Source organism: Pseudomonas vancouverensis, from assembly GCF_004348895.1.
Lineage (GTDB): Bacteria > Pseudomonadota > Gammaproteobacteria > Pseudomonadales > Pseudomonadaceae > Aquipseudomonas > Aquipseudomonas vancouverensis.
In genome coordinates this window covers 1-57,671 of sequence record NZ_RRZK01000014.1, presented here as the reverse complement: position 1 = coordinate 57,671, position 57,671 = coordinate 1, and the positions used below count along the sequence as shown (strand labels likewise).

Annotated in this window: 38 protein-coding genes (1 of these 38 running past the window's edge); 17 read left to right on the top strand and 21 right to left on the bottom strand. The window is 61.9% G+C overall.

The window, feature by feature from the left end; all coding sequences use genetic code 11:
• A protein-coding gene (locus tag EIY72_RS12805; RefSeq protein ID WP_093216845.1) for a hypothetical protein crosses the window boundary here: on the top strand, window positions 1-188 show its final stretch. 196 nt of this gene lie to the left of the window's left edge; 188 of the gene's 384 nt are visible here — the last part of the coding sequence; the start codon falls outside the window, past its left edge; it ends in the stop codon at window positions 186-188.
• 202 nt (window positions 189-390) lie between these two features.
• Here the strand turns inward: EIY72_RS12805 and pvdP are convergent, their stop codons facing one another.
• A complete protein-coding gene (pvdP, locus tag EIY72_RS12800) occupies window positions 391-2,010 on the bottom strand; it encodes a pyoverdine maturation tyrosinase PvdP (RefSeq protein WP_093216840.1) in 1,620 nt (539 codons plus the stop codon).
• A 153-nt stretch (window positions 2,011-2,163) separates the two neighbouring features.
• Here pvdP and pvdM point away from each other — a divergent pair, with 153 nt between their 5' ends.
• The 5 genes from pvdM (at window position 2,164) to EIY72_RS12775 (ending at window position 10,134) form a co-directional block, all read left to right on the top strand.
• Window positions 2,164-3,513 (top strand): pyoverdine-tailoring dipeptidase-like protein PvdM, encoded by a 1,350-nt coding sequence (gene pvdM / locus EIY72_RS12795; RefSeq protein ID WP_093216836.1) that lies wholly within the window; start codon window positions 2,164-2,166, stop codon window positions 3,511-3,513.
• Window positions 3,514-3,542: 29 nt separating this feature from the next.
• Window positions 3,543-4,823, top strand: coding sequence for a pyoverdine-tailoring periplasmic protein PvdN (gene pvdN, locus EIY72_RS12790; RefSeq protein WP_093216832.1), 1,281 nt, complete (start codon window positions 3,543-3,545; stop codon window positions 4,821-4,823).
• A 23-nt stretch (window positions 4,824-4,846) separates the two neighbouring features.
• A complete protein-coding gene (pvdO, locus tag EIY72_RS12785) occupies window positions 4,847-5,728 on the top strand; it encodes a dihydropyoverdine dehydrogenase (RefSeq protein ID WP_093216827.1) in 882 nt (293 codons plus the stop codon).
• Between the two features lie 209 nt (window positions 5,729-5,937).
• On the top strand, window positions 5,938-7,587 hold the full coding sequence (locus EIY72_RS12780) for a cyclic peptide export ABC transporter (RefSeq protein WP_093216822.1): 1,650 nt from the start codon (window positions 5,938-5,940) through the stop codon (window positions 7,585-7,587).
• Between the two features lie 129 nt (window positions 7,588-7,716).
• Window positions 7,717-10,134: a TonB-dependent siderophore receptor gene (locus tag EIY72_RS12775; RefSeq protein WP_093216817.1), complete on the top strand. Its 2,418-nt coding sequence runs from the start codon at window positions 7,717-7,719 to the stop codon at window positions 10,132-10,134.
• 80 nt (window positions 10,135-10,214) lie between these two features.
• On the opposite strand, the gene EIY72_RS12770 is transcribed toward EIY72_RS12775, so the two are convergent.
• The 6 genes from EIY72_RS12770 to EIY72_RS12745 form a co-directional block, all read right to left on the bottom strand.
• The gene (locus EIY72_RS12770; protein ID WP_093216812.1) at window positions 10,215-10,697 is read right to left on the bottom strand and encodes a PaaI family thioesterase; all 483 of its coding nucleotides are present in this window, start codon (window positions 10,695-10,697) and stop codon (window positions 10,215-10,217) included.
• Window positions 10,698-10,730: 33 nt separating this feature from the next.
• The gene (locus tag EIY72_RS12765; RefSeq protein ID WP_093216807.1) at window positions 10,731-11,192 is read right to left on the bottom strand and encodes a GyrI-like domain-containing protein; all 462 of its coding nucleotides are present in this window, start codon (window positions 11,190-11,192) and stop codon (window positions 10,731-10,733) included.
• A 103-nt stretch (window positions 11,193-11,295) separates the two neighbouring features.
• The gene (locus tag EIY72_RS12760; RefSeq protein WP_093216802.1) at window positions 11,296-12,015 is read right to left on the bottom strand and encodes an SDR family oxidoreductase; all 720 of its coding nucleotides are present in this window, start codon (window positions 12,013-12,015) and stop codon (window positions 11,296-11,298) included.
• Window positions 12,016-12,171: 156 nt separating this feature from the next.
• Window positions 12,172-12,441 (bottom strand): type II toxin-antitoxin system RelE/ParE family toxin, encoded by a 270-nt coding sequence (locus EIY72_RS12755; RefSeq protein WP_093216797.1) that lies wholly within the window; start codon window positions 12,439-12,441, stop codon window positions 12,172-12,174.
• Complete coding sequence (gene relB / locus EIY72_RS12750) at window positions 12,431-12,622, bottom strand: type II toxin-antitoxin system RelB family antitoxin (protein WP_093216793.1); 192 nt, start codon at window positions 12,620-12,622, stop codon at window positions 12,431-12,433. Before relB ends, EIY72_RS12755 begins: the two co-directional genes overlap by 11 nt.
• A gap of 247 nt (window positions 12,623-12,869) precedes the next feature.
• Window positions 12,870-13,430 carry a lipid-binding SYLF domain-containing protein gene (locus EIY72_RS12745; protein WP_093216789.1) on the bottom strand — a complete coding sequence of 187 codons (561 nt, stop codon included), beginning with the start codon at window positions 13,428-13,430 and terminating at the stop codon, window positions 12,870-12,872.
• Here EIY72_RS12745 and EIY72_RS12740 point away from each other — a divergent pair.
• On the top strand, window positions 13,418-13,858 hold the full coding sequence (locus EIY72_RS12740; RefSeq protein ID WP_132680137.1) for a hypothetical protein: 441 nt from the start codon (window positions 13,418-13,420) through the stop codon (window positions 13,856-13,858). The two genes, EIY72_RS12745 and EIY72_RS12740, sit on opposite strands and share 13 nt — an antisense overlap.
• Here EIY72_RS12740 and EIY72_RS12735 read toward each other — a convergent pair.
• The 7 genes from EIY72_RS12735 to EIY72_RS12705 form a co-directional block, all read right to left on the bottom strand.
• Window positions 13,822-14,787 carry an alpha/beta hydrolase gene (locus tag EIY72_RS12735; RefSeq protein ID WP_093216785.1) on the bottom strand — a complete coding sequence of 322 codons (966 nt, stop codon included), beginning with the start codon at window positions 14,785-14,787 and terminating at the stop codon, window positions 13,822-13,824. The two genes, EIY72_RS12740 and EIY72_RS12735, sit on opposite strands and share 37 nt — an antisense overlap.
• A 92-nt stretch (window positions 14,788-14,879) precedes the next feature.
• Entirely contained in the window at window positions 14,880-26,681 is an 11,802-nt protein-coding gene (locus EIY72_RS12730; RefSeq protein WP_093216780.1) for an amino acid adenylation domain-containing protein, read from the bottom strand.
• Entirely contained in the window at window positions 26,678-29,767 is a 3,090-nt protein-coding gene (locus tag EIY72_RS12725) for a non-ribosomal peptide synthetase (protein WP_093216775.1), read from the bottom strand. Before EIY72_RS12725 ends, EIY72_RS12730 begins: the two co-directional genes overlap by 4 nt.
• Before the next feature lie 11 nt (window positions 29,768-29,778).
• Window positions 29,779-30,837: a TauD/TfdA family dioxygenase gene (locus tag EIY72_RS12720; protein ID WP_093216769.1), complete on the bottom strand. Its 1,059-nt coding sequence runs from the start codon at window positions 30,835-30,837 to the stop codon at window positions 29,779-29,781.
• Window positions 30,838-30,890: 53 nt separating this feature from the next.
• Complete coding sequence (locus EIY72_RS12715; RefSeq protein ID WP_093216764.1) at window positions 30,891-40,133, bottom strand: non-ribosomal peptide synthetase; 9,243 nt, start codon at window positions 40,131-40,133, stop codon at window positions 30,891-30,893.
• Window positions 40,134-40,377: 244 nt separating this feature from the next.
• Complete coding sequence (locus EIY72_RS12710; RefSeq protein ID WP_093216760.1) at window positions 40,378-41,112, bottom strand: thioesterase II family protein; 735 nt, start codon at window positions 41,110-41,112, stop codon at window positions 40,378-40,380.
• A 100-nt stretch (window positions 41,113-41,212) separates the two neighbouring features.
• Window positions 41,213-42,385 carry an MFS transporter gene (locus EIY72_RS12705; RefSeq protein WP_093216755.1) on the bottom strand — a complete coding sequence of 391 codons (1,173 nt, stop codon included), beginning with the start codon at window positions 42,383-42,385 and terminating at the stop codon, window positions 41,213-41,215.
• Between the two features lie 220 nt (window positions 42,386-42,605).
• Between EIY72_RS12705 and EIY72_RS12700 the strand changes: the two genes are divergently transcribed.
• The 7 genes from EIY72_RS12700 (at window position 42,606) to EIY72_RS12670 (ending at window position 48,109) form a co-directional block, all read left to right on the top strand.
• Entirely contained in the window at window positions 42,606-44,429 is a 1,824-nt protein-coding gene (locus EIY72_RS12700; RefSeq protein ID WP_093216750.1) for a glycoside hydrolase family 15 protein, read from the top strand.
• Between the two features lie 209 nt (window positions 44,430-44,638).
• Window positions 44,639-45,262, top strand: coding sequence for a phosphotransferase (locus EIY72_RS12695; protein WP_132680136.1), 624 nt, complete (start codon window positions 44,639-44,641; stop codon window positions 45,260-45,262).
• A complete protein-coding gene (locus EIY72_RS12690) occupies window positions 45,235-45,597 on the top strand; it encodes an aminoglycoside phosphotransferase/kinase family protein (RefSeq protein WP_093216745.1) in 363 nt (120 codons plus the stop codon). Before EIY72_RS12695 ends, EIY72_RS12690 begins: the two co-directional genes overlap by 28 nt.
• A gap of 139 nt (window positions 45,598-45,736) precedes the next feature.
• The gene (locus tag EIY72_RS12685) at window positions 45,737-46,126 is read left to right on the top strand and encodes a hypothetical protein (protein ID WP_093216739.1); all 390 of its coding nucleotides are present in this window, start codon (window positions 45,737-45,739) and stop codon (window positions 46,124-46,126) included.
• Between the two features lie 12 nt (window positions 46,127-46,138).
• Entirely contained in the window at window positions 46,139-46,771 is a 633-nt protein-coding gene (locus EIY72_RS12680) for a BRCT domain-containing protein (RefSeq protein WP_093216735.1), read from the top strand.
• 5 nt (window positions 46,772-46,776) lie between these two features.
• Window positions 46,777-47,166 (top strand): VOC family protein, encoded by a 390-nt coding sequence (locus tag EIY72_RS12675; protein ID WP_231985527.1) that lies wholly within the window; start codon window positions 46,777-46,779, stop codon window positions 47,164-47,166.
• Between the two features lie 43 nt (window positions 47,167-47,209).
• On the top strand, window positions 47,210-48,109 hold the full coding sequence (locus EIY72_RS12670) for an alpha/beta fold hydrolase (RefSeq protein WP_093216730.1): 900 nt from the start codon (window positions 47,210-47,212) through the stop codon (window positions 48,107-48,109).
• Here EIY72_RS12670 and EIY72_RS12665 read toward each other — a convergent pair.
• Window positions 48,078-49,061, bottom strand: coding sequence for a GlxA family transcriptional regulator (locus tag EIY72_RS12665; RefSeq protein WP_093216726.1), 984 nt, complete (start codon window positions 49,059-49,061; stop codon window positions 48,078-48,080). The genes EIY72_RS12670 and EIY72_RS12665 overlap by 32 nt on opposite strands.
• A gap of 88 nt (window positions 49,062-49,149) precedes the next feature.
• On the opposite strand from EIY72_RS12665, the gene inhA reads away from it, so the two are divergent.
• Window positions 49,150-49,836 carry an isonitrile hydratase gene (gene inhA / locus EIY72_RS12660; RefSeq protein WP_093216721.1) on the top strand — a complete coding sequence of 229 codons (687 nt, stop codon included), beginning with the start codon at window positions 49,150-49,152 and terminating at the stop codon, window positions 49,834-49,836.
• Window positions 49,837-50,104: 268 nt separating this feature from the next.
• Here inhA and EIY72_RS12655 read toward each other — a convergent pair whose 3' ends face one another.
• Window positions 50,105-50,905 (bottom strand): aminoglycoside phosphotransferase family protein, encoded by an 801-nt coding sequence (locus EIY72_RS12655; protein WP_093230346.1) that lies wholly within the window; start codon window positions 50,903-50,905, stop codon window positions 50,105-50,107.
• A gap of 7 nt (window positions 50,906-50,912) precedes the next feature.
• Entirely contained in the window at window positions 50,913-51,401 is a 489-nt protein-coding gene (locus EIY72_RS12650) for an SRPBCC family protein (RefSeq protein ID WP_093216716.1), read from the bottom strand.
• 199 nt (window positions 51,402-51,600) lie between these two features.
• Between EIY72_RS12650 and EIY72_RS12645 the strand changes: the two genes are divergently transcribed.
• On the top strand, window positions 51,601-51,999 hold the full coding sequence (locus EIY72_RS12645) for a GFA family protein (protein ID WP_093216713.1): 399 nt from the start codon (window positions 51,601-51,603) through the stop codon (window positions 51,997-51,999).
• A gap of 28 nt (window positions 52,000-52,027) precedes the next feature.
• Window positions 52,028-52,429, top strand: a complete 402-nt coding sequence (locus tag EIY72_RS12640; protein ID WP_093216709.1) for a lysozyme inhibitor LprI family protein — start codon at window positions 52,028-52,030, stop codon at window positions 52,427-52,429.
• A 139-nt stretch (window positions 52,430-52,568) separates the two neighbouring features.
• On the opposite strand, the gene peaD is transcribed toward EIY72_RS12640, so the two are convergent.
• The 4 genes from peaD to peaA all read right to left on the bottom strand — a co-directional run bounded on the left by peaD (window position 52,569) and on the right by peaA (window position 57,144).
• Window positions 52,569-53,687, bottom strand: coding sequence for a quinohemoprotein amine dehydrogenase subunit beta (gene peaD, locus EIY72_RS12635; protein ID WP_093216705.1), 1,119 nt, complete (start codon window positions 53,685-53,687; stop codon window positions 52,569-52,571).
• A 38-nt stretch (window positions 53,688-53,725) separates the two neighbouring features.
• Window positions 53,726-54,049, bottom strand: coding sequence for a quinohemoprotein amine dehydrogenase subunit gamma (gene qhpC / locus EIY72_RS12630; RefSeq protein WP_007971075.1), 324 nt, complete (start codon window positions 54,047-54,049; stop codon window positions 53,726-53,728).
• A gap of 1 nt (window position 54,050) precedes the next feature.
• Window positions 54,051-55,481, bottom strand: coding sequence for a quinohemoprotein amine dehydrogenase maturation protein (peaB, locus tag EIY72_RS12625; protein ID WP_093216699.1), 1,431 nt, complete (start codon window positions 55,479-55,481; stop codon window positions 54,051-54,053).
• An 82-nt stretch (window positions 55,482-55,563) separates the two neighbouring features.
• Window positions 55,564-57,144, bottom strand: a complete 1,581-nt coding sequence (gene peaA, locus EIY72_RS12620) for a quinohemoprotein amine dehydrogenase subunit alpha (RefSeq protein WP_093216695.1) — start codon at window positions 57,142-57,144, stop codon at window positions 55,564-55,566.
• Window positions 57,145-57,671: the final 527 nt, after the last annotated feature.

Sequence of the window (57,671 nt, the reverse complement as noted above, 5' to 3'; positions counted from 1 at the left end):
GATGGATCTCTAGTGCTCTTACATTTCCACAGTTTTTTCTTAAGCGGGGTCTGGTAAGCGCTGAGGAAATAGACAGTTTTCCATTCAAACTCAAGCGGCAGCTTGTAATTCTGCAATGGACTTTTATCGGACTTTTTATTGCGATGGTATTACTGGTCATAGTAGGAAAGTCAGGAGTGCTCAGCTGAACTCAAAAAACTGATGAACAGGGGGACAGGGATTGACGTCTTAGGGACGCGGGCAATAGGGGGCAGATTTATTCCGGATGGAAGAAATCTGCCCCCTTTTTTCCAGCCACGACCTCTCTGCCTTCACCGCCCGCTCGGTCACCGTCCCAACCTCTCGATTCCGCCACCGCATCATCCACCACGACCTGACTCATCGCCGCCATCAGGCCTGATGTTGTTTAGCCTTCAGGTGCCGCGCATACCACGGGCGCTGTGGCACCTTGCGCATCAGGCCTGCCAGTTTGTCTTCGTCCTCGCCAAAGGTAATCCGCAGCGCCAGCTTCATCACCTCCGGGTCCATTTCCACTGACTTGCCCACCTGCAGCCCCGGCGTAGTGCTGCAACCGTGGGTCATCGGGCCCAGCCACGGGTCTGCGATCTCGACCCAGCGTCCCGGCGCAAACCATGGCACGCCGTTGACCTGTTGCCGGCTGACCTCCCCCGGATGAAAACGCTCATGGGCGCGGAACCAGTCTTCCAGACGGTCATCGATCCAGCCATGAAAGTGCCAGAACACCGGGTTCACATGGGACGAAAACGGATCGCCGAGAAAGTCGTTCTCCGCCGCGAACCAGCGTGCGGAAAAATCCGCCGGATCCCGGGCGAACGGTACCGGTTGACCATTGGACGGATCACGCGGCACCGAGGCCCAGCGCATGTGCAACCAGTCGTGCAGACCCAATTCCACTTCCGAACCAAACTGCCCCAGGGTCAGCTTCGACAGGTAGCGCGGGTCGCGGTACTGCGACTCCCACACCTGGAAATTGCTGTGGTAAGTCTCGGCCGTCTTGAGATCGCTGACCCACTGCGTGTATTCGTCATCGTCTTCGGCCAGCCAGGTCGGCGGCAGTGAGGTGCCGTCGTGGTTGTCGAAGTAACGGGCGAAGCCGAGGCGGTCGCGGGCCAGTTCCGGTTGCGGCAACGGGAAGTGCGTCCAGGAGGGCAAGTCTTGCAGGGAGCGCGCCGTGCCGAGCATTTGCCGGTGCATGAAAAAGAAGTCCACACCCGAGCCGTTGCGATCCTTGCGCGGGCCACGGGCATCGCGCTCGGTGTCCCGTGGCCCGGGTTGCCAACCGAGCCCCCGCAAGGCGTCGCGTTGAGCGTCGGACAGCTTGTGCCATTTGTCCCGGGAGGCATGCCAGAGCTGGTGGAACAACCGATGTTCCGGAGACACCAACCAGGTCAGCAAGGGCGAATTCAGCCCGGTGCGTTCCCGCGCCTCGGGGAACAACCGCTTGACCGCGATGAAGCGGTTGTCCTGAGCGGTCAACATCAAGGGCCGGTTCAGGTCCACCACACGACCACTGAGGCTGCCGCTGCCGGCATTGCCGAACCCGGCCCAGACCTCGTCCAGCGTCATGTTGAACTCGTAATCGCAGCAACCACTGGCACCCACCAGGCGCCAGCTCAGTTGCTTCGGCTCGGCCCCGGCCAGATCGCCCAGTACCCGATAACGCGGCGCGTCACTGGCGCGCAGGCGTTCGGCAGTATCGAGGAAGCCGACGACGCCACGGCCTTTGTGGCCGATGTCGATAAACACTTCCAGACCGTCCAGCGGCAATCCTTCGAGGCCGGCATCACGCCCTTCGAAACGAATCTGCCAGACACCGCGCAAACTGTCCGCCAGCCGTTGACCGGTGACATCCGCCACGTCGAACGAGGCCTCGCCGGGGGTGATCGTCGGGTCCGCCCGGGTCAGCTCGCGATGCCCGTAATACACCGCAGGCACGGCAGCACCGGTCAGCGCCAGACCCGCGAGGAACCATCGTCGAGAAATCGTCATTGCCCTACCTGTGTCAGCCATGGAGCAGGCTGTATCCCAGCTAGAACGTTTGTTGCCCGCACAAATTTAAAAGCATCGTCGGCACAAACACTAAATTCCTTCCTCGTCTGCTCGTTCCTCCCAGATAGCAAAGCCCCCCTGACAGAGACGGCAATGACAAGACCACGTTCGAAAAAGGCGCTGTACATCGGCCTGCCGCTGGCCCTGGCGATCAGTGCTGGTGCCGGTTTCGCAGCCTGGGATTACGGGTTTCGCGACAACCCCGGCTACCCGGTCAAGGTGATGAAGCAGGCGGATGAATTGCACGAACGCATCCTCTCGTTCGACAGCCACATCACCGTACCGATGGACTTCGGCACCGCCGGCAACGAAGCCGACAAGGATGGCGAAGGCCAGTTCGACCTGGTCAAGTCCGCACGTGGACGCTTGTCCGGCGCGGCGCTGACGATCTTCGGCTGGCCGGAAATCTGGAACGGCCCCAATGCGCCCCATCGCCCCACTGCCGGTTTCGTCGATGAGGCCCGCCTTGAACAGGAAACCCGCTACAAAATCATAAGTGCCATGGTCCGCGACTTCCCCAATCAGGTGGCCATCGCCTACACCCCGGATGATTTCCGGCGCCTGCACGGTGAAGGCAAGTTCGCGATTTTCATGAGCATGCTCAACGCCTACCCGCTGGGCAGCGACCTCAATGCCCTGGATAAATGGGCGGCCCGGGGCATGCGCATGTTCGGCTTCAGTTACGTGGGCAACAATGCCTGGGCTGACTCCTCGCGGCCGCTGCCGTTTTTCAATGATTCACGCGACGCCCTCGGCGGGCTCTCGGACATCGGCAAGCAAGCGGTGCATCGTCTCAATGACCTGGGCGTGATCATCGACGTGTCGCAGATGTCGACCAAGGCACTGGAACAGGTCGCGCAATTGAGCCGCACGCCGATGGTCGCCTCGCATTCGGCGCCCCGTGCCTTGGTGGATATCCCGCGCAATCTCAGCGACGAGGAAATGCAGCTGATCAAAAACAGCGGCGGCGTGGTGCAGATTGTCGGTTTCCCGACCTACATCCGCCCACTGAGCCAGGCCACCCGCGACAAGCTCAACACCCTGCGCGCACGCTTTGACCTGCAACCGCTGCAAGGCCTGGAAATGGCCTTGATGCCGGGGGATCCGATCATCACCGTGTGGCCGGAACAGCGCTTTGGCGAATACGCCAGCCAGCTCTATTCCATCCTCGACGAAGAACCCAAGGCCAGCCTCAAGGACTACGGCGACGCCATCGATTACGCGGTGAAAAAGATCGGCATCGACCATGTCGGCATCAGCTCCGACTTCAACGACGGTGGCGGCCTCGACGGCTGGAAGGACGTCAGCGAAGGCCGCAACGTCAGCGCCGAACTGCTCAGTCGTGGCTACAGCGAAGCCGACATCGCCAAGCTCTGGGGCGGCAACTTCCTGCGGGTCTGGGACCAGGTGCAGAAGTCCGCCCGTCCTGTGGTGCAGAACTGATTTTTCCTTTAGTCAAAGCGAACCAAGCCATGACCAACCGTCGTTCATTCCTCAAGCAGGCCGGCATTCTCGCGGCCGGCATTCCCCTGGCTTCGGCCACGAATCTGCCGGCCGTGGCTGCCACACCCGCACCTTTGTCGAAAGACAAGTGGGAGCAGTTCCGTCAGTTATTCAACCAGGACCCGGACTACCTGCACTTCGCCAATTTCCTGGTGACGTCGCACCCGCGCCCCGTACGTGAAGCCATCGAGATGCACCGCGCCAACCTCGACCGCAACCCCGGCCTGGCCATGGACTGGCACCGCGGCGAAACGGAAAAACGCGAACAGGACGTGCGCGTCTGGGCTGGCCGCTACCTGAAGGCCAAACCCTCGCAGATCGCCCTGACCGGCAGCACCACCGAAGGCCTGGCGATGATCTATGCCGGCATTCATGTGCGCCCGGATCAGGAAATCCTGACCAGCGAGCACGAGCATTACGCCGCCAACAGCGTGCTCGAATACCGCAGTCAGAAGGACGGCACCCGGGTTCGCAAGATCAAGTTGTTTGAAGACCCGCACAAGGTTTCGACCGCCGAGGTGCTGGCCGCGATCGAGAAGAACATCCGCCCCGAAACACGCGTACTCGGCATGACCTGGGTGCATTCGGGCAGCGGCGTGAAGCTGCCCGTCGGTGAAATCGGCAAGCTGGTCGCCGAGAAAAACCGTGGCCGCCAGGACAAGGACCGCATCCTCTACGTGATCGATGGCGTGCACGGCTTCGGCGTGGAGAACTTCGACTTCCCGGACATGCATTGCGACTTCTTCATTGCCGGCACCCACAAGTGGATATTCGGCCCCCGCGGCACCGGGATCATTTGCGCCCGCTCGGACCAGCTCACGGATGTCACCCCGACCATTCCGACCTTCTCCGAAGCCACCGAGTTTTCTACGGTGATGACGTATGGCGGTTATCACTCTTTCGAACATCGCTGGGCACTGACCGAAGCGTTCAAGTTGCACCTGGACCTGGGCAAGGACGTGGTCCAGACGCGCATCCACGAACTCAACAGCTATCTGAAAAAACGCTTGCAAGAGCATCCTTCGGTGGAGCTGGTGACGCCGCTGTCGCCCGAGTACTCCGCCGGGTTCACCTTCTTCCGCATCAAGGGTCGTGACTGCGAAGAAGTCGCCAACCACTTGATGGATCAACGGGTGGTCTGCGATGCGGTCGACCGCGACGTCGGTCCGATCATTCGCCTGGCGCCGGGCCTGCTCAATACCCAGGCCCATATCGATCGACTGATGACCTTGCTGGCCAGCCAGGTCTGATCCACCGACGCCAAGGAACCGCTATGAAAAGTATCCCGCACATCGTCAAGCGACTCGGCGCAATGACGCTCTTGGCCGCGCTCGGCAGCACCCTGCCCGGCCTCGCCCTGGCCTACACGGCACCGCTGCCGGGCAAGGTGTTCAAGGACTGCCGCGACTGCCCGGAAATGGTCGTGCTGCCGGCCGGCACCTTCACCATGGGCACGCCGGATGACGAAGTCGGCCGTGAGCCCGATGAGGGTCCGATGCATGAGGTGACCTTCGACAAACCCTTCGCCATGAGCCGCTACCAGATCACCGCTGGCGAGTGGAACCAGTACATGAAGGAAACCGGCATCACCCTGCCCGATGGCGATACCCGCCCCGGCCGCGCCTGTACCAACGGCAAACCGAGTTACCCCCAGGGCTCGCGCCAGCCGGCGGTGTGCATGAACTACGCGGAGGTCTCGGCCTATGTCACCTGGCTGTCGCTGAAAACCGGTCAGCACTACCACATCGTCAGCGAGGCACAGCGCGAATACGCTGCCCGGGCTGGTTCCACAGGACCATTTCCCTTCCCGTTCGATCCCGGCACCGAGTACAGCATCGCCACCCACGCCAACACCTACGGCCCCACCGATGGCTACAGCTTTTCCTCGCCGGTCGGCAGCTATCCGCCGAATGCCTTCGGCCTGTACGACATGCACGGCAACGTCTACGAATGGCTCGCCGACTGCTATCACCCCGACTACGTCGGCGCCCCCACCGATGGCAGCGCCTGGACCGAACCCGACTGCGACACCCTGCGTATCCGCGGCAACGACTGGGGCGAAGCACCGGTGTTTTCCCGCTCGGGTAACCGCAACGACATCGATCCGGCGACCCGGGGAGACTGGATCGGCTTTCGCGTAGTACGCACTCTCTAAGCTCACTTCTACAACTGTGGGGGCGGGCTTGCCCTCGAAGAGGCCCTGACATTCAACTTCAAGTTGCCTGTCAGACCGCTATCGCGAGCAAGCTCGTTCCCACAGGGGTTGGTGCCCTGTCGACGACCCGGGTCTCCCGCCGTTTAAATTAACCCCCTCACCAGACGTTCTACTGGGTATCTGCCATACGACCCAAGGAACTGCCTGCCATGACCCAGCCTGCCCCGGGCGCCATCGGCGAACTTCTGGCCCTGCTCAAACCCTTTCGACTGATCGTTGCCACCTCCATTGTGCTGGGCATGATCGGCGGCCTGAGCGTGACGGTGCTGCTGGCCACGATCAACAACGCTTTGCATTCACCCGATGGCCTGACCCAAAACGTGGTCGCGCTGTTCGGCGGCCTGTGCCTGCTGGCGCTGGGCAGTTCGATCTGCTCCGACATCGGCAGCAACTACGTCGGCCAACACATCATCGCCAAACTGCGAAAAACGCTGGGAGAAAAGGTGCTGTCAGCGCCCATCGAACAGATCGAACGCTACCGCAGCCATCGCCTGATCCCGGTGCTGACCCACGACGTCGACACCATCAGCGATTTCGCGTTCGCCTTTGCCCCGCTGGCGATTTCCCTGACCGTGACCCTCGGCTGCATGGGCTACCTGGCGCTGCTGTCGTGGCCGATGTTCCTGATGATGGTGGTGGCGATCGCTATCGGCACCGGCATTCAGTTCTACGCCCAAGGCAAGGGCATTCAGGGCTTCATGGCGGCTCGTGATGCCGAGGACGAGCTGCAGAAGCACTACAACGCCATCGCCGGTGGCGCCAAGGAACTGCGTATCCACCGGCCGCGGCGCCAGCGGATGTTCGACGCGGGCATCAAGGGCACGGCCGATTTCATCTGCAACACCCAGGTCCGCTCGATCAACACCTTCGTCATCGCCAAGACCCTCGGCTCGATGCTGTTCTTCGTGGTCATCGGCCTGGCGCTGGCCCTGCAATCGCTGTGGCCGAGTGCCGACAAGGCGGTGACGAGCGGCTTCGTGCTGGTGCTGCTGTACATGAAAGGCCCGATTGAGCATCTGGTCGGCACCTTGCCCATCGTCAGCCGGGCGCGCATTGCCTTTCGCCGAATCGCCGAGCTCTCGGGCAAATTCTCCTCGCCCGAGCCGCACCTGCTGCTCAACGAGCAAGGCACACCACCGTCGGTGGTCGAGCGCCTGCAACTGGACAACGTCAGCTACGCCTTCCCCGCTGTTCCGGGCAGCGAGGCGTTTCGCCTGGGCCCGGTCAACCTGAGCATCGAGCAAGGCGAGATCATTTTCATCGTCGGCGAAAACGGCTGCGGCAAGACCACCCTGATCAAACTGCTGCTTGGCCTCTACGCGCCGCAACAGGGATCGATCCTGCTCAATGGCCAGGCCATCGATGCACAGAACCGTGACGACTATCGGCAGTTGTTCACTACGATTTTTGCCGACTACTACCTGTTCGATGACGTGGTGCAGGGCGACCAGCAGATTCCGGAAGACGCCAACACTTATCTGCAACGACTGGAAATCGCGCACAAGGTCAGCGTCACCGACGGCCGCTTCACCACCACCGACCTGTCCACCGGCCAACGCAAGCGCCTGGCGCTGATCAACGCCTGGCTGGAAGAACGCCCGGTGCTGGTGTTCGACGAGTGGGCCGCCGACCAGGACCCGACCTTCCGCCGGATCTTCTACACCGAGCTGCTGCCGGACCTTAAACGCCTGGGCAAAACCATCATCGTCATCTCCCACGACGACCGTTATTTCGACCTCGCCGACCAATTGGTGCGCATGGAATCGGGCCGCGTCGTGACCGAGCGCACCACCGTCTGAGAGCCCTCGCCCACACGCAGGTCATTGTTTTTTTGAAGTTTGTTTTCCGGTTTAGGCGAAGTGGTCCGTCTAATAATAATTATCATTAACTAAAAAACTGCACACACCCCTTCTGGAGCGATTCGAGCAATGCAAAGCCCTACTCTGTCCCGCGCACCGTTGGCCCTGGCCATCGAACGGCAAAAGAAGTTCCGCACCGTCGTCCCGGGCGCCCTGTTGACCCTGTTGTTGCTGGGCACCTCCCAGGTCGAGGCCGCCCCGGTCAACGTCAACGTGCCGGCGCAGTCGCTGGCCAGTGCATTGCGCCAACTGGGCCAGCAGACCAACCTGCAGATCCTCTACAGCCAGGACATGGTCAACGGCATCAAGTCCACGGCGGTTACCGGCAACATGGAACCGGAACAGGCGTTGAAAACCTTGCTGCTGGGGAGCGGCATCAACTTTCAACTGAACGGCAACACCGTATCGCTGGTGCCGGCCGCCGGTGATTCGAGTGCCTTGCAACTGGGTGCGACCTCCATCACCGGCCTGGCACTGGGGCCGACCACCGAAGGCTCGCACTCCTACACCAGCGATCAGGTCAGCATCGGCAAGGGCAACATCAAGCTCAAGGACATCCCGCAGTCGGTGTCCGTGGTCACGCGCCAGCGCATGGACGACCAGAACATGAACAGCCTGCAGGACGCCATGCGTCAGGTCACCGGTGTCACCATCAAGACCTACAACTCCGGCTCCAGCCTCAACGACGTTTACATGCGCGGTTTCCTGGTCGATCAGGTGCAGGTCGACGGTGTCTCGCAACCTACCGGCCAGGGCGACATGGCCACCAGTTTCGACCTGGCGATGTACGACCGCGTCGAAGTGTTGCGCGGTCCTTCCGGCCTGTATCAAGGTGCCGGTGAACCTGGCGGTACGATCAACGTGGTGCGCAAACGCGCGTTGAACAAATTCGCCTTGGGCGGCGAGCTGGCGGCCGGTTCCTACGATCACTACCGCTCTTCGGTGGACGTCACCGGCCCGCTGAATGATCAGGGCACCGTGCGCGGTCGCTTCATCACCGCCTACGAAAACAACAAGTCCTTCGTCGATTACGCGAAGAACGAACGGCCGATGGTCTACGGTCGCCTGGAATTCGACCTCGACCCGGCCACCACCCTGTCGGTGGGCGGCGCCTATCAGCAGAACAACTCCACCCCGGCTTTCGGTCTGCCGGCCTATGCCGACGGCAAGCTGCTCGACGTCAAGCGCTCGACCTTCGTCGACGCCAAGTGGAACACCCTCGACGAAAAGGTCTGGGAGACCTTCGCCGAACTCGACCATGAACTGGACAACGGCGGTCAGTTCAAGACCACCGTGACCTACCGCGACGCGGAAACCCCAAAGCGTAACTTCACCTGGGCCGACGGCGCCGTGGACCCCGCCACCGGTGACAGCTGGGCCGTGGCCTACGACTACTACACGCACATCAAGACCATTGGCGTGGACAGCTTCGTGACCACGCCCTTCGAGTTCGCCGATCGCCGCCACGAGTTCACCGTGGGCGCCGAATACCAGCACCTGGACAAGGATTTCACCTACGGTGGTGGCGAGTACTTCCCGATCAACGTGTTCGATCCGGGCAGCATCGACATTCCGCACAACGACTACGTGCACGACAATGGCAACTGGTCCAAGTCCGATCAGTACGGCCTCTACACCCGGGCCAAGTTCAACGTCACCGACTGGCTTGACGTCATCGGCGGCAGCCGCGTGACCTGGTATGAAAGCGACGCGAAAAACGCCAACACCTTCTTCAACAACTTCGGCGAAGCTCACACCAGCATCAACCGCAAGGTCGTGCCCTATGGCGCGATCATCGGCAAGATCACCCCGGAATTGTCGGCCTACGCCAGCTACACCGGCGTGTTCAAGCCACAGAGTGACCTCGGCAGCGATGGCGAGCCCATCGGCCCGCGCATAGGCAAGCAGTATGAGATCGGTCTCAAGCGTGAGTTCTTCGACGGTCGCTTGAACGCCAGCGCCGCCATCTTCCGTATCTACGACGAAAACCGTGCCGAATTCGATGCCACCACCGGGGCTTACGAGGCCCAGGGCAAGGCTCGCAGTGAAGGCTGGGAAACCGAGTTGAGCGGTAACCTGACCGACAACTGGAGCATCGTCACCGGCTATGCCTACACCGAAACCAAGTACCTGGAAGCCGAGGATGGCACCAAGGGCAAGACCTTCAGCACCATCACGCCCAAGCACAACTTCAACCTGTGGACCAAGTACGAGTTCACCGACGGCCCGCTCAAGGACTTCAGCGTCGGCGGCGGTGTGCGGGCGGTCAGCGACACCTACTTTCAGCGTGACGTGAAGTTCGAACAGGGCGGCTACGCCGTCACCACGGCGCAAGTTGGCTACAAGTTCAACGAGAACCTGTCCTCGACCCTGACCGCCAACAACCTGTTCGACCGCAAGTACTACGACCGCGTCGATGCCTCCTGGGGCACCAACTTCTACGGCGATCCACGCACCCTGACCCTGAGCCTGCGCGCGCAGTATTGATGAGCGACTGCCGTACCTGAAAAAGCAAACCGGGCCGCTAGCGGCCCGGTTTTGTTTTTCCAGAGAAACTCACCTCACCTTCAGCGGTCGTGCGCCTCGGCCCTGAGCTGTTCAGTGTCGACGCGCACGAACACCGAATCGCCGACCGCCGTCAGCACATCACCGGCAAACACCTCGCAGATCACCCGGCTCTTGCGCCCGACTTCACCCTCGACTTTCGCCCGCAAGGTCAGCGGCACGCCCATCGGCGTCGGTTTGATGAACTTGATGCCCAGGTTGCCGGTCACGCAGGTGACGTGCGGCAAGCTGCCCACATCGCGTTGCTCGGCACGGTAGTGATAGGCCATGGCCGCCCAGTTGGAATGGCAGTCGACCAGCATCGCGATCAACCCGCCGTACACCAGGTCCGGCCAGCCGCAGTACTTGTCTTCCGGCAGGTGCGTGGCCATGACATGCACGCCGTCCTCATGCCAGTAGCTCTTGATGTGCAGGCCATGGGGGTTCTTGCTGCCGCAGCCGTAGCAGACGCCTTCGGGGGCGGCGATGTCTTGTAGAGCGGTCATACTGTATGGGTCCTCAAGTCTTTCGATTGGCGCTCAGGCCACGACGCCGATATGAATTCGCACCAGATCCGGGCCATCGTAGGATTCGAAGTCCGTGGCGTACCGGCGTTGCACCTCGGGATGCTGTGCAAAGTACTGCCAGATGGTACCCCAGCCCTGGATCACGGCATCCGGCATGGCGCCTCGGGCTTCGAAGACCAGGTACGAACCTTCCTCGATCTCGATGCCGTCAAAGTCTGAACTGGCCGCACTCACCGGCACGCCGGCGGTCACGTTGAAAAAACCGTTGGCATCCGATTCGTAAGCCGAGTACACGCCAACCACCGGCGCATCCGGCAAGCGGCCGGGGATGGTGTTGGCCAGATCGCCTGCGAAAAACCGGCCCCACAATTCGGGGATTTGCGCGCTGTCCTGGCGCATCTCATCGCGGTTCTGTGTGCGTACAGTCAAACCCGCTGCGAGAAAGCGCGAAACATGGACGAGTGTGGGTTCCATTCCAGAGTCTCCGAGTTGAAGTCGTCAGATTAAAGCACAGGCTGTTGCAGTCGCTATCTGCGGCCACGTTCAGCGGTATCGGTGTTCACCGCGCTACTGGCTGTCAGAAACGCTCATCGTCGATGGCCGGCAAGGTGAGTTCCTTGACGAAGCTGGCAGAGGACAGGCTCAAGGTCATGCGCACGATCTGCACCACATCGTGCACCGGGATCAGACTCCCTTCGCCGCGCTGCTCGGCTTGGGCGCGAGGAACACTCAGGGCGTCCTCGGTGTTGAGGTTGCCCAGGTTCAGGCAGGTCACCCCCAGCCGTTGCGCCCGGTAGCCTTCACGCAAGGCATCGGCGATGCCGCGCAGGGCGAACTTCGAGGCGCCGAAGGCGACTTCCGGACGGCCGCTCTGGGTCAGGCCCGAGGTCGAGCCAGTGAGGATGATTCGGGGGTTGGCGCTTTCGAGCAGCACCGGCAGCAGGCGCTTGATCAGCAGGATAGGCGAAGTGACGTTGCAGGTGATGATGTCTTGCAGCTGCTCGTCGCGGTCCGCGAGAAATGCATAGGCCGGATCAAAGGCCAGGTCTTCCCAGATGCCGAGGTTGTAGATCAGCGTATCCAGCCCGCCGTCGACTACAGCTTGCTCGATGACCCGCGCGGCCTTGTCCGGCTGCCCCAGATCGGCCTCGACCCAGCGCAGTTCAACACCGGCCATAGGGTTCAAATTATCGGGCCGTGTGCGGGAAACGCCGATCAGCGTGTCACCTGCATTACCCAACCCTTCCATCAACGCCCGGCCCAAGCCTTTGCTTGCGCCAATGACCATGGTTTTCATTGATCGATTCCTTGATCTGAGTGTTCGTTACTTCAGCGACTGAAGAACGAAGCGTCCTTGTCGTACTTGTGCAGCGGTGAATCTATCAGTTTTGCGTGGTGTGTCGAAGGACGACTTGAGTCCGTGCCTCCCAGCAGACAATGGAACCCTGAATGTTCAGGGATATTCCTGCCGAGCATGCAACACACTCATTATCTCGATTCGATCCGTCACGCGATAAATAACCAGGTAGTTGGGATGAACGACAATCTCTCGAGTGTTGAGAACTCGGCCAATTCGGTACAGATAGGGATGCTCAGGAAGGGCTGACGTAGCCGCCTCAATAGCTTGAAAAAGCTCGATGGCTGCTTTGAAGTTGAGATCGCTGATGTAACTGATAATTTGCCAGAGTTCGGCCCGTGCTTCGGGCCGCCATTCAACCAGCATCGTGCTTATTACGCTTCGACTCGAGGAGGGCTCGCATATCAGCCATCACTTGATCGTGCGGTACATTCGGGCGCGGATCGTCGAGCGAAGCTTGCACCTTGGCGCGGAACCAACGGTCATAGCTGTCAGCCTGCTCTTGGGTTTCAAACTCTGAAACGATGGGGGAACGTTCGGCACTCATATAGGCCTCCGGGGTCGCTGATTGGCAGTCTAATCGGTATGGGGCTCGCTGTCGTCGCTGACAAGATGAAGTGTTAAGCCCCGCTTGGGTACCGAAGGATCGTAAACAGCGAACTTCCGACCGCCAAGCCGAAAAACATGTCGGAAATTTCGCCGACATTCCTACAAGGCCGCATTTCTAACCCCCCACCTCCGGCCGACTCCTGCCCTTGACTTGCGGCAGAAATCGACCAGAAAAGGCGTCTCTATCAACGCTTGATCTTGGAGATCTTTGTGCCTTCGATGCTGACCCCGGCCATCAGGCCTTGCTGGTCAAAGATGAAGGCGTAGGCATCGTCCTTGAGGGTCGAGCTGGAGAGGTTTTTCGCCACGCCTTCGTCGACCACGACCACGGTCGGGCCTACGCCGATTTCCCAACCTTTGGTTTCCGCGACGTATTTCACCGCTTTGTCGGTCATCAGGAACACCGCATAGCCGTAGGACTGGGCACCGGCCTGCAGGCCCCAGGAGCCGCTGACGGAGTTGTAGTAGTCCTGCACTTGCTTGCCTTTCATCAACACGCCTTCGCCGTAGCTGCCGCCGAAGACCAGGCCGGCCTTGATGATGTTGGGGAAGACGAGGATGGCCTTGGCTTTCTGGGCGATGGTTTCGGAAAACGGATTGGCCTTGTAGAGCCCTTGCAGGGCTTGCCGGGAGTCGGCGTTGAGGTCTTCGGCGGTGGCGGCGCCGGCCGTGTTCAGGGCGCTGGTGGAGATCAGGGCAGCGGCCGCGAAAAACATCGAGAGAAAGAACCGCATTGATTGAGTCATGTGTGTACTCCTGTAAGGGAGCCGGCGATGAATTCAGCGGCTGGCACCTGCCTCAGACAGAAACCGAACCCGTTGAACGTTATCCGGTGCACCCTGAAGTTAATGAAGCGCAAGCGCCGCGCTTGAACACAACAGGTCCGAAGGCCCTGATCAGTTGCGATGCCATCAGTTTTTATGACCACCGGGCACTGGCGGGGTTCTATGAAGGTTGCAAGACGATGGGTGACTGGGGTCACAAAGCATTAAAGACTGTCCTGCGGCGTTTGCCTGGGCTGACGAAAGACGAACTGGGGTCAGCCAGCGATAGCGGTGTGTCAGGTAGCGCAGGGGTTGTGAGTGCCGACCTCATCGCAAGCAAGCTCGCTCCCATAGAGGAGATGGGGGTTATCCGTCAGGCCAGGCTTTCACTGATCTGCTGCGCCAGCTGATTCAGCATCCCCGGTACTTCCTGGACCATTTCGCCCATGCGTGCGAAGTCGTGGGTCATGCCGGCCTTTACCTCCAGCACCAAGGGTTGGCCCACAGCGCGCAGCTTCTCGGCCCAGGCCAGGCCTTCGTCCAGCAACGGGTCGTACTCGGCCAGCCACAGCACGGTGGGCGTCAGTCGTTGCAGGCGTTCAGCATGCAACGGCGAAAAGCGCCAGTCGCTGCGGTCTGCCGGGCTGCGTTGATACTGCTGGTAGAACCACTCCAGTGTGGTCGCTTCCAGCAGATAACCCTCGGCAAAACGCGCCAGCGACGGGCGCTTCTGCACCGCATCGATGACCGGATACAGCAGTACTTGCAGACGCGGCACCAGTGGCCAGGCCAAGGGGTCTTGAGAGATGGCGATGCACAGTGAAGCGACAAGGCTGCCACCTACGCTGTCTCCGGCCAGCGCCACCCGTCCGGCGTCCAGGCCCAACTCGGCGGCACCGGTAGCTGCCAACCAGCGCGTCACGTCCTCGGCATCCTGGTAAGCGGTGGGAAAACGATGCTCTGGCGCCAGACGATAGTCCGCCGTCAGCACGGAAAATTCCCCCGCCAAGGCCAGACGCCGGCACAAGGTGTCATGGGAATCGAGGCTGCCCACCACATAGCCGCCACCGTGGAAGTACAGCAACACCGGCAGCGCCTGCGTGCCGGCCTGGGGTTTGGCGTACAGCCGTGCCTTGAGCAGATGCCCGTCACGCGCGGCAATGCTCACCTCCGTCACCGTCAGTGCGCCGTCCGGCGCCTCATCGAGCAACTGCGAGGTCTGCTCGAACTGCTGCCGCGCCTGGGCAGGACTCAGTTGGTGCATGGGCTGGCTTTTGCCACTAAGACGGCCGAACTCGGCCAGCTCCAGAAAACCTTCGATATCCGGGTGCAGTGCCATGGGCGGTGGTCTCCAAAAATAAACAGGCTCGTCCCATAAACGAACCGTGAGGATCATTCATTAGGGCGAGCCTGTTTTTCTTGCGGCGAGCCTTACATCTGCGGCACCTCTTCCTCAGTCAGCGCCGCCACTACCGCGTCCAGACATTCAGCCTTGTGCAGGATGTCGAAGTGCCCGGCACTCACCCTTTGCACCTCGCGCAGCCGTGGTTGTTGGCGCTCCAGGGTCGCACGCTCGGCGGTCGGATTGCCCTCGGCCCACCAGCAGCTCAGTGCGCCCTGCGGAATCGGCAAGCTGTCGACCTGCCGCGACAGCGCCTTGAGCCGCGTGCTGACCATGAAGGTCTGCGCCAGCTCATCGGCGCCGAGCAAGGCATAGCCGCTGGCTTGATCGCTTTGCGTGGCGATGACCGCACGAACTACCCGCGTGACACCCTCATGGTCGCCCATCGCCTCGACGCTCAATGCCCGAGTAACCACGTCGTCATCCATGCCCAGTGTCGCCCCGAGGAATTCGGCCAGGTCAGCACGCCACTCATCCACCTCGGCGACGGCATTGGCTGGCGTCGGCACAAAGCTGTCCACCAGGCCGATGAAGGCCACGCCCTGCCCTTGTTGCTCAAGCAAGTCGCTGACCATCAAGGCCAACGCCCCGCCCAACGACCAGCCGAGCAAGTGATAGGGCCCCTGCGGCTGTCTGGCGCGAATGGCTTCGACGTAATCCCCGGCCATATGCGCCAGCGAGCTGTCCTGCCATTGGCGGTCGAGCAGCATCCGGCATTGCACGCCGTACACCGTGCGTTGTCCATCCAGTCGCCGGGCCAATGGTTCGTAGTCGAACACCGTACCGAATCCGGCATGCAGGCAGAACAGCGCCGGTTGACCGTCCACTCGCTGATTGAGCAACAACAAGGGTTGCGGGCTTTGCCGCTCGGCCTGCTCATCGACACCGGACAACCCGGCAATGGTCGGTTTGGCCATCATGTCGCGCAATTTGATCTGGAAATCCGGCAGGTTCAGTGCCCGCACCTTCGAGATCACCTTGAGGGTGCGCAGCGAATCGCCGCCCAATTCAAAGAAGTTGTCGGTGATGCCGACCTGATCCACGCCCAGCACCTGCTGCCAGATCTGCGCCAGCGCCCATTCCAGCGGCGTGCGCGGGGCCACGTAGTCGCGGCCGCTGAACCCGGGGTCCGGCAGGGCCTTGCGGTCGAGTTTGCCGTTCGGCGTCAGCGGGAAACGCGGCAGCACCACGACCCGGCTCGGCACCATGTAATCGGGCAGGCTCTCGCGCAGCGCCGCCTGGCAACGCAGGCCGAGGCCATCGTCCGCAGCGGCCACCACATAACCTACCAGTTGCGGCCCCTGACCATTGTCACGCAGCACCACCAGCGCATCGTTGACGCCAGCCTGCTCGCGCAACCGCGCCTCGATTTCCCCCAGCTCAATACGGAAGCCACGGACCTTGACCTGATGGTCGACACGCCCAAGGTAATCGAACACGCCGTCGGCGCGTCGACGCACCAGGTCGCCGCTGCGGTACAGGCGCCCGCCTTCGTCGCTGAACGGGTCGGCGACAAAACGCTCCGCCGATTGCCACGGGTGACGATGGTAACCACGGGCGACGCCGCGCCCGCCGATGTACAGCTCACCGACCATGCCCACCGGCAGCGGGTTGAGGTCCATGTCCAGTACATGCAGGCTGCGCGCGCCGACCCGTTGACCAATGGGCGCATACATCGCTTCGCAGTGACCGCTGGCGGCGATCTTCCAAAGCAACGGCGTGACCACGGTTTCCGTCGGGCCATAACCGTTGACCAGAAACTGCGGCTTGAGGCTGTGCTTGACCCGCTCGAAAGTCGCCTCGGGCACGGCATCACCGCCAAAGCAATAGATGCGCACAGGCGGCGGATCACCGCCCTGCAACTCGGCGTGCTCGGCCAGTTGCAGCAGGTACGCCGGCGGGAAGCAGGCGACGCTGATGCGCTGGCGATGCAGCACGGCCAGGGTCTGTTCGGCGGTCCACAGGCTGTTGTCGCGAATCACCAGGGTCGACCCACTGATCAGCGCGGTGATCCAGCGTTCATGGGCACCATCGAAGGCGAACGACATGAAATGCAGTTCGCGATTTTCCGGGTCCATGTCGTAAAGCTCGGCGATAGCCTGCACGTGCATGCTCAACGGCCCGTGGGCCACCGCCACGCTTTTTGGCTTGCCGGTCGAACCCGAGGTGTAGATCAGGTAGGCCAGTTGTTCGCCGTGCACATTTTGCGGCGACACTGAGACATCGACGTCGAGGTCCAGCCGATCCACCGCGACCACTGCTGTCCCCGGCTTGAGTTGCGCCGACTCGCGCAAACGCTGCTGGGTCAACAGCAGGCGCATGTCGCTGTCGGCCATCATGTAGCGCAGGCGCTCCTGCGGGTATTGCGGATCGAGTGGCACGTAGGTGGCGCCGCACTTCATCACCGCCAACAGCGACACCACCAGTTCCAGCGAGCGCTCCATGAACACGCCGATCACGTCTTCGGTCTGCAAGCCCTGCGCCAGCAGATGCGCGGCCAGGGCATCGGAACGCCGGTCCAGCTCGGCATAGCTCAGTTGTTCGGCGTCGCCCTCGGCATCACTCAGCACCAGTGCCGTGTGCAGCGGTTGCAGGCGCGCGCGCTGACGGATCAGCTCGTGCACCGGCATTTCATCGCCACCGGCTACCACCGGCAGTGCGCCGTCCAGTTGCCGCCCCTCGTCCAGCGTCAGCAAGCCCAACTCACCTACGGCGCGCCCGGCGTCATCGCACAGGCGCTGCATCAGGCTTTCCATGTGGCCGCGCAGGGCTTCAACGCTGGCCAGGTCGAACTGCTCGCGCTGGTGCATGTACTCGATGCGCAGGCCTTCGTCGAGGCTGACCATCAGGTCCATGGCGAAGCTGGTCAGGCCGAAGTCAGACACGTCTTCGAAGCGCAGCGAATCGCCATTCCACTCGCGCAGGGTGCGGTCCACTGGCTGGTTCTCGAACACGATGATGCTGTCGAACAACGCCTGCCCGCCCTGCCCGGCCCAGCGCTGAATGTCGCTCAGCGGGGTTTGCTGGAAGTCGCGGATGGCGAGGTTGTAGCCCTGGATCTCACGCAGCCAGTCGCCGACGCTGACGTCGGTCGGCACAGTGCTGACCACCGGCAGGGTGTTGATGAACAACCCGAGCATGTTTTCCGAGCCGTTGAGGCTTTCCGGGCGACCGGACACCGTGGCGCCGAAAGTCACGGTGCGCTGGCCGGTGTAGCGCTGCAACAGCAACAGCCACGCCGCTTGCACCAGGGTGTTGAGGGTGACTTGCTGTCGCTGGGCAAAGGCCTGCAAACGCTCGGTCTGCGCTGTATCGAGGTGGCTGTAGATCGCGTGGTAACCGCTTTGCGCTTCTTTCACCGGTAGCGCACGGGCCAGGTGCGTGGCCCCCTCCAGGTCGCGGAGTTTGTCTTTCCAGAAACGCTCGCTGGCCTCGACCATCTGCTGGCCAAGCCAGTCGATGTAGTCACGATAGGCAGCCACCGGTTCATGCTCGACGCCACTGTAATGACGCAGCACTTCGCCGATCAGCCGCGACACGCTCCAGCCGTCCATGAGGATGTGGTGATAGGTCCAGACCAGGCGATAGCGGTCGTCTTCCAGACGCACCAGCAACAGGCGCAACAGCGGCGCCCGGTTGAGCGAGAAGCCACGCTCACGCTCTTGCGCCGCCAACTGGCGTACACGCTCGGACTGATTGTCCAGCCCGCGCCAGTCCAGTTCGGTCAGCAATGAGGGAGCGTCGCGCAGCACCACTTGCAGCGGTTCCTTGTCGCCTTCCCAGAGGAATGCGGTGCGCAGGATCGCGTGACGCTGCGCGGCATCGGCCCAGGCCGCACGGAAACGCGAGCCATCGACACCGCGCACGCCGACTTCGATCTGGTTGACGTACAGCCCGCAATCGCCGTCCTGCACCGAATGAAACAGCATGCCCTGCTGCATCGGTGACAGTGGATAAACGTCTTCAACTTCATCAAGGGTCAAACCGAGTGCAGTGTATTGCGCAGGGCTCAGAACGATTTTCGGCGTAGCAGAAATTACCGGTGCAGCCGATTCGTCCGCCATGACGGCCTCGGCCACCAGCGCCAGCTCTGCAATGCTCGGATGACTGAACACCTGCTTCGGCGAAATGCTCAAGCCGGCCTTGCGCGCCCGGCTGACCGCCTGAATCGAGACGATGGAATCGCCGCCCAACTCGAAGAAGTTGTCCAGCACGCCCACCGGCGCCCCTTCGAACAACGCCTGCCACACCGCTTGCAGCGTCGCCTCCACGGCATTGCGCGGGGCAAGGTATTCGCGGGCCTGTTGATCCGGCAGCGGCAATGCGCGACGGTCGAGCTTGCCGTTCGGCGTCACCGGCATCTGCTGGAGCAACAGCACGTGACTGGGCTGCATGTGTTCAGGCAAAGCGTTGCGCAGGTGCTGCTTGAGTGAATCAATGGCCACGTCAGCAACGACGTAAGCCACCAACTGTTTGGACTTGCCGACGTCGAGGGCGATCACCACCGCCTCGCGTACCTCTGGCAGTTCCAGCAGGCAGGCTTCGATTTCCCCCAGCTCGATGCGCAGGCCACGGATTTTCACCTGATGGTCGATGCGCCCGACGTACTCGATCACGCCGTCCTCGCGGTAACGCGCCAGATCGCCGGTGCGGTACAGACGTTCGCCCTGGGTAGCGAACGGGCTGGCGACGAAGCGTTCGGCGGTCAGGTCCGGGCGGTTGTGGTAACCGCGAGCGAGGCCGATGCCACCCAGATAGAGTTCACCGACGCAGCCCCGGACCTGCGGTTGCAGGCTGTCGTCGAGGATATAGGTCATCAGGTTCGTTATCGGCGTACCGATCGGCACGCTGACGGCGCCATCATCGACGCAGGTCCAGTGGGTCACATCGATGGCCGCCTCGGTCGGACCGTACAGGTTGTACAGGCCGACGTTTGGCAGCACCTGCATCAGGCTGCGCTGCAAGTCCGCCGACAGGGCTTCGCCGCTGCACAGGATCTGCCGCAGGCTGGCGCAGCGTTCGAAACCTTCACCCTGGACAAAAGCCTGCAACATCGACGGCACGAAATGCAGGGTGCTGACCTGGTACTGCTCGATCAGCCGGACCAGTAGCGCCGGATCGCGATGGGCACCCGGCTCGGCCACGGCCAGGCGCGCGCCCACCATCAGCGGCCAGAAGAATTCCCAGACCGACACGTCGAAACTGAACGGGGTTTTCTGCAACACCGTATCGCGGCCGTCCAGCGGGTAAGCGTCCTGCATCCAGGCCAAACGGTTGTACAAGGCGTCGTGACGGTTGGCGGCGCCCTTGGGTTTACCGGTGGAGCCGGAGGTGTAGATCATGTAGGCCAGCGATTGCAGTTCGACCACAGAGGCCAGGTTTTCCTCACTCATACCGGCCAGGCGGTCGCCCATGTCATCGAGACAGATGGCCGTGGTCGCAGACGGTATCGGCAGTTGCGCCAGCAGATGACGCTGGGTCAGCAGCAGGTGCACGCCGCTGTCGTCGAACATGTGCTCCAGGCGTTCGCGCGGATAATCCGGGGCCAGCGGCACGTAGGCGCCACCGGCCTTCATGATCGCCAGCAAGCCGATCACCAGTTCCAGCGAACGCTCGGCGGCGATGCCCACCAGCACTTCGGCGCCCACACCCTGGCTGCGCAGGTAGTGCGCCAGCCGGTTGGCCTGTTGGTTGAGTTCGCGGTAGCTCAAGGATTGACCGGCAAACACCAGCGCCGGTGCATCCGGCGTCTTCAGCGCCTGAGCTTCAAAGCACTGGTTGACCGGGCGCATGTCCGGCCACGCCTGCGCGGTGCGGTTGAAGCCTTCGACCTGATGTGCGGTTTGTGCCGCATTCAACAGACTCAAGCGACCCAGCGCCTGTTGCGGCGCGCAGACCATGGCGTCGAGCAGCGCCACCAGGCGCGTGCTCAAGTCGTCGATGGCCGTGGCGTCGAACAGCGCGCTGTCGTAGTTGAAGCGCAGGTCCAGGCATTCGCCCAGCTCGGCGGCGATGGCCAGCGGGAAACTGGTCTGGTCGTGGTTGCTGATGCCGGAGAATTTCAACGTGCGGCTATTGCCCTGCTCCAGCGCTTGCGACACCGGGTAGTTTTCGAACACCAGCAAGGTGTCGAACAACGCCTCGCCGGCATGCCCGGCCCAGCGCTGCACGTCCGCCAGTGGCGTGTATTCGACGTCGCGCAACTTGAGGTTGAGTGCCTGCACTTCCTCGATCCACTGGCTGACCGTGCACTGCGGGTGCGGGGTGGCGATCACCGGCAAGGTGTTGATGAACAGGCCGACCTGCTGCTCGATACCCTGCAACTCGCTCGGGCGCCCGGAGACCGTCGCGCCGAACGTCACGGTCTGCTGACCGGTATAGCGTTGCAGCAGCAACAGCCAGGCCGCTTGCAGAACGGTGTTGGGCGTGACACGGGCCTGACGGGCGAAGCCGCTGAGGCGTTCGGTGGCGGCACGGTCGAGGCTCAGGTGCAAGGTGCGATGGCCGCCGCCCTGCCCTGCATCCGGCCCCGGCAAGGCGCCGGCCAGGCGCGTCGGCTCATTGAAGCTTTGCAACTGTTCCAGCCAGAAGGCTTCGCAGGCGGCACGGTCGCGACTGCCGAGCCAGGCCATGTAATCGCGGTAACGCCCCACGCCCGGCGCAGGCGTGTTCCCGGCGTAGCGTTGCAGCACTTCTCCGAACAACTGTGACGTGCTCCAGCCGTCCAGGAGGATGTGGTGGTGAGTGAAGATCAGGTGATGGCTGTCGCTGGCGGTCTGCACCAGGGTCAGGCGCAGCAAGGGGGCGGCCTTCAGGTCGAAGCCGCGCAGACGGTCGTCGTCCGCCCGCTGATTCAGCGCCGACGCCAGATCCGCCCGGTCACGCCAGTCGAGCGGCGTCAGCGGCAGCGTGGCGTCGGCCAGGATCACTTGCAGGGGGCGCGAACCATTGCTGTCATTGAAGAACCCGGCGCGCAGCACCTCATGGTTGTCCAGCGCCTGCTGCCAGGCATCGCGGAATCGCTCGACATCAAGGCCCTGCACGTCCACGCGCATTTGCGGCACATACGCGCCGGCATCCGGGGCAAACAGGCTATGGAACAACATGCCCTGCTGCATCGGCGACAGCGGCAGGATGTCGGCGATCTGGCTCGCGGCCAATGGTAAGGTGTCCAGTTGAGCCTGATCGACGGCCACCAGCGGCACATCGCTCGGGGTCAGACCGCTCGCGCCGCTCAGGCAATGCTCGATCAACCTTTGCAGTTCTGCGCCGTAGGCATCCGCCAGGCCTTGCACGGCGTGCGGGTTGAAACGCTCGCCACTGAAGCTCCAGCTCAAGCGCAGTTGCCCGGCGTAGACCTGGCCGTTGATGCTCAGGCCGGGGTCCAGCAGCGCCGAATCGCCCTGCTCAGTGCCACCGTTTTCCTGGGCCGGACGCCACGGTGCCTGCTCGTCGAAACTGGCGTCGAACTGGCCCATGTAGTTGAAGGTGACCTGCGGCGATGGCAGGTCACTGAGTCCGCTATCGCTCAGGTAACGCAGGATGCCGAAACCGATGCCCTTTTCCGGCACCGCGCGCAGCTGTTCCTTGACCGCCTTGATACTGGCGGCGAGGTCCTCGGCCGGGGTCAGTTTCACCGGGAAGATCGAGGTGAACCAGCCCACTGTGCGACTCAGGTCGATGTCGTCGAACAGGTCTTCACGGCCGTGGCCTTCGAGTTTTACCAGGGTCGACGGCTGGCCGGTCCAGCCCCTCAATACCCGCGCCAGTGCGGTCAGCAACAGGTCGTTGACCTGGGTGCGGTACGCCGCCGGCGCGTCTTGCAGCAGTTGGCGGGTGAACTGGCTGTCGAGCACGGTTTCGACGCTGACGGCATGCTGATTGCCCAGACTGCCGTGGGGATTGTCTGCCGGCAGTTCAACTCGGACATCGTCATATTGCGCCAGCCAGTAAGCGCCCTGAGCGGCCAGCTCAGGGCTTCGCGCATGGGCTTGCAGGCGTGCGGCCCAGGCCTGATAGGCGCTGGTTTTCGCCAGCAGGCGCGGCGCCTGACCTTGCTGCGCCTGCTGGTAAGTGCTGTGCAGATCCTCCAGCAACACACGCCACGACACCCCGTCCACCGCCAGGTGATGCACCACCAGCAACAAACGCTGCCCGGCCGCGCCCATGTCCACCAGCAAGGCCCGCAGCAGCGGCCCCTCCTGCAAATTCAGGCTGGCTTGCGCGGCATTGCACTGGTCCAGCAGCTCATCGACGCCGGCGGCCTGCCGTTGCCACAACAGATCGGCGCTGGTCCATTGCTCCGCTTGCGCCTGTTGCCAACGGCCGTCGACCTGATGAAAACGCAGGCGCAACGCATCGTGATGATCGAGCAACGCCGCCAATGCCTGTTGCAGGCAAGCATTGTCCAGCGGTTCGCGCAACTCCAGCAGCAACGACTGGTTCCAGTGATGACGCGTCTCGATGGCTTGGTCGAAGAACCCGTGCTGAATTGGCGTCAGCAACACCTCGCCACGCACGGGTCCCTGATCGATGAGCAACCCGGCACTGCGCTCGGCAACCTTGGCCAGGCTCTGCACGGTTTGATGCTGGAACAGATCCCGCGGGCTGATGCGAATCCCGGCCTGCCGCGCACGGCTGACCACCTGGATGGCAATGATCGAGTCGCCGCCCAGCTCGAAGAAGTTATCGTCGATGCCGACCCGTGCCAGCTTGAGCACCTCTTGCCAGATCGCCGTCAGCTCGGTTTGCATCCCGTCCATCGGCGCCGTGTAAGCCTGCTGCGCCAGTGCCGCATCAGGTTGGGGCAAGGCGTTGCGGTCGAGTTTGCCGTTGCTGGTCAGCGGCCAGTGATCGAGCGCGATCAGATGCGCAGGCACCATGTAGTCGGGCAAACCGGCCTGCAGATGCTCACGCAGGCTTTGCCGCAGGTCGACACTGTCCTGCCTGGCGCTAAACCATGCGACCAACTGCTGACTGCCATTGACCTCGGGCGCCAGCACCAGCGCCTGTTCGATGGCCGAGTGGCTTTGCAGGCGATCCTGAATTTCCCCCAGTTCGATACGGAAACCGCGGATCTTCACCTGGTGGTCGATGCGCCCGGCGTATTCGATGCTGCCGTCGGCGCAATAGCGCGCCAGATCGCCGGTGCGGTACAGGCGCGCGCCCGGTTCAACGGCGAAAAGATCCGGAACGAAGCGCGTGGCGCTGAGGTCGGCGCGTTGGTGGTAGCCACGGGCAAGGCCGGCACCGCCGACGTACAACTCGCCGACGCAACCTTTGGCCACCGGGTTCAGGCGCGGGTCGAGCACATACCAGCGCAGATCGCTGATCGGCTGGCCCAGCGGCGAGCTGTTGGCGCCGTCGAGGTCGGCACGGGACAGCGCTCGGTAGGTCACGTGCACCGTGGTTTCGGTGATGCCGTACATGTTGATCAACAGGGGCTGGCGTTCGTCGAACACCTCGTACCACGGGCGCAGGCTGGCCACGTCAAGAGCCTCACCACCAAACACCACGTAACGCAGGTTCAGGCGTTGCGCGTTGGCACAGGCGAACGGCAGCAACTGGCGGAAGGCCGACGGCGTCTGGTTGAGCACGGTTACGCCTTCATCACCGAGCAAACGGGCGAAGTCTTCCGGCGAGCGGCTGACCGCGTGGGGCACCACCACCAGCTTGCCGCCGTGGAACAGCGCGCCAAAGATCTCCCACACCGAGAAGTCGAAAGCGTAGGAATGGAACAGGCTCCAGATGTCGTCGGCGTTGAAGCCGAACCAGTGCTCGGTGGCGCTGAACAGCCGGGTCAGGTTGCTGTGGGGCAACAGCGTACCTTTGGGCTTGCCCGTGGAGCCGGAGGTGTAGATGACGTAAGCGAGGTTCTGCGGGTGGCTCAGGTTTGCCAGGTTGTCGGCACTGGCTTCGTCGAGCCAGTCGCTGGCGTGATCCAGGCAGATCACTTCGATCCGTTCGCTGACCGGCAGGCGCGGCAACAGCGTCGAATCGGTCAACAGCAGACCCGTGCCGCTGTCGGCGAGCATGTAGGCCAGGCGGTCCTGCGGGTATTGCGGGTCCAGCGGCACATAGGCGCCACCGGCCTTGAGGATCGCCAGCAGGCTGACGATCATCTCCAGCGAGCGCTCAAGGGCGATGCCGACCAGCACGTCCGGCCCCACACCACGCTCACGCAGTCGATGAGCGATGCGGTTGGCGCGGCCGTTCAATTCAGCGTAAGTGAGGCTCACGCCTTCGCAAGTCACGGCGATCTTGTGCGGATGGGCAGCGGCCTGGGCTTCGATGAGTTGATGGGCACACAACTGACTGACCGACGCATTCGCTTTGGCGCTGCGGTTCCAGTCAAGCAACGTGGCTTGCTGTTCGGCAGCATCGAGCATGGCCAGGTCGGCCAGCGCCACGCTGGCGTCCACACCAATGGCCTGCAACAGGTTCAACCAGTGCCGCCCAAGACGCTCGATGGTCGCGGCATCAAACAGTTCGGTAGCGTAGACGAACGAAGCGTGAATGCCGTCGTCACTGTCGACGGTGTCGAGCATCAGGTCGAACTTGGTGGTTTTTTCATCCCACACCAGCGGCTCGACGCTCAACCTCGGCAACTCCCAGCGCTGCAGCTCGCCGCTGTCGCGCTGATGGTTGAACATCACCTGGAACAGTGGCGTATGGCTCAGGCTGCGCTCCACGCCCAGGCCATCGACCAGTTGTTCGAAGGGCAAATCCTGGTGGGCTTGCGCGCCCAGTGCCGCCTGTTTGATCTGCGCCAGCAATTGCACGAACGGCTGGTCGGCATGGGGCTGACTGCGCAGCACCTGGGTGTTGACGAAGAAGCCCAGCAGGTTTTCCACGTCCTGGCGAGTGCGGTTGGCAATCGGCACGCCGACGCGGATGTCCTGCTCGCCGCTGTAGCGATGCAACAAGGTTTGCAAGGCAGCCATCAGCACCATGAACAGCGTGCAGCCTTCGCGCCGGGCCAGTTCGCGCAACTGCGCGGTCAGTGCCGCCGGCACCTGCAACTCGACGCTGGCACCTTGCTGGTTCGGGCTCGCCGGGCGGCGGCGGTCGGCCGGCAGGTTCAACGGCGGGTGTTCATGGCCCAGTTGCTCGCGCCAGTAATTGAGTTGTCGCTCAGCTTCGCCGGCCTCAAGCCACAGCCGCTGCCAACGGGCGAAGTCGGCGTATTGGATGGTCTGTTCCGGCAAGGTCTCGTCCTGCCCAGCACTGAACTGGGCATAGAGCTGAGTGAACTCCTGAAGCAGGATCGGCAACGAACCGCCGTCGGTGACGATGTGGTGCAAGGTCATCGCCAGCACCTGTTGCCGGGCGCCGAGGCGGATCAGACGGCAACGCATCAACGGCCCATGTTGCAGGTCGAAAGGTGGCTCGGCGTTCAAGGCGATCTGGCGTTGCAGGTCGGCATCATCGGCGGCGTCCGCTTCGACCAGCAATGCAGGCATCGACGGGTGAATCTTTTGCAGCACCTGCAGCCCGTCGAATTCGAAGGTGGTGCGCAGCACTTCATGACGCTGCACCAGCGCGTTCAGGGTTCGCGCCAGTGCATCGCGGTTCAGCTCGCCGTTCAGGCGGAAGGCACCGGTCAGGTTGTAGGCCGTGGCCTCGGGCTGCATCTGCCAGAGGAACCACAGGCGCTGTTGCGCGTAGGACGCCGGCAGCGTGTCGACACGGCGATCCCGGGGTGGAATCGGCAGCAACTCCAGGGTCAGGCCCTGGGCCTGCATCCTTGTTTGCAGGTCACGCCGTGCGTCCGGGCTCAAGCCGCAGAAACGCTGGGCCAGGGTCATCATTCTGTCCGGTGCAGCACTCATTGCGCGTGTTCCTCTTCCACTTCGTCGAACAACGCTTCGAGGGCGTCTGCATCGTTTTCTTTGTGCTCACTGTGCTGACGGAACTGCTCGATCTGCGCCGCCAGGCGTTCCAGGGTGTCGCCTTCGAAAAACAGCTTGAGCGGGATCGCCAGGTTCAGTTCGTCCTGAATCCGCGCACGAATGCGCGTGGCCAGTAGCGAGTGACCGCCCAGCTCGAAGAAGTTGTCATGCACACCGACGCGCTCCACCTGCAGCGCCTCGGCCCAGATCGCCACCAGGGTTTTCTCGAGGTCGTTACGCGGGGCGACGAATTCGCTGCGGCGCACATCGAGGTCGAGCAAGGCTTGTCGATCGAGCTTGCCGTTGGGCATCAGCGGGAAACGTTCCAGCACCTGCAAACGCGTCGGCTGCATGTGTTCGGGCAAGACTTCACTCAAGTGGCTGCGCAACTCGTTCAGGCGAATTCCGGCGGTATCCGCCGGGCTCAGCGCGAAGCCCAGCAACTGCGGGCCCGTTGGGGCTTCGCGGGCAATCACCGCCGCGTCTTCGATGCCCGGAGCACTGCGCATGGCTGACTCGATTTCACCCAGTTCGATACGGAAACCACGGATCTTCACTTGATGATCGACTCGCCCCAGATACTCCAGCACGCCATCGGCGCGGTAACGCGCCAGGTCGCCGGTGCGGTACAGCCGCTGGCCCGCCGCCTTGGCGAACGGGTCAGGCACGAAGCGCTCGGCTGTCAGTGCGGCCCGTTGCAGATAGCCTCGGGCAATGCCGGCACCACCGACGTACAGCTCGCCCTCGGCACCCACCGCCAGCGCTTGCAACTCCGGACCGAGGACATGCAGACGCATGCCGGCGATCGGCTGGCCGATCGGGATGGTCTCGTCGTCCTGGTCGTGCGGCAGCTCCCAGGCCGAGCACCAGACGGTGCCTTCGGTCGGACCGTATTCGTTGACCAACGCTACATCGGGCAAGGCCTGGCGATGGCGCTGCGCGAGCTCAAGACTGCAGGCTTCGCCGGCGACGATCACACAAGCCAGTGTATGAGTGTCGAGGTGCTCGAGAATCTGCCCGTGGTACGACGGCAAGGTCAGGTAGTGGGAAATGGCTTCGCGCTGGATCAGCTCGGCCAGACGCGCCGGGTCCTTGTAGCTGTCTTCATCCGGCAGGCACAGGGTTGCGCCCTGCCCCAAGGTCCAGAAAACCCCGGCCACGGAGCTGTCGAAAGAAAACGACGAAAGCATCAGGAAGGCCCGCAGCGGCTGCTGATAAAAGGCACTGCGCGCCAGGGTCGAAGCGACGGCATTGGCGTGGCTGATCATCACGCCTTTGGGTTGGCCGGTGGAGCCCGAGGTGTAGATGACGTAGGCCAGGTTGGCGCTGTCGCCCAGGGCTTCAGGCTCGGTGTTTGCCGCATGCCAAACCTCGGCGTCCGGCATCAGGGACAGCACTTGCTCGCTGTGCAGTTCGTCGGGCAATGGCTGACAGGCCAGAACATGCCGCGCGCCGCTGTCGGCAAGCATGAAGGTCAGGCGTTCAATCGGGTAGTTCGGGTCCAGCGGCAGGTAGGCCGCGCCAGCCTTGAGCGTACCCAGCAAGGCAGTGACGATCTCCAGCGAACGCTGACCGTAGACCGCGACGACCTGCTCCGGCCCCACGCCTTGAGCACGCAGGGCATTGGCCACTTGATTGGAACGGGCATCCAGTTCGGCGTAGGTCAGGCGCTGGTCGTTGACCGTCACGGCGATACGCTGCGGATGCAGACGTGCCTGTGTGCTGAACAGTTCTTGCAGACGTTGATACGGCAGCGCCTGTTCGCTGGCGTTGGCGTTGAAACCTTCGATCACGCGCAACTGTTGCGACTCGTTGAGCAGATTTGCCTGTGCGAGCGCCAATTCAGGCGATGCCAGTAACTGGCGGCTGAATTCGACAAACTGCTCCAGCCACGCGGCCAGCATCGGCTCGGGCACTGCCCCGTCGAGGCTGGAAAGTTGCAACTGCTCGCCCTGAATACGCAGGCGCAGCACCTCTGGGTTACCGTCGTCGACTTCGATACCTGAATCTACGAGGTCTTGCCAGACAAAACCGTAGCGCAGCGGCGCACTGCCTTGCTCGCTCAATTCGAACTCATTGAGGCAGTCCAGCCACGACTGCGACTGTTCGACGCTGGCCCTGAAGGAAGTCAGTGCTTGCGCCAGGGTCTGCTCGCTGCGGTGCTCGAACGCCACCGGCATACGCCGGGCGAAACGGCCGAGGGTCGTGGCGGTTTGTTCGTTGCGAGCGTCCACCTGCCAGCCCATCAGCAGTTTTTCCTGCTGGGCGATGCGGGCAACGAATGCGCTCCACAGCAACAGCGCCAATGATTGTGCCGCCACACCCTGATCAGCGGCTGCCCGTTGCACCTTGGCCAGCCACGGCGCGTCGGTCAGGGCTGCCTGACGACGTTGCTGGCTGACCTCGACGACTTTTTCAAAGGGCAAGCGATGGTTCAAGGCGAACTGCTGTTGCAGATTGCGCCAGAACGCCGCGCCCTGATGGCCGATGTCTTCCTCGCGCAACGCCTCTTGCCAGGCGCTGTAGTCCAGATACTGCAAGGCGTCTTCGTCGTCATCGAGCGGCTCGTCACGCAGCAGGCTGGCCAGTTCCGTCGCCAGCACGCGCAATGAAACCTCATCGAAACTGCAAGCCAGCGCCACCAGGGTGACGACGGACTGGCCCTCGACCTGCGCGGCCGCCAGTGCCAGATCCGGGTTGTTCGTCAGGGTTTCACGGCTGCGGCTCAGGGCCTCGGCCACTGAAGGCTGATTGTCCAACACCACCATCGGCACTTCTTCGAGCAGGCTTTGCACCGGCCACTTCATGCCCGGCAGATACCGGTAGACCGTGCGCAGGGTTTCATGGCGCCGACCCAGCGTGTCCAGCGCTGCGCGCAATGTTTGCGGCGCCACGGGCTGAGGGAGCGCCAGCGTCAGGCTGGCGAGCAACGTCTGCCCTCCCAGCGCCTGGACGCGCAAATGAAAAGCCTGCTGGGCGGACGTCTGGAAGACGTCGGCCAAAGGTTCGAGGGCGGTGGTGTTCATGTCGGGGGTCCTTATTCCTGAGCCAGGTCGGCGCTTTTCTGGGCGATGGCCATGGCCGTGAGGATTTTTCTGTCGCCGGTGAATTCGTTGCGCGCGTGCACGCTGAGGATGTTGTCGAGCAGGACCACGTCGCCCTTCTCCCAGGCGAACTCGACCATTACGTCGCGGTAAATGCCTTGCAGGTGGCGGATCACGTCATCGGGAATCGGCGAGCCGTCGCCGAAAAAAGTGTTCTGCGGCAGGTCCAGCGGGCCGAACTCGCGCAACAGGTTGTCGCGAATGCTGTCGGGCAGGGTCAGCGCATTGAAGAAGGTGCCGTGGTTGAACCAGATGCGCTCGCCGGTCAGCGGATGACGGACGATGGCGGGGCCGCTTTGCCGGGTGCGCAGGCGATTGCCCGGTTTCCATTCGGCCTGGATGCCGATTTTCGCGCAGTAGGCTTCGACTTCGCCGCGGTCCTCGCTCTGGAACACGGTCTGCCACGGCAGGCCCATGCCGTCACCGTAGTTGCGCACGTACAGGATGCGTTTGCGTGAGAACTCTTCTTGCACCGCCGGGTCGATCAGCGCCAGCAGGCGCCGGGTATCGCCGAACGGCGTTTCACCGCCGGTGGTCGATGGCGTGTCGCAGAAGAAGTACAGGTGACGCGGGAACACCGGCGAGTACGAGTGCTCGTTGTGCGGGAAGATTTTTTCCGCCGCCGGGTAGTCGGTGGAGCTGTAGATCTTGAACTGACCGCTGATCTGGGTCCGTGGCGAGGCGCGGAACAGGTACTCCAGAGCGCCGCCGGAAATCCCATCGACGCAGCGGTTGAACTCGGCGATGTCCGCCACCTGGAAGCCACGGAACAGAATCACCGCATGCTCAAGCAATCGGCTTTCAATCAGGCTGCGATTGTCCCGTGCCCACTCCACCAGGCTCACGCCGGGCACGGCCGGGCGGCACACCAGCGGCATGCGCTGGCCTTCGAACATCGGCGCAAAACTCACCAGCCGCGTCGGGTCGGTGGACAGGCTTTTGCGCGCACCGCGGCCCATCCTGGGCATGGCATTGCTCGTTGAAACGGTCATGAACCCCTCCAGAAAGTATTGACGAGGGTGCCGCTGTGGCACCCTCGACTGAATCAGTCCGCGGCGGTCGGTGCGCCTCGGTTCACCGGGCGGCGCCGGATCGGCATGGTCGTACCGAGCAATGCCCTGCGTTGTTCGCTCAGTTGCAGATCAGCACGACGCTGTACGTCAGCGGCCAGTTCCAGCAACTGCCCGATCTGCCTGTCGTCCTCCGCCATCAGCGCCTGCAGCACCGCCTGAATCTGCTCGGACAAACACGCAAGCGTGCTCGGCAGGTACTGACCGGCCGCCGTCTCGAAACTCAGGTGAACGTGCTCGGCGTCGTTGTAGAACGCGGCGACCATGCCGATCTCGGCGGCCTGGCGTCCGGACGGGAAATCCTCGACCAGCAAGCCGTCCATGGACGGCAAGCGCCCTACCCCTTCCTGATAAATCAGCTTGATGTCGAACAGCGGCGAACGCCCCGCCCGACGGGGCAAACGCAAGGCCTCCACCAGACGTTCGAACGGCAGGTCCTGATGGTCCGAAGCCTCCAGCACCGTCCGGCGACAAGCATCCAGCCATTTCCCCGCCGACTGCCCGGCATCGATGTCCAATTGCAGTACTAATTGGTTAACGAAGAAGCCGAGCATTTCTTCAAGCCCGGCGTGATTGCGGTTGGCGATATCGGTGCCGATGCGCACCCGATCGACCTGAGTGCGCTGGTGCAACACCAGGGTGAAACCGCCCAGGAGCAGCATGAACAAGGTCAGGTCGTGCTGGCGGGCGAAGTCGCGCAGTTGCGCGCTGAGCTCGCGGCTGAAGGTGAAGTGGGCAGTGGCACCCTGCGCAGCCACACGACGGTCGCCGTCGGCCGGCAGTTCCAGTACCGCTTGCGGTTCGCCCAGCCGCTGCTGCCAGTAGTCGAGTTGACGCTGCAGTTCACCGCCCTGCTCCAGCCACTGGCGCTGCCATCTGGCGAAGTCGGCGTACTGCACGCCCTGCGCGGGGAGTTGCGGCGTCTGGCCACGACTGAAGCGTGGATAGAGGGTGACGAATTCGTTGATCAACACGCGGAACGAGGCATCATCGGCGGCGATGTGGTGCACCGTCAGCAACAGCACGTGTTCCTGATCCGCCAGGCGCAGTACCCGGATCCGCAGCAGCGGACCATGGCGCAGGTCGAACGGTCGGGCCACTTCGTCATGGGCCAGTCGCTGCGCCTCGACGTCCGGCGCCAGCAGAGCGCGCAAGTCAACCTCGACGAAGTCCAGCGGCAGCTGCGGGTGAACCCGCTGCCAGGCCTGGCCGTGCTCTTCGTAGAACGTGGTGCGCAACACGGCGTGACGCTGCACCAGGGCGTCGAAGGTCTGCCGCAGGGCGTCGAGATTCAGCTCGCCACGCAGGCGCAGGGCACCGGGCATGTTGTACATCGAGCTGTCCGGCTCCAGATTCCACAGGAACCACAAGCGCTGCTGGGCAAAGGACAAGGGTTGGCGCTCGCCGGAGGTATCGGGCAGCAGTGCCGGTCGTTCGCTGACAGGTTGCAACGCTTGCACCTGAGTCGCGAAATCTACGAGACACGGATGCTCGAACAGGCAACGCAAACTTACCGACAGGCCCAACTGCTGACGAATCTGCGAGACGATTTGCGTGGCCAGCAAGGAATGCCCGCCCAGCTCGAAGAAGCTGTTCTCGCGGTCGACACGGCTGACCTGCAACACCTGCTGCCAGATCTGCGCCAGTTGCGTTTCCAGCCCGCCATGGGGCGGCGTGCCCGAGGCGGCCTCCCATAGTTCAGGCGCGGGCAGCGCGGCGCGGTCGAGCTTGCCGTTGCGGTTCAGTGGCAGCGCAGCCATCAACACCAGTTGCGTGGGCAGCATGTAGTCCGGCAAACGCTCGCCCAGTGCCCGACGCACGGTGTCGGTGAGTTGTCGCGCATCGCCGTACGACTTGTGTTCATCGGCAACGACGACATAGCCGATCAGTTGCTTGCCGCCGGCGCCTTCGTGAACCAGTACCGCCGCTTCGTTGAGCATCGGCAACGCTTGCAGATGCGCTTCGAGTTCACCCAGTTCGACACGGAAGCCGCGAATTTTCACCTGATGGTCGATGCGTCCCAGGTACTGCAACACACCGTCTTCGCGGTAGCGCGCCAGGTCGCCGCTGCGGTACAGCCGCGCCCCCGGCGTGGTGGAAAACGGATCGGCGATAAAGCGCTCGGCACTCAGCCCCGGGCGCTGGTGATATCGCTGAGCCAGACCGGCATCACCACCAATGCACAACTCCCCCACGCAACCATCAGGCAGCAAGTGCCCCTCGCTGTCGAGCACGTACAAGGCTCGCCCCGGCAACGCTTTGCCGATGGGTACGCCAAGCGGGTTACGGCTATCGACTTGGGTGCATGGGTGAATGCTGGAGACCACTGTGGCTTCGGTCGGGCCATAGGTGTTGAGCAGGCGCACATCGCCCAGGCCAGCGGCGTGCCACAGCTTCAGGCCCTCCAGGGACATGGCTTCGCCGCCGACGTGGACCTGGCGCAGCCGTCCCTTGTCGCGGTGCGGTTGCGCGGCCCAGTCCTGCGCCAGCAGGAACCAGTAGGCCGCCGGCAAATCCGCCAGGGTCACGCCCTGCTCGATGATCTGCCGATAGAGCGTTTCGGTGTCCCACAACTCATCGCCGCGCATGACCAATGCCGCGCCGACACACAGCGGCGGGTAGCACTGCTCGACGAAGCCATCGAAACTGAAGGTGGCGAATTGCAGGACGCGATCCTGCGCCGTGAGTTGCGAATAGTCGGCGGCGATCACGCAGAACTCGCGCAGCGCGGCGTGAGTCAGGCAAACACCTTTCGGTCGACCGGTGGAGCCGGAGGTGTAGATCAGGTACGCGAGGTCTTCGGTGCTGGCGAGGTTCGCCAGATTGTCAGTGGCGTACTCGCTCACGCTGGCATCGAGCGACAGGCACGGCAGGCCTTCTGGCAATACCACCTCGGCCAGTAGCCCCGATTGCGCCAGCAACAGGTCCATGCCGCTGTCTTCGATCATGTAGGCCAGGCGTTCGGCCGGGTAATCCGGATCGAGGGGCACATAACCGGCGCCTGCCTTGAGGATCGCCATCAGGCTGACAATCATCCGCGCCGAGCGCCGTACCGACAGCCCTACCCGCTGCCCCGGCGCGACACCTTGCGCTCGCAGGCGATGGGCGAGCTGGTTGGCCCGGGCGTTGAGTTGGCCATAGGTCAGGCGTTCGTCGCCGGCGATGATCGCCAAGGCGTGCGGGGTGCGTGCGGCTTGTTGCTCGAAGCGTTGATGGGCCAGCAACGGGCTGTCCAGCAGCGCTGCCGGCGGGCGGGAATGGCGCAACACCTGCGCCTGTGCATCAGCGTCGAGCAGGCCGATGGCGCCCAGCGTCTGTTGCGGCTGCGCGACGAACTGCTCCAGCACATGCAGCAGACTCGCCCCCATCCGGCTGATCTGCGCGGCGCTGAACAGCGAGCGGTTAAAACTGAAATCCAGTCGCAATGTCCCACCCGCTTCGACACCGAGGGTCAGCGGATAGCTGGTGATTTCGTGGTTGTGCAGTGCACCGAAGGTCAGCCCGGCCGGTGCGCCTTGCTTGAGCGCCTCGGCCACCGGGAAGTTTTCGAACACCAGCAAGCTGTCGAACAGCGCGCCTTGATGCCCCGCCCAGTTCTGAATGTCGTACAACGGCACATGCTCGAACTCGCGCAGGCTGAGGTTCTGCGCTTGCAGCGCGTCGAGCCATTGCGCCACTGTTTGCCCCGAAGTCGGCGCGGCGATGATCGGCAAGGTGTTGATGAACAGCCCCAACTGTTGCTCGATGCCCGGCAGCGGTGCCGAACGCCCGGCAACGGTCGCACCAAACGCCACGCAGGTTTGGCCGGTGTAGCGCTGCAACAGCAGTGACCAGGCGCCTTGAATCAAGGTGTTGAGGGTGACTTTCTGCTGTCGGGCGAAGTCGCTCAGACGTTGCAATGCGGCGCTATCAAGGGTCAGCTGATGCTCGCCCATGCCCTGCCCTTCGTTTGGTGCGGGCAAGGCTTGCGCCAGCAGCGTTGGGGTTTCCAGCGCTGTCAGCACGTGCTTCCAGAACTGCTCGCCCGCCGCCTGCGAGTGTTGCGCGAGCCAGGCGAGATAGTCGCGGTATTGCCCCACAGGCTTGCTCGGCGTTTGTCCGGCGTAATGCTGGATCACTTCACCGAGCAACTGGGCGTTGCTCCAGCCGTCCATGAGGATGTGGTGGCTGGTGTAGATCAGGTGCCATTGTTCGCCGCCCTGTTTGACCAGCAGTAATCGGAACAACGGCGCGGTACTGAGTTCGAAGCCACGGCTGCGCTCTTCGCCAGCCAGAGCGTCGAGGTCGATGGCATTGGCTTCGATCACTTGCAGTTGCAGGTCGATCTGGCGGTGAATCACCTGATGCGCCTGTGCAAGATCCAGCCAGTGGAAGCTGCTGCGCAGGATGTCGTGGCGGTTGATCGCCGCTTGCCAGGCACGGCCGAATGCCGCCAGGTCAAGCCCGTGAATCTCCAGGCGCAACTGGTTGATGTAGGCCTCGGCCTGCGGCTCATACAGCGTGTGAAAGAGCATGCCCTGCTGCATCGGCGTCAGCGGGTACAGGTCTTCGATGGCTGGTGCGGCGACGGGCAAGGCGTCGAGCTGGGCCTGGGTGATGCGCGCCAGCGGGAAGTCCGAGGGCGTGACCTGCCCGGCTGCCGTGGTACAGCAGTGTTCGATCAGTTTCTTGAGTTCATCGACGTAGGCATCCGCCAGTTGTTGCACCGTGCTGTCGGCGAACATGTCGCGACTGAAACCCCATTGCAGCGACAGTTGCCCGCCGTAGACCTGACCTTCCAGGGTCAGCCAGTTGGCCAGCGGCGCGTCGTCGCCCTGGGCCTGGCCGCCGTTTTCCGAGGCCGGAACAAACAGCGCCTGATCATCGAACTGGCGGTCGAACTGGCCGAGGTAATTGAAGGTGATGCGCGGTGTCGGCAAGCCTTGCAGGGCCTCACGTTGCGCCGGCTCAGCGAGATAACGCAGCACGCCGTAGCCCAGGCCTTTGCCGGGAATGGCGCGCAGTTGTTCCTTGATCGATTTGATTGCCTGGGCGGTCTCGGCTGCCGGTTGCAGGCGCACCGGGAACAGGCTGGTGAACCAGCCGAGGGTACGGGTCAGGTCGAGGTGCTCGGACAGGTCTTCGCGACCGTGGCCTTCGAGCTGGATCAGTGTCGAGCCCTGCCCGCTCCAACGGCAGATCACCCGCGCCAGTGCAGTCAGCAGCAAGTCGTTGACCTGGGTGCGGTACGCGGCTGGCGCCCGTTGCAGCAACTGCCGGGTCAGTTCGGCATCGAGCTTCGATTCGATCTTGTGACCATGGCGATGTTCCAGGCTGCCTTGCGGGTTGTCGCACGGCAGGTCTTGGGCATCCGCCACTTGCGCCTGCCAGTATGGCAATTGCTCGTCCAGCGTGCGTGCATGCTGTTGCAGTTGCGTGGCCCAGGCTTGATAGGCGCTGGTTTTCGCCGGCAAGGCCACAGGCTGACCGGCAGCCGCTTGCGTGCAGGCCCGTTGCAGGTCTTCAAGCAATACCCGCCAGGACACCCCGTCGACCACCAGGTGATGCACCACCAGCAGCAGGCGCTGGCTGCCATCCTCGAGGTTGACCAGCAAGGCGCGCAGCAGTGGGCCGTCTGCCAGATCGAGGCTGCGTTGCGCTTCGTCGCACAGCGCAGTGAGCTCTTGCGTCGAGACCCCATGGCGCTGCCAAAGTCCGCTCGTTTCAACTGGTGCGGTATGGCGCTGCTGCCAGCCGTCCGCACTGTCGATAAAGCGCAGGCGCAGGGCGTCATGGTGGTTGATGACCGCGACCAGCGCCGCCTCCAATGCTCCAGGGTCGAGCGCCGCACGGGGTGTCAGCAACAACGATTGGTTCCAGTGTTGACGCTGGGCAATGGCCTGTTCGAAAAAGTAGTGCTGTGCTGGCGTCAACGGCACCTCGCCGCTGACCGGCCCTTGGTCAATGCTGCTGTGATGCTCGAGCACGGCCACCAGCGCCAGGCTGCGCACCGTCTGGTACTGGAACAGGTCACGCGGGCTGAGACGAATCCCGGCCTGACGGGCACGGCTGACTACCTGAATGGAAATGATCGAATCGCCGCCCAGTTCGAAGAAGTTATCTTCGAGGCCTACACGCTCCAGTCCCAGCACGTCCTGCCAGATCTGCGCCAGCGTCACCTGCATTGCATCCTGCGGCGCGACGAAGGCTTGCTCCGGTGCGGCGTCGGGTTGCGGCAAGGCTTTGCGGTCGAGCTTGCCGTTGGCGGTCACCGGCATGGCGTCCAGCGCCATCAGGCAGGTCGGCACCATGAATTCCGGCAGGCTGCCGAGCAGCCAGGCCTTGAGGGTTTGCGGCCACTGCGGATCGGGCTCGGCGTTTTCCAGCAGCAGATACGCCACCAGCTGTTTGCCGCCCTGCACCAGCACCACGGCCTCGCGCACCCGCGGGTGCTGCATCAGACGGGTTTCAATTTCCCCCAGTTCGATGCGCAGGCCACGCAGCTTGACCTGATGATCGAGACGCCCGAGGTATTCGATCACGCCATCGGCGCGCTGACGCACGCGGTCACCGGTGCGGTACAGGCGCGCACCGTCATGGAACGGGCACGGCACAAAACGCTCCGCAGTCAGCGCCGGACGCCGGTGATAACTGCGCGCCAGGCCGGCACCGCCGAGGTACAACTCACCTGCCACGCCCGCCGGCACCGGCATCAACCGGGCATCGAGCACATGGGTGCGCAGGTTGGCGATGGCGCGGCCGATAGGCACGCTGTCGACGCCTTCGTCGACGCAAGTCCAGTGGGTGACGTCGATGGCTGCTTCAGTCGGCCCATACAGGTTGAACAGCCCGGCATTGGGCAGTTTGGCGAACACGTGCAACTGCGCATCCAGCGGCAGGGCTTCACCGCTGCACATTATGCGCTTGAGGCCGGTGCACACCTCGACGCCCGGTTCGTGGATAAACGCCTGGAGCATCGACGGCACGAAGTGCAAGGTGCTGATGTTGTGGTCGCCGATGAGCTGGATCAGGCGCGCCGGTTCACGATGGGCACCCGGCGGCGCCACCACCAGACGCGCACCGGTCATCAGTGGCCAGAAAAATTCCCACACCGACACGTCGAAGCTGAACGGGGTTTTCTGCAACACCGAGTCGCCGCCATCGATGGCGTAGGCCTGCTGCATCCAGCACAAGCGGTTGACCAGCGCGCCATGACTATTGCCCGCGCCTTTGGGCTTGCCGGTGGAACCAGAGGTGTAGATCACATAGGCCAGGTTCAACGGATGAACCGCGACCTGCGGGCAGGTTTCGCTGTAATTGGCGAGCCAGTCCTGCGCCTGATCGAGGATCAGCACCTTGACGCCCTCGGTTGGCAGCGCTTCGAGCAAGGCACTTTGCGTCAGCAGCAGGCCAATCGCACTGTCCTCGATCATGTAGGCCAGGCGTTCCGCCGGGTACTCCGGATCGAGCGGCACGTAGGCACCACCGGCCTTGAGAATCGCCAGCAGGCCGATGACCATCTCCAGCGAACGCTCGACGCAGATCCCCACCAGCACATCGGGCCCGACACCCTGCTCGCGCAAGCAGTGAGCCAGTTGATTGGCACGAGCCTCGAGTTGCCCATAGCTGAGTTGGCGTTCGCCAAACACCAGCGCCGGAGCCTCGGGGGTACGCCGAGCCTGGGCCTCAATCAGTTGATGCACGGATTGATCGACGGGATAGACCTGCGCCGTGCGGTTCCAGTCGTGGACCAACACCCGTTGTTCATCCGCCGACAGCATCGGCAGCTCACCGATGCGCTGGCTCGAATCCGTCACCATGGCCTGCAACAGACGGGTCCAGTGCTCGGCCATGCGCGCGATGGTCGCGGCTTCGAACAGGTCGCTGGCGTAGGTCAACGCGGCGTGCAGCTTGCCGCCTTTTTCCCAGGTGTCCAGGGTTAGGTCGAACTGGGTGGTGCGGCTTTGCCAGGCGAGGCTGCCCAGCACCAGGCCGGATGCGCTGCTGACCGACGCCATGTCGGCCACCTGGGGCTGGTGGTTGTACATCACCTGGAACAGGGGTGTGTGGCTGAGGCTGCGCTCCAGTTTCAAGGCATCGACCAGACGCTCGAACGGCAGGTCCTGATGGGCCTGGGCGCCGAGGGCGGTTTCCTTGGTTGCGCGCAGCAACTCATCGACGCGGGTATGCCCATCAAGTTGCGTGCGCAGCACCTGGGTGTTGACGAAGAAACCGATCAGGCCTTCGACTTCAGCGCGATTGCGGTTAGCAATCGGCACGCCGACGCGGATGTCGTTTTGCCCGGTGTAGCGATGCAGCAGCACGTTGAATGCGCCGAGCAGCAGCATGAACAGGGTGACGTTGTGTTGCTGCGCGGTGCTGCGCAGTTGCTCGGCCAGTTGCCCGTCGATGGCGAATTCGTAGCGTGTGCCGCGATAGCTAGGGATTGCCGGGCGCGCATGGTCCAGTGGCAACTCCAGCACGGGGTGCTCGTCGCCCAACTGCTGTTGCCAGTAGTCGAGCTGCCGTGCCTGCTCCCCCGCTTCCAGCCAGCGTCGCTGCCACAACGCATAGTCGCTGTACTGGATCGGCAACGGCGCCAGTTGCGGTTGCGCGCCCGCGTCGAAAGCGTCGTAGCAGCGGACAAATTCATCGATCAGCACGTTCATCGACCAACCGTCGGAGACGATGTGGTGCAGGGTCAGCAGCAGGACGTGCTCCTGTTCGGCGAGCTTGAGCAGGGTGACGCGCAGCAATGGGCCGACCGCCAGGTCGAAGGGCAACATCGATTGCTGCTGGGCGGTTTCAGCCACTGCGCGTTCACGCTCATCCTTGGCCAACGCCGTGAGATCCATGGTCTCGATCAACAAGGGTGCGGTCGCCGGAACCTGCAGCAGGCTGTCGTCAGGCTGACGCTGGAACACCGTGCGCAAGGTTTCATGGCGGGCCACCAGGCTGGCAAAGGCCTGCTCCAGTGCCGAACGGTTCAAGCGTCCGCTCAAGCGCACCGCGCCCGGCAGGTTGTAGGCGCCACTGTGAGGCTCCAGTTGCCAGAGAAACCACATGCGTTGCTGGGCGTAAGACACTGCCTGACGATCCTCGGCCTCGACGCCGGCAGGAATCGGAAAACGAGCGAAGTCCACGCCCTCCTTCGCCAGGGCCGCAAGGAACATCTGGCGCTTTTCCAAGGGCAACCCGATAAACCGGCGAGCAAGTTTCAAGGCGTCTTCAGCATTCATTTCTCAGCATCCGCATCAGTAGGCAGGAGGCGCGATGGCGCGTCGTTTTTTGTAAAACGAATGCAGGCGGGAAAAATTAGCGGATCGAGAGGAGATGAAACGCGGACAACAGGCTGATGCATAACCCTGTGGGAGCGAGCTTGCTCGCGATGGCGTCCGTCCAGTCAGAAGTGATTCAGCTGAAACACCGCTATCGCGAGCAAGCTCGCTCCCACAGGGGGATTGAGGTGATTTTAGAGTCGGGTCAGCTGACGGCCATCAATCCATGCCGCCGATGATGCACTTCCAGCTGATCCTTGATTACCCGCAGCACCTTGGCCTCGTGTTCATGGATGAAGAAGTGCCCGCCGGCGAGCATGTCCAGCGAGAAACTGCCATGGGTTTCCTGGCTCCAGGCGATCAATTGCTCGGTGCTGGCGCGGTCGGTCTTGCCGCCGAGCACGTGCACCGGGCATTTGAGCAAGGGGCGCCGGACCGGCTCGAAGCGTCCGCACAAGAGAAAGTCTGCGCGGAGCACCGGCAAGGTCAGGCTCATCAATTCTTTGTTGGCGAGGATTTCTTCGCTGGTGCCATTGAGGGTGCGCAGTTGATCGATCAGTTCGGCGTCGGTTTTTGCTTCGGCGAAATGGCGGTCATAGTCTGCACGCAGGTTCGGCGCGGCGGTGCCGGAGGCGAACAGCGCGACCGGCTCCGGGCAACCCAGCGCGCGAAAGGCGTGGGCCATTTCGCAGGCCAGCAATGCGCCCATGCTGTGGCCAAACAGGGCATAGGGCGCCTTGAGCGTGGCTTTTTGTTCGTGGGCCAGTTGCAGCGCCAGGCGGCGCATGTCGGTGTGCAACGGCTCACCGTAGCGAGCGCCGCGTCCCGGCAGTTCCACCGGTTGCAGGTTGAGCCACTGCGGCAGCTTGCGCCGCCAGCGGCTGTAGACCATGGCACTCGCGCCCGAATAGGGCAGGCACAGCAAATTCAGCTGGGTCACCGGGCTTACCTCGATAGTTGTCTATGAGGTGAACGGATCAGATGCCCGGAGAATTAACCCTACCTGCAACCCTGTGGGAAAGGTGTCGTTCGTTGAATGTTTATTTCGCCTGGCGATAGCTTTGAATCGCCGAACACAGCACCACCGCACCCGCCGCAATCGCCAGCCAGAACCCGCTGCGCGCGCCGAAGGCATCGACCATCCAGCCGGAACCGGCAGCACCGATTGCTACGCCTATGCTCAGGCCAGTGACCAGCCAGGTCAGGCCTTCGGTGAGTTTGGCCGGCGGCACGATCTGCTCCACCAGGGCCATGGCGACAATCAATGTCGGGGCAAAAAACAGCCCCGCGACAAACACCGCCACCGACAAACCGAAAATGTTGCTCGCCAGCAGCAACGGCAAGGTGGTCACCGCCGTCGCCACCCCGCCGTACAGGAACAGCCGTGGCAGCGGCACTTTCGAACGCAGCGCGCCAAACGCCAACCCGGCCATGCACGAGCCGATGGCGTACACCGACAGCACGATGCTCGCCGCCGCCGGCTGGCCCTGCTGCTGGGCGAAGGCCACGCTGACCACGTCCACCACGCCGACGATGGTGCCCATGGCGACCATCAACAGCATCAACCATTGAATGTCGCGGGAACGGATGATCGAGCCGGCATGGTGCTCTTCATGAGGGTGCACCCCAGGCTCGGTGCTGCGTTGCAGGACGAACGCCGTGACCCCGATCGCCAGTGCCAGCAATGCCGCCAATGGCCCCGCCTCGGGGAACACCGCCACGGACAGCCCGACCGACAGCGGCGGGCCGACGATAAAACACACCTCGTCGAGCACCGACTCCAGGGCGTAGGCCGTTTGCAGCTGCGGCTGGCCGCGATAGATCTCGGTCCAGCGCGCCCGCACCATGGCCGACATGCTTGGCATGCACCCGGCGAATGCGGCGAAGACAAACAGCGTCCACTGCGGCGCCTGCAACCGCGTGCACAGCAACAACAGCAACAGCGCACCACCGCCCAGCAACGCCGCGATGGGCAAAATCCGCCCCTGGCCGAAACGGTCGACCAGGCGGGAAACTTGCGGGGCACAGAAAGCCGTGGCCAAGGCAAAGGTCGCCGCCACCGCGCCGGCCAGACCGTAGCCGCCCTGCAACTGCGAGAGCATGGTGATCAGGCCGATGCCGGTCATGGAAATCGGCATGCGCGCGATCATCCCGGCCATGACAAAGGCACGGCTGCCGGGGGCGTTGAACAACTCGCGATAGGGGTTTGCCATGGGTCCGGCCTCAACTAGGGCCTGCAAATTGCCACAACGGCAGATTGACCGGGAAGCGGCAAATTGTTGGTTGAATGTAAGCCGCCTCACCGCCCAACCGCGGGAGCGGGCTTGCTCGCGAAAAGGCCGGAACAGACGCCTGAAAAAACCCGCTGAATGAACTCTCCCCCCCTCAAGCCAGTCAGCTGCTTAGGCACTCGGCTCCCGGAGTTTCAAGGTAATGGCTGATCATCCCGAACGACAAAGCCCCATCGACGCCCACGGCATCATCGGCGACATGCGCAGCGCGGCGCTGGTCAACGACAAGGGCAGCGTGGACTTTTTCTGCTGGCCGGAATTCGACAGCCCGTCGATTTTCTGCTCGCTGCTCGATACCCCCGAGGCCGGCATCTTCCAGTTGTCGCCGGACTTGCCCGATGCCCGCCGCGAGCAGATCTACCTGCCCGACACCAATGTGCTGCTGACCCGCTGGCTCAGTGACCGCGCGGTGGTCGAAGTCACCGACCTGTTGCCCATCGGCGATACCGAAGATGATATGCCGATGCTGATTCGCCGTATCCGCGTGGTCAGCGGCCGCGCCACCTTTCACCTGCGTTGCGCCGTGCGCCATGACTACGCCCGCGCCAACACCCTCGCGCACATGGACAAGAACGATGTGATCTTCGAGGCAAGCGGCCAGCCGTCGCTGCGGCTGGCCGCCGATCAAACCATGACGATTGACCACAACGCCGCCGTTGCCCGCTTCACCCTGCAACAGGACCAGACCGCGCAGTTCCTGCTGGGCACCCCCGACGACCTGCGCTTCAAGGAAGGTGCCGCCGAGCTGAGTGTGCAGCGCACCCTGAAGTTCTGGCGCGACTGGATCGGCCAGTCCAACTACCGCGGTCGCTGGCGGGAGATGGTCAACCGTTCGGCCCTGGCGATGAAGCTGCTGACCTCGCGCAAGCACGGGGCCATCCTCGCCGCCGCCACCTTCGGCCTGCCGGAATCCCCCGGCGGCGCGCGCAACTGGGACTACCGCTTCACCTGGATACGCGACGCCTCATTCACCGTGTACGCCTTCATGCGCCTGGGTTTTGTCGAAGAGGCCAACGCCTACATGCGCTGGTTGCGCGGGCGGGTCAGCGATTGCCAGGGCAAGGCGATGAAACTGAACATCCTCTACGCCATCGACGGCCGCCAGGAACTGCCGGAAATCGAATTGACGCACCTGTCCGGTCACGGCGGGGCAAAACCGGTGCGCATCGGCAACCAGGCGTATGAACAGATTCAGCTCGACATCTTTGGCGAGCTGATGGACGCGATCTATCTGGTCAACAAGTACGGCGAAGCCATCTCCCACGAGGGCTGGAAACACACGGTGGAAGTGGTCGATCAGGTTTGCGAAACCTGGGAACAGAAGGACGTCGGCATCTGGGAGATGCGCGGCGAGCAATACCATTTCCTGCATTCCCGGCTGATGTGCTGGGTAGCGCTGGACCGCGCCATTCGCCTGGCCTCCAAACGCTCCCTGCCCGCCCCCTTCGCCCGTTGGGACCAGACTCGCCAGGCGATCTACGCCGACATCTGGACGAACTTCTGGAACGAAGAACGCGGGCATTTCGTCCAGCACATCGGCGGCACCGGCCTCGACGGCTCGATGCTGCTGATGCCGCTGGTACGTTTCGTCAGCGCCCGCGACCCACGCTGGCTGGCAACCCTCGAAGCCATCGAAAAAACCCTGGTGCGCGACGGCATGATCTACCGCTACCGCAACGACGACAGCCAGATCGACGGCCTGCCCGGCACCGAAGGCGCCTTCGCCGCCTGCTCGTTCTGGTACGTCGAATGCCTGGCCCGCGCCGGACAACTGGAAAAGGCCCACCTGGAATTCGAGCAACTGCTGCGCTACGCCAACCCGCTGGGGCTGTACGCCGAAGAGTTCGACAGCCATGGGCGACACATGGGCAATACGCCACAAGCGCTGACGCATCTGGCGTTGATCAGTGCGGCTTGTTTTCTCGATAGACGGTTGGGTGGGGAGAAGAGTGTTTGGCAGCCGTGAGATTTGGCGATGTTGAACTGCTGTCGCTTCGCAGTGATAAAGAAGATCTATTACAGAAATGCAGGTAATACAGATGAAAAGTAAGACTTTTCTCATCGCGACTACGGAACATTCTGAAAACCATTAATGGGTAGTTGATCACTGCTAGATATTTTTTTTTGCAGAGGCTCTAATGGATTTTAATCTTTTCAGCCCGCATCAGAAGCCTAATGCTGCCATCAAATGACTTGGAAGAGCAGGTAACCAAAACCTACCAACTACGAGGCCACAATATTCAGCAGATATACAATGGCGTAAATAAAGTTTTTCGCATCACTATAAATGACAAGAATCTCACATTAAAAATATTCAACAAAAACATAACAACAGAAGATAATATTTCATTCGAGAGAAAATTGACAGCCTACCTCGGCCGTCACGCCATCAATTGCAGCGAACCCATCCTGCCTGCTTCTGAGCGTGAAAAAATTTATACGTTCGACCAAGAGCACTACTATGGGATTTTGAGTCAAGAAGTTGTCGGAGAACGGTATTCAGGTGATAACAACCAGCATGACTTCATGTTTGGACAGGCCTTACGTAGGCTTCACTCCTGCCCAGTTCCAACATTCAGGAAACAGAACCCAAGCAGAAATGACATCCTCAATTTCTCATTAGACCTCGGACATCCTATCCGCTGTCCCTATAAAGACAAACTAAGAGAAACCATCACCCTGCTATTCAACCATCTAAAATCACAGGACCCACCTACGCCAGAGTTACTTCACATGGCATTTGCCATGGAGATGCGTGGCCAGGAAACGCCTTGTACTCCGGTAATTCCTGTTCACTAATCGACTTCGAGCACGCCGCAATATCTGACCAGGCAATGGATATCGCCACGTACATCTGGTGGCTGACAGATTGCAACCAATGCAAAGGTCAGCCGCTGGTTTCCTGGAATGCATTTGCCAAAGGTTATGGCGATAGCATCGAGAGACTGATCACACCGAGCACGCCGACCCTGATAAAAATCAACCAGCTAAGGAGCTTGGCATTTTTGTACAGGCATATAGCGCTCAATGAGGAGATCCTTGAGTACGTGCAAAGACAAACATCCGTTTTGATGCAGCGTCTTGAACCAACAAACAGCAAGGAGCAATTAATCGTTTCGCTTTGGGGTCACTAACGCCTTCCACACTATCCAGCCTTGGGTAACTTTTCCTACATAAAATCTGATTGTTGCAGGCTGTTACAACCCCACCTACCATCCTTGCTCAACGGGCACAGCGGAGCTGTGCAATCCCCCCCGAATTCAAGGAACCCGAATGAGCCAACGCATCCATCGCAACATCGACCAGCCACTGCGTAGCGGCCTGAACCGTGAAGCCCTGTGGGACGACCACGACAAGGGCCTGATCAAATGTTGGGAGGTCGGCCGTCAACGCGCCGCGCGTTTCCCGGATCTCGCCCAGCAATGCCTCGCCGGGGAGTTGCCGGTGCTGGGCTGGAAAGGCGGTGTCAGCCGCAGTCTGAAGAAGCTCGAAAAGTATGGCTCGCTCAAATACCTCGCTCAGTGGCAGGGGTTGCGCGGTGAAGATCTGGATGTGGATTTGAGTGAAGAGCGGACGTTGACCTGTGCTCGTACGGGGATGGTGGTGACCTTTACTCCGGATCGAACGAAGTACTTCAATCAGATAGCCGAAGTTGAATCCTAAGGAGCAGGAGCAATGGTTGATTTACATCAGGAGTTTAAAAACAGCGGTTTCTTCCACGAAGCACGAATTGATCGACGCTCCGCAGACGCCTTGGTAGGCGTGGCGGCAGGGCTTGCTGCCGATGGCAAGATCAATCAGCAGGAAGCTGAGTTTCTCAAGGGCTGGATTGAGGTCCACTTGTGCCATCTGGGGGATCCGGTTGTAAACATCCTCTATAAACGCCTCGCTGCAATGCTGAGTGATGGTGTGCTGGATGCAGAGGAATCTGTAGAACTACTGGAGATGTTGCATCAGTTCGCAGGCCTGCCCGTTGGCTCCGAGCAGATTTTCACAACGCCATGTGGTCTCCCCCTGGATAACCCTGCTCCAACGCTTGACTGGGATGGCCGGACATTTCTGTTTACCGGGGTTATGGCCTACGGTCCGCGTAAAGAATGCGAGGCGCTGATTATCGAACGAGGCGGTTTGATCGGCGGCTCAGTCAGTAAAAAGGTTCATTACCTGGTTGTGGGCAGTATCGGCAACGATCAATGGCTTCACAGCACTTATGGGACCAAGATCAAGAAAGCCGTTGAGCTGAGAGAGGGCGGCGCGCCTATCGCGATCATCAGTGAAGAACACTGGCAAAAAGTACTGTTCGGCTGATATTGATGATTCTCAAAGAAGATAAGACTTTGCCTGAATCCGCCATCGTCTCCGTACTGCTCCACGTCCCCGACTGGAGAGCCGCCACCGACTGGTATTCCCAGGTGTTCCCATCGGCCATTCGCGTTCTGCCTGAATCCGACGATTACGGTCACCTCGATATCGGCGGTGTGGCGTTGGAGATCGTCAATGCCGACGACAAGGTCGGCAGTGGGCCGGCAGGTACGGTGGTGTATTGGTCGGTGGCGAATCTGGACGCGGAAGTTGCCCGTCTGAGTGTATTGGGCGCGAGGCTTTATCGCGGGCCGCTGGCGCTCGAGGACGGTGGGCGGATGTGTCAGGTGCGTGATCCCTGGGGCAATTGCATCGGGCTCAGGCAACACTCGCGAGGATAGCGGGTCAATGGGTCAGGCCTGTTGGATAAATCCGGAGTCTGTGATGACTGAATATCCCGTCAAGTTCGCCCGAACCGTTCTGTTAGACATTGCCTACGAAGAACATGGGCCAGCCTCTGGTGAGCCCGTCATCTTGCTCCATGGCTTTCCCTACTCCCCGCGTGCCTACGACGACATTGCGCCCGCTCTCGCAAACCAGGGCTATCGGGTGATCGTGCCGTACTTGCGTGGTTACGGACCAACGACCTTTCACAGCCCCGATACCCTGCGCTCCGGCCAGCAAGCCGCCCTCGCCCAGGATCTGCTCGACCTGATGGACGCACTGGCCATCCCGCGTGCCGCGCTGTGCGGTTATGACTGGGGTGGCCGGGCCGCGTGCATCGTCGCCGCGTTGTGGCCGGAACGGGTGCGGTGTCTGGTCACTGGCGATGGGTACAACCTTCAGGACATCCCCGGTTCGACCCGGCCGCTGGCCCCGGAGACCGAGCATCGCCTGTGGTATCAGTATTATTTCCATGGCCCACGGGGCGTGGCCGGGCTCAGTGAAAACCGTCGGGCGTTCTGTCAGTTGTTGTGGAGGCTCTGGTCACCGACCTGGGCCAACAGCGCTGAACGCTTTGCGTTGACTGCGCCAGCGTTCGACAACCCGGACTTCGTCGGGGTGGTGATTCACTCCTACCGCCATCGTTTCATGTACGCCGCCGGTGATGCGGCCTATGAGCCGATGGAACAGGCGCTCACCCGGCAACCGGTGATCAGCGTGCCGAGCATTTCCCTGTGCGGTGCCGATGATGGTGTCGGGGTGCCTTCGGACATCGATGACGACATTGGGCATTTCACCGGGCCGTACGAGCGGCGAGTCCTGGCCGGTGTCGGGCACAACATTCCCGAGGAAGCGCCGAGAGACACGCTCAAGGCGCTACTGGATCTGCTCCAACGCTGACCGAAAAGCGCTCGCGGTAGGCTTGGGGTGTCACGCCCATGGCGCGGAGGAAGCTGCGGCGCAGGGTTTCTTCGCTGCCGAAACCGCATTGCACCGCGACCCGCTTAATCGGCACTCCCGTATCACTGAGCAGGCGCCGCGCGGTTTCCACGCGGATGCGCTCGATGGCCCGCGCCGGGGTCTGGCCGGTATCGGCGCGGTAATGGCGGACGAAGCTGCGTTCGCTCATCCCGGCCTGCAAAGCCAGGGTTGGGATACCAAGATCTTGGGTGAGGTTTTCGCTGATCCAGGCGTGAAGCTCGTCGAATCGGTTGCCTTCCTTCTGCAAGGACAGAGTAACGCTGTATTGCGATTGACCGCCCGGGCGCTTGAGAAACACCACCAACTGCCGGGCGACTTCCAGGGCCATGCTGCGCCCCAGGTCCTGTTCGACCATGGCCAATGCCAGGTCGATGCCTGCCGTGACCCCGGCCGAGGTCCAGACCGGGCCGTCGTTGATAAAAATCGGGTTGGGCTCGACGCGCAATCGCGGGTGCTGTTGCGCCAGTTGCTCGCAGCGGGTCCAGTGGGTGACCACGCGCCGACCATCGAGCCAACCGCTGGCAGCCAGCAGAAATGCCCCGGTACAGACCGAAGAGACTCGCCGGCATTCGCGGGCATGCTCACGCACCCAAGTCACCAGCGGCGCATCCTCCGCCGCCGCGTACACACCCCAGCCCCCGGCGATGATCAAAGTATCGCTGCCCTGTTCGGGCAACGGCTCGGCCAGCAGCGCCAGCCCCGCCGACGACATCACTGCCCCGCCGCCACTGGCGATCACAGTCGGTGCATAAGGTGCCGGCAGACCTTGCTGGCGGGCAATGTCGTTGGCCGAGGCGAATACCTGCAGCGGCCCGGTGACGTCGAGCAACTGCACGTTGGCGAAGGCAAGGACATGAATGGATTTCGGCATTTGGCGTAATTCGTGGGGATATTGGCGTATACGCCAAATCCTAGAAGTCTAGAGTGAAGTCGTCCACCCATTTCAGGAGAAAGGCGTCATGACGTTGCAGATCGGTTTTCTGTTGTTTCCCCAGGTTCAACAACTGGACCTGACGGGTCCTTACGATGTGCTGGCTTCGCTGCCGGACGTGAAGGTGCACCTGATCTGGAAGGACCTGGTGCCGGTCATCGCCAGCACCGGCCTGGTGTTGAAGCCGACCACGACCTTTGCCGACTGTCCGGCGCTGGATGTGATCTGCGTGCCCGGCGGCAGCGGTGTCGGTGCCTTGATGGAGGATGAAGAAACCCTGGCGTTCCTCAAGGCTCAGGCCGCCAATGCGCGCTATGTCACTTCGGTTTGCACCGGTTCACTGGTGCTGGGCGCGGCGGGCTTGCTGAAAGGCAAACGGGCGACCACCCATTGGGCCTATCACGAATTGCTGCCGACCCTGGGCGCAACCCCGGTGAAGGAACGGGTGGTGCGTGATGGCAACCTGTTCACCGGCGGCGGCATCACCGCTGGTATCGATTTCGCCCTGACCCTGGCCGCAGAACTTTATGACAAGGCCACCGCCGAGCGGGTGCAGCTGCAGCTGGAATACGCGCCGGCACCACCCTTTGATGCGGGCAGCCCTGCCACCGCGCCGGCCAGTGTGCTGGAAGTTGCACGCCAACAGGCGGCCGACTCGCTGAAACTGCGCAGGGTAATCACCGAACGTGCTGCGGCAAAGCTCAATCTTCAATGAACACATGGCTGTGGGATTGCGGTTTCCACAGCCATGGTTTTTCCTGCGCCCACAAAAAAACCCGCCGAAGCGGGTTTTTCCAAGACCATGACGACTCCTTGTCGCAGCAATCCTTGCCTATGGCCGATCATCCGTGATCCTGAGCACTTCCTGTGCTTCAGTGGGTAAGGCTAGGTTACGCATCGGATCCAATGCGTAACAGGCGATATAGTTACCAACCCATGTAAGACATTCGCTATAAGCCGACTTCCGAAAACCCTTAGAGGCTTCAGGCACCTAGCCTGGAGGTCGCGAGTTTCGCGACTTGCATCTGATTGTGCGCGGCTCGCTCGTCATCGTCTTCGAGAAACCAGGCCGCGGACAGCCCGGCAAACGCCAGGACCCATTGCAGCAAACGCCGAGGCTCAAGCCCGGCCGCTTCAGCCACAACGGCCATTTGCCGGTCGAAACGTCGCGGATCGGTCACCGTGGGCAGATCGGGGTTGCAAATCAGGTTGGCATAATCGAAACCTCGCTCGCCAGTCACCCGCTTGGGGTCGATGGCCAGCCAGCCACGGGGGCCGAAATCGAGGAGATTGTCGTGATGCATGTCGCCATGCAGGACCACGCAATCCTGGGGTTCAGCCAGCAAGGCTTCGGCGGTCGCCAGGCTCAAGGCGTACGCGCCACCCCGAATTGTTGCGACCGCTCGCAAAGAGGCAAACCAGGGGGCCAGGGGTACCAGCAGCGGTGGCGGGGTCGGACGTGGGGCATGCAGTCGTGCCAGTGCGGCACACAGGATGCGACTGGCTTCGTCATCCCGGCCATTGAGGGCCATGTGCATCAGCGATCGCTGGCCCATGCCGCGCTCCATCAGCAGGCCGTCACCATGATGACCATAGACGCGGGCTGCGCCCTCTCCGTCCCACCAGCTCATCAGCAGGTTGCCGACCTTTTCATCGGCATCCACTGCAATCTTCAGCATGGCCGGCAACTCGTTCAGACGCACCGGTAACAAGCGGCTGCCAGGCGTGATGATCGGCTCGCCGTCCGCCACCAGCGCCCAGCGCTCCAGCCAGGGGTCGAACAGGGCGCTATCAACCACCCTGACGCTCGTGGGCCCTGGCGCTGTCGATCAGGAACTGTTCGATGTTGTTCATTTGCTCATCCCAGCCGCGGCTGTCCATGCGGAAGGCTTTTTCGCGACGGGTATCGGGAATGTGGTCGAACCCGGATTCGGAGACCTTGAGCAAGGTGCCACCGTCCAGGTCTTCCAGTTCGAATTTCACCAGGGTGGTGGGTTCCTGGGAGTAGTCGATTTCCGGGTTGACGGCATACGGATGCCAACGGAATGAGAACAGCCGTTCCGGCTCGACGCGCTCCACCAGCACGTTCCAGCGCAGGTGTTCATAGCCGGGGTAGGTGATTTGCCCTTGGGTCCACTCGCCGGCGACAAACCGCTTGCCCTCCAGTGCGACACCAAACCACTGGCCGAAGATCTCGGCATTGGCCAGCACGCGCCACACCTGAGAACGCTTGACCTTGAGCGGGACTTTCCTTTCGATGCGATCAGATATCGGGTTCATCAGTCACCTCCTGTACTTGAACAGTAGGACAGTAAGACCACAAGACCAACCCTAAAGTTGTACCAATCGAGGCTCTCGATCAACCTTGCAGGGGATATACGGTTGATTTTATGAAGATAAGTTCTGGAACAGAGCAATGGCACGGAGCGCAAAACTGCTAAGGTTTGCCGTCGAAATGGCCCCGAAACGGAGTTCACCCATGAAAAAACTGCGCGGCAGTTGCCTGTGCAAGGCTATCGAATACGAAGTCGATGGCCTCGACATGCCCATCAGCCACTGTCATTGCCACACCTGTCGCAAGGCCCATGCGGCAGCCTTTGCGTCCACGGCCGGGGTAATGCGCGAGCACTTTCGCTGGACCAAAGGCCAGGAGCGTCTGAGTCACTTCGAGTCATCGCCGGGCAAGTTTCGGCACTTCTGCCCGGCCTGTGGTTCGCATTTGATGGCCGAACGGCTGACACAACCCCATGTGATTGTACGTGTCGCCACATTGGACGATGATCCGGGCATGACGCCCCAGGCGCATATCTGGACATCCCATGACGTGCCCTGGCTTGCGCACGAAACCGTTGAAAAACACCCGCAATGGCAGGGATGACCCCGTGAACACCACAGCGAGAAACCTCATGCACCCACGTTTTCTTCTGGCATTAGCCCCATTGATGTTCACCTCCATGGCCTTCGCCCTCGACTGTGACAACGCCAGCGACCAGGCCACGATGAACCAGTGCGCAGCGCAACAGAATGCGGCGGCGGACAAGGAACTGAATGCGCTTTACCAGCAGATCACTGCGCGCCTGAAGAGCAACCCGGACAGCAAGAAGCTGCTGGTCAGTGCGCAACGTTCGTGGGTGGCGTTTCGTGATGCCGAATGTACTTTTTCGGCGTCTGCGGTGAAGGGCGGCAGTGTGTACCCGCTGATCTACAGCAACTGCACCACGGAATTGACCAAGGCGCGGGTGCAGACGTTCAAGCAGTACCTGAAGTGCCAGGAGGGGGATTTGAGTTGCCCGGTGCCGGGGATTTGATGCTGTTGCTTTCGCAGTGTTGCTGAAGCCCCTTCGCTAGCAGGCTAGCTCCCACATTCGACCGAGCGCAATCAGGAAACAACGCGATCAACATGTAGGAGCCAGCCTGCTGGCGAAGGCGCCCGTTCAGGCGCCGCAATTACCGCACGAACACCTGCGCCGTGGTAATCGCCATGTCCCCGCCCGGCATCTTGATGCTGCCGATCTGTTTCAGGCTGTCGGCATCAAAAATCGCCACGTCATTGAAGGTGCCCGCCAGGTAGATCTTGCTGCCGTCCTTGTTGAAGGAAATGCAGTAGTACGAGTGATCCAGGGTCGCCGCCTGCAGCAGTTTTTTCTCCTTGATGTCGTACTTGGCCAGGCGATTGAGCACGCCGAACATCAGGTTCGGGTCTTTCGGCGAGCGCATGCCACTGAAGTAGATTTCCGTCAGCGGACCGAAGTCGGTGGTTTCGGTCTTGCCGGTTTTCAGGTCGACACTGAACAGGCCGTACAGGTAGTCGGCGGTGGCCGGGTCCTGTTTCTTGTCCTTGAACTTGGCGGTGGTGTAGAGCAGCGAGAAGTCATGGCGATAAGTCTGCTGGTTCCACACATAGAGCACGTCCGGCGCGGCGTAGTTGGCCCGCTTCCAGTGACGGCTGGGGATCAGCACATCGAACTTGCCGGTCTGCACGTTGACCTTGTAGATGTCCGCCCCTGCCACGTACAGCGTGCCGTCATCGCCGCTCTGCATGATGGTCAGCTGGCGCGGTGCCGGGAAGCTGCGCGCTGGTTTGGCGTCCATGCCGGCGTCGGTCTTGTACACGTCGAGCCGCGGCTGCTGCACTTCGTAGTGGTCGTTCATCATCAAGGTCGGGTTGGCGATGGTGAACAGTTCCTTGCCGTCATGGCTGAGGGTGAAGGCGAACATCGAGCGCGCCTTCTCCCCCGGTTTCTGGGTGATGCTGGCGTGGAACACCTGCTTGCAGCTGTCCAGCTCGACGCCATAGACATCCGCATAGTGATTGTTCAACACATAAGCGGTCTTGCGATCCGGCGACAACTGTACGGTGCCCGGGCCAAACGAGTCGGGCATCTTGCAGGTCTTGAACACGCTGTCGGTGGCCAGGTCGATCACGTTCAGGTTGTTCGGGTAATTGGTGGTCAACATGTACTCGTGACCGTCTTGCAACGCGGTGTTTTCATCGGCGAAAACCGAGAGCGAACAGGTGCTCAGAACCGCGAACGCGGCCAGGCCGCAAGCTTTCAAATTTTGCATGCTGGAATCCTTCTTATGTACCGCTTTTTCTACGGGCATCACTTGTCTTTGGGGAAGACAGTGCCGAGGTTTCGCCAGTTTTCGTTGGACGCCTGGGCATCCTTGTTCCAGTCCGGGTAGGTGCTCATCATGTCCGGCACCTGGGCAGGCCACCAGCAAGGGTCGGAGCAGCCATACAAGTCGGCTTCCATCGGCTGGCACAGCGAGGACACACCGCCGAACGCATCGATTTCCCAACCTGGGTCGGTGGTCGAGGCGCAACCGGCTACCGAGCTCATGGCGACCACTTCTTCAATGCGGTTCTCGTCCGCGGCCTGATCCAGCTTCAACGCTTTGTTATTGATTGCCTTGAGATGTTTCATGTCAGTGAGCCTTGCGCGGAGTGATGTAACTGCTGATGAAGGCAGGGTTTTGGGCCATGATCCGGGTGTAGACCTCGATGCCGAAGTCGACCCAGTCACGCATCAGTTCGCAGTAGTGATAGGTCGGGTGAGTCGGGTCGCCGTAGCGCGCGTAGCTCTCGTGGTAGCAGCCACCGGAGCACAGGTTGCGGATCTGGCAGTCTTCACAGCCGGTGTTGGTGCGATCGAGGCGCTGGGACAGAAAGTCATTCAGCTCCACCTGTTTCACGCCGCTGTGCACGTTGCCAAAGGTCGGCAGACTGGAACCGGTGAAGCGGTGGCACAGGTTCAGTTCACCCTTGTGATCGACCGCCAGCATCTTCAGGCCCGCACCGCATGGCAGGGCTTTCTTGTGGCCTTCGTGGATGTCGGTGATCAACTGGTGCAGGTTGGAGAAACCGATGTTGCGGTGCTCTAAAGCGGCTTCCAGATAACGGCGGCCGAGGGCCTTCATGTTGGCGAACACCTGCACCAGTTCATCGCTGGTGAGGTTGAAGCTGCTGATGTCGCCGGAGGTCACCGGGGCAAAACCGACTTCGGCAAAACCCAGTTCGTTGAACAGGTGATCCCAGATGGTTTCGACGTCGGTGACACCGGTGGTCAGGGTCACACGGGCGCCCACCGGACGGCTGTTATAGCGTGACAGCAGCATCTCGGCCTTGCGCCGCACCACGTCATAGGTGCCCTGCCCGCCCACGGTGATGCGGTTGCGGTCGTGCACGGTTTTCGGCCCGTCGATGCTCACCGATAAACCAAAACGGTGGGCATTGAGGTAGTCCACGGTTTCTTCGGTGAGCAGCGTGGCGTTGGTGGTCATGACGAACTCGACGAACTTGCCGGCCTCGGCAAAACGCTTCTCGCAATAGTCGACCATGTATTCGATCAGCTTGCGATTGCTCAGCGGCTCGCCACCGAAGAACACCACGGTGAAACGCTCTTCGTCCGGGGATTCCTTGAGCAGCATTTCCACCGACGCGATGGCGGTTTCAACGTCCATCTTCTTGCCGGCCGACGGCTTGTCGAGGTCTTCCTTGTAGCAGTAGGTGCAGCTCAGGTTGCAGCCGGTATTGACGTTGAGCACCACGGTGTTGATCGCGGTGCGCTCGACCCGTTTGGTGGCGATGTCGGGGGTCAGCGGCGAGCCGTCGCTGACCAATTCCAGGGCCATCAGCTCGCGCAGGGTTTCAGTGATTTCCTCGCCGTTGAAACGCCCGTCGAGGCGCTGGATCAGGTCGTCCGAGGAACAACCTGGGCCACGCAGGGTATCGATGATGGTGCCCGTCAGCTCATCGCTGGCAAACAGCGAACTGCTGGGGATGTGAAACAGCATGCGGTCGGCATCGACCTGCACTTCGTGCAGATTGCGTTCGACCAGATTCAAGATAGCGCCCATTGCAAACCTCCTGTGCAAGCCCCGGTTTCCAGGGCTTGCGCTCATTCCGAAAAATGTCTGAATCGCTGCTGTTCAGGCCAACTCAAGGAATGGGCGGGTTGTTCCAGCGTTGCACGGTCACGATCATGTGGCCTTCGCCGGTCAGGGATTTTCCTGCGTCGTCGACGGCGGCGATCACCTTGAGGTTGCCGGCGTTGTTGGTGGACATCTTACGTGCCGGGTTCGGCCCGGCATCGCCCGGTGTGAACACGCCGGTGTCGGCCTGCATGGTGCCGGCGAACTTGACGTCTTCGTCCTCCTTGGCGCGGTCGTCGAAGGCTTCGACTTTCCACTGCGCCGGGAACACGCCGATGCGGTACGGCTTGCCATCGGCGCCCTTGCCCCAGGCCTCGGCGTCGAAACGACCCTGGACCTTCGGCGTCGAACCACCGCCCTCACCGATGCGCGCCACCGAGAACTCAGGCACGACTTTTACCGCATCGATCTTGCTGTAGACCGACAGGCTTGGACCTTTGAGCGAACCGACCATTACCGCGCGCGCACCCGGTTGGGCATTGGCCGCGGCCTTGAGTTTGACCTTGATCTGTTCCGGGCTCTGCGAGACGACTTCGACCACTTCGACGCCTTTGCCAAAATCAGGCTTGCCGGTCAGACCGCTGCCGATCAGGGTGACTTCAGTTTCGCTGCCGGCTTTCAGATAGCCCGGCTGCACGGCCAACAAGCGCTGGGAACCCTGTTTGGCGGCAACGAAGTCCAGACCGCGTTCATCGTGCTCGGCCTCGAACATCCGGCCCTGCATGGCATTGCCTTGTGCAGCGAACACCTGGCGCATGGTCACACCATCGATGGTGACGTTGCCGCGCCATTCGTAGCCGGTGTAGAGAATCGCGCTGCCGTCGCCATTGAACGGCGAACCGTCGGCGTATTGGCCTTTGACGCTGACCTTGAAGGTGTCCTTGCCGTCGGTGGTCACGCTCATCACACCGGCCAGTTCGCCCTTGCCCGGCAAGTGACCGCTGAAGCTCCAGTCACCGACCAGGGTCTCGGCTTTCGGCGCCGCGCTCTGCCATTTTTTCCAGGCCGGGTTGTCCAGCGGATAACGCTTGGCCAGCAGCGGCACCATGTCCTTGCGGGCGATGTCGAACCAGTCGCGATCCCGTGCCAGTGCCTGGTACTCCAGTGACGGCCATTGACCGAGGTGGAAGTTCACCAGACGCTCCCACTCCTGTGCCGGACGCCGTTGCAGGGCGATACGCGCACCGGAGTGACAGCGACCACACATCTGACTGGTCTGCTCGTCGAAATGCTCGACGGTATTGAGCCGACGCTCCAGCGCATAACGCACGCCATCGGTTTCGCTCGGTGCCAGGCCCTGGGTGTCGGCCAGGTACTTGACCAGCGTCCGACGGTCGTCATCGCTGATCTGCAGACCATGCATGGTCTGCATCCGGGCAATACTCATCAGCCAGCCTTCCGGCGTCTTGCGCTGGTGGCTGATACGGCTGAGGCTTTCATTGGCTTCGGGGGTGTGACAGCCCTGACAGGTTTCCTTGAGGATGGTCTGGGCGTCTCGGGCAGCCAGGCTGTGAGGCGAATGCAGCGCTACGCAAGCCGCTACGGCCAGCAGGCTGGCGCTCATGCCTGATCGGAGTTTTCTCTTCATCAACGTCGAACCTCGCACGGTGCGTTCTTATTTTTGTGGCTTATCGTTTTTATGGTTTCTGCCGTCGGCGGCTAGCCGCTGACGGAGGCAAGAGAAACGTCTGCGATGAGCAATACACGGAGCGTGCCAGCTTATGAATATTTCGTTGAATCAATGGGTTGTGGGTAATGGATGAAGTTTTTACCCGAGCGTCAGCGGTGTTCCACGTTTTATTTCGCGACAGCTGTTTCACTCTGAGACGAGCATAGGTGAGGGTTGATGAGGGGGGATGACCACCTATCATTTTGCGCGCGTTGCGGGTTGGGTTGGGTTGGGTTGGGTTGGGTTGGGAGTTCAGATCCGTTTCTTCGGTAATGGCTGCTTATGGTTCCGCCCTTACGGCGGGTCACTTTGGAAGAGCGTGTATGGACCGGACACATGGTGGACACATGTGCGGGGACATGGTGGACACATTATGAACCATAGTCAGGTTTGCTCACGTCGAACGTTCTTAGGAAGTGATGGCAGAAGTAGACGTCAAAGAGTCC

Coding starts and splice junctions, on each gene's coding strand:
- EIY72_RS12705 (WP_093216755.1), bottom strand. CDS start 42,385: ATGGCAAACCCCTATCGCGAGTTGTTCAACGCCCCCGGCAGCCGTGCC.
- EIY72_RS12680 (WP_093216735.1), top strand. CDS start 46,139: ATGGTTGATTTACATCAGGAGTTTAAAAACAGCGGTTTCTTCCACGAA.
- peaD (WP_093216705.1), bottom strand. CDS start 53,687: ATGCAAAATTTGAAAGCTTGCGGCCTGGCCGCGTTCGCGGTTCTGAGC.
- pvdM (WP_093216836.1), top strand. CDS start 2,164: ATGACAAGACCACGTTCGAAAAAGGCGCTGTACATCGGCCTGCCGCTG.
- EIY72_RS12675 (WP_231985527.1), top strand. CDS start 46,777: ATGATTCTCAAAGAAGATAAGACTTTGCCTGAATCCGCCATCGTCTCC.
- EIY72_RS12650 (WP_093216716.1), bottom strand. CDS start 51,401: ATGAACCCGATATCTGATCGCATCGAAAGGAAAGTCCCGCTCAAGGTC.
- EIY72_RS12780 (WP_093216822.1), top strand. CDS start 5,938: ATGACCCAGCCTGCCCCGGGCGCCATCGGCGAACTTCTGGCCCTGCTC.
- EIY72_RS12735 (WP_093216785.1), bottom strand. CDS start 14,787: ATGGCACTGCACCCGGATATCGAAGGTTTTCTGGAGCTGGCCGAGTTC.
- EIY72_RS12665 (WP_093216726.1), bottom strand. CDS start 49,061: ATGCCGAAATCCATTCATGTCCTTGCCTTCGCCAACGTGCAGTTGCTC.
- pvdP (WP_093216840.1), bottom strand. CDS start 2,010: ATGACGATTTCTCGACGATGGTTCCTCGCGGGTCTGGCGCTGACCGGT.
- EIY72_RS12775 (WP_093216817.1), top strand. CDS start 7,717: ATGCAAAGCCCTACTCTGTCCCGCGCACCGTTGGCCCTGGCCATCGAA.
- inhA (WP_093216721.1), top strand. CDS start 49,150: ATGACGTTGCAGATCGGTTTTCTGTTGTTTCCCCAGGTTCAACAACTG.
- EIY72_RS12755 (WP_093216797.1), bottom strand. CDS start 12,441: ATGCTGGTTGAATGGCGGCCCGAAGCACGGGCCGAACTCTGGCAAATT.
- EIY72_RS12685 (WP_093216739.1), top strand. CDS start 45,737: ATGAGCCAACGCATCCATCGCAACATCGACCAGCCACTGCGTAGCGGC.
- qhpC (WP_007971075.1), bottom strand. CDS start 54,049: ATGAAACATCTCAAGGCAATCAATAACAAAGCGTTGAAGCTGGATCAG.
- EIY72_RS12720 (WP_093216769.1), bottom strand. CDS start 30,837: ATGACCGTTTCAACGAGCAATGCCATGCCCAGGATGGGCCGCGGTGCG.
- relB (WP_093216793.1), bottom strand. CDS start 12,622: ATGAGTGCCGAACGTTCCCCCATCGTTTCAGAGTTTGAAACCCAAGAG.
- EIY72_RS12715 (WP_093216764.1), bottom strand. CDS start 40,133: ATGAATGCTGAAGACGCCTTGAAACTTGCTCGCCGGTTTATCGGGTTG.
- EIY72_RS12725 (WP_093216775.1), bottom strand. CDS start 29,767: ATGAACACCACCGCCCTCGAACCTTTGGCCGACGTCTTCCAGACGTCC.
- pvdO (WP_093216827.1), top strand. CDS start 4,847: ATGAAAAGTATCCCGCACATCGTCAAGCGACTCGGCGCAATGACGCTC.
- peaB (WP_093216699.1), bottom strand. CDS start 55,481: ATGGGCGCTATCTTGAATCTGGTCGAACGCAATCTGCACGAAGTGCAG.
- pvdN (WP_093216832.1), top strand. CDS start 3,543: ATGACCAACCGTCGTTCATTCCTCAAGCAGGCCGGCATTCTCGCGGCC.
- EIY72_RS12745 (WP_093216789.1), bottom strand. CDS start 13,430: ATGACTCAATCAATGCGGTTCTTTCTCTCGATGTTTTTCGCGGCCGCT.
- EIY72_RS12640 (WP_093216709.1), top strand. CDS start 52,028: ATGCACCCACGTTTTCTTCTGGCATTAGCCCCATTGATGTTCACCTCC.
- EIY72_RS12700 (WP_093216750.1), top strand. CDS start 42,606: ATGGCTGATCATCCCGAACGACAAAGCCCCATCGACGCCCACGGCATC.
- EIY72_RS12765 (WP_093216807.1), bottom strand. CDS start 11,192: ATGGAACCCACACTCGTCCATGTTTCGCGCTTTCTCGCAGCGGGTTTG.
- EIY72_RS12730 (WP_093216780.1), bottom strand. CDS start 26,681: ATGAGTGCTGCACCGGACAGAATGATGACCCTGGCCCAGCGTTTCTGC.
- EIY72_RS12770 (WP_093216812.1), bottom strand. CDS start 10,697: ATGACCGCTCTACAAGACATCGCCGCCCCCGAAGGCGTCTGCTACGGC.
- peaA (WP_093216695.1), bottom strand. CDS start 57,144: ATGAAGAGAAAACTCCGATCAGGCATGAGCGCCAGCCTGCTGGCCGTA.
- EIY72_RS12670 (WP_093216730.1), top strand. CDS start 47,210: ATGACTGAATATCCCGTCAAGTTCGCCCGAACCGTTCTGTTAGACATT.
- EIY72_RS12760 (WP_093216802.1), bottom strand. CDS start 12,015: ATGAAAACCATGGTCATTGGCGCAAGCAAAGGCTTGGGCCGGGCGTTG.
- EIY72_RS12645 (WP_093216713.1), top strand. CDS start 51,601: ATGAAAAAACTGCGCGGCAGTTGCCTGTGCAAGGCTATCGAATACGAA.
- EIY72_RS12695 (WP_132680136.1), top strand. CDS start 44,639: ATGCTGCCATCAAATGACTTGGAAGAGCAGGTAACCAAAACCTACCAA.